We start from the raw sequence: 55,570 nt of genomic DNA on the forward strand, positions 1-55,570 counted from the left end.
CGAGCTGTTCGATGAGGCGGAGGATCTGCGCCTGGATCATCACGTCCAGGGCGGTGGTCGGCTCGTCGGCGACGATCAGACGGGGGTCGCAGGCCAGTGCCATGGCGATCATGACGCGCTGGCGCTGGCCGCCGGAGAGTTCGTGCGGATACGCCGACGCCCGTGCCGCGGGGAGCCCCACGTGCTCCAGGAGCTCGCCGGCCCGCTTCCTGGCGCCCGCCGGGGTCGCCTTGCCGTGCAGCAGGATCGGCTCGGCGATCTGGTCTCCGACGCGGTGCACGGCGTTGAGCGAGTGCATCGCGCCCTGGAAGACGATGGAGGCCCCGGCCCAGCGCACCGCGCGCACCCGGCCCCACTTCATGGTGAGGACGTCCTCGCCGTCCAGCAGGACCTCCCCGCCGATCCGGGTCCCGGTCGGCAGCAGCCGCAGCAGGGCGAGGGCGAGCGTGGACTTGCCGCAGCCCGACTCGCCCGCGATGCCGAGCTTCTGCCCGGCCCCCACCGTCAGGTCGACGCCCCGCACGGCGGCCGCACCGCCGGCGTAGGTCACCGTGAGGTTTCTGACGTCGAGCAGGCTCAAGGGGTCACCTCCGGTGCGGGGTTGAGGGTGGTCTTCGCGAGCAGCCTCAACGCCCCACCCCCAGCCTGGGGTTCAGCACGGACTCCACGGCGCGCCCGCACAGCGTGAACGCCAGCGCCACCACCGCGATCGCGATGCCCGGCGGCACCAGGTACCACCAGTTCCCGGAGCTGACCGCCCCCGCCTCCCGCGCGTCCTGGAGCAGCCCGCCCCACGACACGACGTTCGGGTCGCTCACCCCCAGGAAGGCGAGGGTCGCCTCGGCGAGGATGGAGGACGAGATCATCAGCGTCGTCTGGGCGAGCACCAGCGGCATCACATTGGGCAGCACATGCCGGGACATGACGTGCCAGTGCCCGCCGCCGAGCGCCTTCGCGCGTTCGATGTACGGCCGTGACTCCACCGCCAGTGTCTGCGCCCGCACCAGCCGGGCCGTGGTCGGCCAGGAGGTCACGCCGATCGCCAGGACGACCGTGCCCAGCGAGCGGGGCAGCACCGTGGCCAGCGCGATGGCGAGGACCAGGGTCGGCATCACCAGGAACCAGTCGGTGATCCGCATCAGCACGGTGGCGTACGCCCCCTTGAAGTGCCCCGCGGTGATCCCGACCGTCGTACCGATCGCCACCGACAGCGCGGCCGCGAGCAGCCCGACCAGCAGCGACACCCGCGAGCCCCACACCAGCAGGCCCAGCAGATCCCGTCCGAACCGGTCGGTCCCCAGCGGGAACTCGGCGCTCGGGCTCTCCATCGGCTGCCCCGGCGCCCCGGTCACGCCGGCCACGTCGGAGCCGAACGTGAGCGGGGCGGTCAGCGCGAGCAGCGCGAACAGGGCGAGCGCGATCAGCCCCGCCAGGCCCGCCCGATGGGTGCGGTACTGCTTCCAGAAACGTACGACGGACTGGCGCCGCCGCTGCCGGGCGAGCGCGCGCGGACCGGCCGTCCGCGCCCCGGCATCGCCCTTCGCGGTCTCGGTCGTCATCGGCCCACCCGGGGGTCGAGCAGCGGATAGACCAGGTCGGCCAGGGTGTTCATGACGATCACCGCCGCCGCGAAGAAGAGGAACAGGCCTTGCACCAGCGGCAGATCGGGCACACTCAGCGCCTGGTAGAACAGCCCGCCGAGCCCCGGCCAGGAGAACACCGTCTCGACCAGGATCACGCCGGCGACCGTCCGGCCCAGATTGACGAAGACCAGCGTCACCGTCGGCAGCAGCGCGTTCGGCACGGCGTGCCGGCGCCGGACCAGGTCGTCCCTGAGGCCCTTGGCGCGGGCCGTCGTCAGATAGTCGCTGCCCATCTCGTCCAGCAGCGCCGAGCGGGCCACCAGCAGGGTCTGGCCGTACTCGACCGCGACCAGCGTGACGACGGGCAGGATCAGATGGTGGGCGACGTCGAGGACGTACGCGAAGCCCTCCTCACTGCCCGACTCCATGCCACCGGTCGGGAACAGCCCGGGAATCGGGCCGATCCCCACCGAGAACACGATGATCAGCAGCAAGCCCAGCCAGAACGACGGGATCGAGTAAAGAGTCAGCGCCAGACCGGTGTTCAGGCGGTCGCCGAGCCCGCCGTGGCGCCAGGCCGAGCGGGTGCCCAGCACGATGCCGAGCACCGTGTACAGGACGAACGCGGTGCCGGTGAGCAGCAGGGTGTTGGGCAGCGCCTCGGAGATCTTGTCGATGACGGGCGCCCGGAACTGGTACGACGTCCCGAGATCCCCGGTGAGCGCCTTGCCGCAGTAGTCGGTGAACTGCTCCCACAGCGGCAGGTCGAGCCCGAACTCCCGGCGGTAGGCGGCGAGTTGCTCCTCGGAGATGGGGCGGCCGCCGGTCATGGTCTTGACGGGGTCGCCTGGAATCAGCCGGAACAGGAAGAACCCGGTGACGAGGACGGCGAGCAGGGAGACGGCGGCGCCGCCCACCTTGCCGGCGCCGTACCGCAGATAGCGCGTGCCGGTGCGCGCCCGCGGTCCCCGGACCGCGGGCGCGGCGGCCTTGACGGCCGCGGCGGAGGGTGCGTCGGCGGTCATGCGCGGCTACTCGCGGTCCTCGGCGGTCGCCCGGCGGCGCAGAGCGAAGAACACACCCGCACCGACGAGGACGGCGGCACCGGCGACGACCCCGATGACCACACCCGTCGAGCCGGAGTCGTCGGAGGAGCCGTCCGAGTCCGCCGGGGTCGCCGACCACCAACTCCAGTAGCCGTCCTGCCCGTAGATGTTGCCCGCCTTCGCGGGCATCGTCGTGATCGACTTGATCTGGTCCGTGCGGTAGGCCTCGACCGCGTTCGGGTACGCCATGACGTTCATGTACCCGAGGTCGTACAGCCGCGACTCCATCTGCTTGACGATGTCCGCCCGTTTGGCCGGGTCGTACTCGGCGAGCTGCTTGGCGTACAGGTCGTCGTACCGCTTGTCGCAGATGAAGTTGTCGGTCGCGCCCGTGTCCTTCGGGGTCGCGGGCAGCGCGCCGCATGTGTGGATCGACAGCACGAAGTCCGGGTCGGGGTTGACGGACCAGCCGTCGAAGGCGAGGTCGTAGGTGCCGGCGAGCCAGGGGTCGCTGACGTTGTCCAGGCAGTTGAGGGTCACGCCGATGCCGAGCTCGCCCCACCACTCCTGGAGGTACTGCCCTATGGCCTTGTCGTTGGAGTCGGTGGCGTGGCACAGGATGCGGTAGTTGATCGGCTTGCCGTCCTTGCCGACCCGCTTGCCGTCGCCGTTCTTCTTGTAACCCGCCTGGTCGAGAAGTTGTCCGGCCTTTGCGGGGTCGTAGGCGAGTTCCTGCCCGTCCGCCGGCTTCCAGAAGTAGGAGGAGAACCGCGGCGGGATGTACCCCTCGCCCTGCACCGCGTACCCCTGGAACACCTTGTCGATGATGGTCTTGCGGTCGACCGCCGTGAACAGGGCGTGCCGCACCCGCTGGTCCAGCAGGGAGGGGTGGCCGTCACCGATCTTCTGCCCGTTCCTGGCCTTCGCCCCGGGGTTGACGGCGAGGGCGTAGAAGCGGCGGCCGGGGGCGTCGTTGACGTGGATGTTCTTCTCGCCCTTGAGGGAGGCCGCCTGAGCGGGCGTCAGCGCGGGGGCGCCGGCGACGAAGGAGACCTCGCCCTTGCGCAGGGCGGCGACCGCGGCGTCCTGGTCCTTGTAGTAGCGGAAGACCAGCTCGTCGAACTTCGGCGCGCCGCGCCAGAAGTCCTTGTTGGCCTTGAGCCGCACATAGCTGTCGGGCTTGTAGTCGGTGAGGACGAACGGCCCGTTCCCGACCACGGGGAAGTCCTTGTCGTTGTTGAACTTCGAGAAGTCGCCGACCTTCTCCCAGACGTGCTTCGGCACGATCGGCACGTCCAGTGCCGTCATCGTGGCCTGCGGTTTCTTCAGCTCGATGACCAGCTCGGTGGGGCTCGGGGCCGTCACCTTCCGGAAGTTGGCGACGAAGCTGCCGTTGGCGGTGGCCGCGGCCTCGTCGGTCATCATCTTGTTGAACGTCCACGCCGCGTCCTCGGCGGTGGCCTGCTGTCCGTCCGACCACTTGGAGTCGGAGCGGATGGTGTACGTCCAGGTCAGCTTGTCCGGCGACGACTTCCACTCGGTCGCCAGGGCCGGGACGGCACGGGCGTCCCCCGGGTCGTAGTTCGTGAGGTACTCGTACATCAGCCGGTGGATGCTCGTGCTGAGGAGCCGCGCCGCCAGGAAGGGGCTCAGTGAGTCGACACTCTGTGCGACCGCGACGGTGAGGACCTTGTCGCCGTCCGCCGCCACGGCCTGCTGCGGCGCGAGTCCGGCCGACAGCGTCAGGACGGCGGCTCCGGCCGCGAGGAGGCGCCGCGCTCTGCTGTGCTGCTTTTGAGTGCTCATGATCGTGACCTCACGTCATCGCTTGCACAGGGAGGGCTGGTTGGACTGTCAGCGCTTTACTGCGCGCGCCGACGGCGCATGAAACCCCATGTGGCCTGCGGAAACAACGAAGTGATGAGATTGAGACAGCCAGTGGTCCATACCGGTGACGAGCACCTGGTCAATCCCTGACGGTCGGGCAGCGCGACGGCGACGCGTACCGGATACCGCAGACCCACCCCACAGCACACTGCGCGTGCTCCGGTTCTCCACGGCGGATCAGGATCTCGCTCCGGGGATCGACCATGCGGGTGACGCCGGCTCAACGCACTGACAGTGGCGCGGAGTCGAGCGGCGAAGGGCGGGTGCGTTCGCCGCTCGAACTCCGGCGCGTCGCGTCACATGCCGGTGGTGCCGTCCGCCAGTTCGCGGAGGATGTCGAGGTGGCCGTTGTGGCGGGCGGTCTCCTCGATGAGGTGGTTCAGGACCCAGCGCATGGTCACGTGGACGCCGTCGCGGACGGGCTGGGCGGCGACGGAGTCCAGGGGGGTTTTCGCGACCAGTTCGCGCAGTTCGGCGGACTGGTCCTCGTACTCCTGCAGCAGCTTGGCCAGGGGGACGTCGAGGGCGATCCGCATCTCGCGGTCGGGATCCTCCTCGGTGGCCGGGTGATGGTCCTCCTCGCCCAGGAACACCACGCGCAGCCAGTAGTACTCGACCCAGCGCACATGACTGACGAGCCCGGCGATGCTCATCAGGGGGGAACCCGGCAGCGGTGCCTTGCGGGCGTCCTCGTCGGACAGCCCCTCGCACTTCGCGGCCACTGTGGCCCGCGCGTAGTCGAGGAACGTGGTCAGCGTGGAACGCTCGTCCCACGCGTCGGGGGTGTCGGTGCGCACCGTGGTCATGAGTGCGTGTGCCTTTCGGAGGTACGGAGCCGGCGGTCGGCAGGGCGGGCCGCCGGGCGGGGCGAGGGCGGACGGTCGGGTCGTACGGTCGGATCGGACGGTCGGGTCAGACGGTCAGGTCCGTGACGAAGGCGTCGAGCAGATCGTCCGGGGCCTCCATGAAACGGTAGTGGGGCCCCTCCAGCAGGCGGAACGTTGTTTCGCCACAGTCCGCCCACGAGTCCATCAGCCGGTGGTCGACCTCCACGTCCTGGTCCCAGCCCAGCGCCGTGATCGGGCAGGGCAGCCGGGTCGGCTCGGCCGGGTGGTACCGCTTGTTGGTCTCCACGTCCGCGCGCAGGATCTCCAGGCTCAGCTCCACCAGGTCGGGGCGCGGTGTGCCGCCGAGCTCCACGATCAACTGATGGACCTCCTCGGCCAGTTCGGCGTCCGTCATCTCCAGGAAGCGGCCGTGCGGGCCGCGGTGCGGGGCGACCTGCGAGGAGATGAACAGCCGGGCCGGCATCGGATGGCCCCGCTCCAGCAGCCGCACCGCCGTCTCGTAGCCCGGCAGCGCCGACCCGCAAGAGCATGGTGCCCCGCTGGGACGTGAACAGCGTGTGGCCGCGCAGCACGAGGTCGGCGTCCTCGAACTTGGTCACCGACCAGAAACCGAGGGTGTCGTCGATCTGCTGCCAGCGCACCGGGTCGCGGTGGCGCATGGCGTTCCATATCGAGTGCGGGTCGCCCGCCCCGTACAGGGGGGAGTCGGTCAGGTCGACCGCCTCCAGATCGATGTCCTCGGAGGGCACCGGCTGGTTGAGGCTCATGTCGGGGTGTCCTCCTGTGTCCTCAGCGGCCGGTCGGCGCGGCCGGGTGGTTGTCGAGTTCTTCGGCGAGTTCGGCGACGGTCGGCCGCAAGAAGCTCCAGGTCTCCTCCCGCGCGGAGGTCGCGGCCGTGGTCGGCCGGGCCCACCGCCCGGGCCGCGAGGCGGGCGCCGCCTGACCCGCGGCGGCCCGGACAGGCCCTGAGCCTCCTCGCCACCCCAAAAGGGGGGCGTGCTCATGCGTTGCGCACCTTATGGGTTGATATTGGCCGATAAGGGATCGGTGCCTCGGCGCCGGCAGCGCAGCGCACGACGAGGAGGCACCTTATGCGCGGAGCCACGCACGCCGGACGGGCCGCATGCGCGGTGGTGGTCGCACTGGCGGCGACGGCCTGCGGGGGCGGGGGCGGCAGCACTGCCGACGGCGCCGCGGTGTTCAGCTCCTCGTGGACCGATCCGCAGAACCCGCTGGAACCCGCCAACACCAACGAGGTGCAGGGCGGCAAGGTACTTTCCATGATCTTCCGGGGGCTGAAGCAGTACGACCCGAAGACCGGCGAGGCAAAGGACATGCTCGCCGAGCGGATCGAGACCCCGGACTCGCAGAACTACACGGTCACCCTCAAGAAGGGCTGGACCTTCAGCGACGGCGAGAAGGTCACCGCCAGGTCCTTCGTGGACGCCTGGAACTACGGGGCGAGCCTGCGGAACAACCAGAAGAACGCCTACTTCTTCAGCTACATCCAGGGCTACGACAAGGTCCACCCGGCGAAGGGTGAGCAGAGCGCCGAGACGATGTCCGGGCTGAAGGTGGTCGACGACCGGACCTTCACCGTCCGGCTCACCCAGAAGTTCTCCAGCTTCCCCGACACCCTCGGCTACAACGCCTTCGTCCCCCTGCCCCGGGCCTTCTTCGACGACCACGCCGGCTGGCTGGCCAAGCCCGTCGGCAACGGTCCGTACGCGGTGGACGCGTACACCAAGGGCTCCGAGATGCGCCTGACGCGATGGGGCGCCTACCCGGGCGAGGACGCGGCCCGCAACGACGGCGTCACCCTCAAGGTCTACACGGACAACAACACGGCCTACACCGACCTGATGGCCGGAAACCTCGACCTCGTCGACGACGTCCCGGCCCAGCAGTTGGGCAACGTCCGCGGCGACCTAGGCGACCGCTACCTCAACACCCCGGCCGGCATCATCCAGACCCTTGCCTTCCCCCACTACGACAAGGACTGGAACAAGCCCGGCTCCGCCAAGGTCCGCAAGGGCCTGTCCCGGGCGATCGACAGGGAGCAGATCACCCGGACCATCTTCCAGGGGACCCGCACTCCCGCCACCGACTGGACCTCACCCGTCCTCGGTGCGCAGGGCGGCTACAAGAAGGGGCTGTGCGGTCAGTGGTGCGAGTACGACGCGGCCGCGGCGAAGAAGCTGATCAAGGAGGGGGGCGGGCTGCCCGGCGGGCAGGTGAAGATCACGTACAACGCGGACACCGGCTCCCACAAGCTGTGGGTGGACGCCGTCTGCAACTCCATCAACAACGCCCTGGACGACGACCGGGCCTGCGTCGGCAACCCGATCGGCACCTTCGCCGACTTCCGGAGCAAGAGCACGACCCAGAAGCTCTCCGGTCCCTTCCGGGCGGGCTGGCAGATGGACTACCCGCTGCCCCAGAACTTCCTCCAGCCGCTCTACTACACCAACGCCTCCTCCAACGACGGCAAGTGGTCCAACCAGGAGTTCGACAAGCTCGTCGACCGGGCGAACGCCGAGACGGACGTCGCCAAGGCGGTCGAGACCTTCCAGCGGGCCGAGGAGGTCGTCCGGGACAACATGGCGGCCATCCCGCTCTGGTACCAGAACGGCAGCGCCGGCTGGTCCGAGCGGCTGTCGAACGTGGCCCTCAACCCGTTCAGCGTCCCCGTCTACGACCAGATCAAGGTCGGCTGAGCCCGCCATGGGGCAGTACGTCGTCCGGCGGCTGCTGCAGATGGTCCCGGTGTTCATCGGGGCCACGCTGCTGATCTTCCTCATGGTGAACGTGATGGGCGACCCGGTCGCGGGCCTGTGCGGCGACCGGCAGTGCGACCCGGCGACGGCCGCCCAGCTGCGGAAGGAGTTCGGCCTCGACAAGCCCGTGTGGCAGCAGTACCTGACCTACATGGGGAACGTCTTCACCGGCGACTTCGGTACGGCGTTCAACGGCCAGGAAGTCACCGAGCTGATGTCGACGGCCTTCCCCGTCACCATGCGGCTGACCATCGTGGCGATCGTCTTCGAGGTCGTCATCGGGATCACGCTCGGCGTCGTCACCGGCCTGCGCCGCGGCCACCCCGTCGACAGCGGCGTCCTGCTCCTCACCCTCGTCGTCATCTCCGTGCCCACCTTCGTCACCGGCCTGCTGCTCCAGCTCCTGCTCGGCGTGGAATGGGGCTGGATCCGCCCGTCCGTCTCCACGGCGGCCCCCTTCGACGAACTGCTGCTCCCCGGCCTCGTCCTGGCCACGGTCTCCCTCGCCTACGTCACCCGCCTGACCCGGACCTCCATCGCGGAGAACCGACGCTCCGACTACGTCCGCACGGCCATCGCGAAGGGCCTGCCCCGCCACCGCGTCGTCACCCGCCACCTCCTGCGCAACTCCCTCATCCCCGTCGTCACCTTCATCGGCGCCGACATCGGCTTCCTCATGGGCGGGGCGATCGTCACCGAGCGGATCTTCAACATCCACGGCGTCGGCTACCAGCTCTACCAGGGCATCCTGCGCCAGAACACGCAGACCGTCGTCGGCTTCGTGACGGTCCTCGTCCTCGTCTTCCTCCTCTGCAACCTGGTCGTCGACCTCCTGTACGCCGTACTCGACCCGAGGATCCGCTATGCCTGACCAGCCGTTCCCGTCCGAGGGCGCGATCGCCGGCAGCGGTGCGGGCGGCGCGATGAACCTGGCCGCCGGCGAGGCCGCGACCCTCGACCGGCCTCCATCCGGCCTCCCCGGCGGACCTGAGAGCACCGGCCCGGAAGGGGCGGCCCCCTCGGCGGCCTCCGCAGAACGGCCCCGCAGCCTCTGGTCCGACGCCTGGCGCGACCTGCGCCGCAACCCCGTCTTCGTCGTCTCGGCCCTGATCATCCTCTTCCTGCTCTTCATCTCCCTGTGGCCCTCGGCCATCGCCTCGGGCAGCCCCCTCAAGTGCGACCTCGCCAAGGCCCAGCAGGGCTCCGCGCCCGGCCATCCCTTCGGCTACGACGGACAGGGCTGCGACGTCTACACCCGCACGGTCTACGGCGCCCGTACGTCCGTCATGGTCGGCGTCTGCGCCACGCTCGGGGTGGCGGTCCTCGGCTCGGTGCTGGGCGCGCTCGCCGGCTTCTTCGGCGGTCTCTGGGACTCGTTCCTCTCCCGGATCACCGACATCTTCTTCGCCATCCCGGTCGTCCTCGGCGGCCTGGTCCTGCTCTCGGTGGTGACCAGCAACTCCGTCTGGCCGGTCATCGGCTTCATCGTGCTGCTCGGCTGGCCCCAGATCTCCCGCATCGCCCGCGGCGCGGTCATCACCGCCCGACAGAACGACTACGTCCAGGCCGCCCGCGCCCTGGGCGCCTCCAACTCCCGCGTCCTGCTCCGCCACATCGCACCCAACGCCGTAGCCCCGGTGATCGTGGTGGCGACGATCGCACTCGGCACGTACATCGCCCTGGAGGCAACCCTGTCCTACCTCGGCGTAGGCCTGAAACCCCCCAGCGTCTCCTGGGGCATCGACATCTCGGCAGCCTCCCCGTACATCCGCAACGCCCCCCACGCCCTGCTCTGGCCCTCCGGCGCCCTGGCCCTCACGGTCCTGGCCTTCATCATGCTCGGCGACGCGGTACGCGACGCCCTGGATCCGAAGCTGAGGTGAGGGGTTGTGGGGTTTGCGGTGCGAGTGGCGGGTGGGTTCGGGGTCGGGTGGGTGGGCGAGTGGGCGGTCCGGCCGGGGACGTCATGGGTTCGCCGTGCGGGATGCGGGTGGACTCGGGCTCGGGAAGGCGGGGCCGGAGCCGTTCCAGCGCGTGCCCGCTGCCCTCGCGGTCGCCGTTCGGCCTTCGCCATGTCGGCGCGCGGTGTGCGGCGTCCTTGGTGCGAGGGCGAGGTGGGGGCGTCGTGGGGAGGCAGTTCCGTCGCGTGTCCGCCGGCCGCGCCGTCGCCGTTTCGGACTTCATCGTCTCGGCGACGCCGTGTGCGACGCCCCCGGACCGAAGGTGAGGTGAGGTCGCGTCATGTTGCTCGAAGTGCGTGATCTGTACGTGGAGTTCCGGACGCGGGACGGGGTCGCCAAGGCGGTCAACGGGGTCAGTTACGGCGTGGACGCCGGGGAGACGCTGGCGGTGCTCGGGGAGTCCGGGTCCGGTAAGTCGGTGACCGCGCAGGCGGTGATGGGGATCCTGGACGTGCCGCCGGGGCGGATCGCCGGGGGCGAGATCCTCTTCCAGGGGCGGGACCTGCTGAAGCTGAGGGAGGAGGAGCGGCGCAAGGTCCGCGGCGCCGAGATGGCGATGATCTTCCAGGACGCGCTGTCCTCCCTGAACCCCGTGCTGACCGTCGGCGACCAGCTCGGTGAGATGTTCGTCGTGCATCGGGGGATGTCGAGGAAGGACGCCCGCGCGAAGGCCGTCGAGCTGATGGACCGCGTCCGCATCCCGGCCGCCAAGGAGCGCGTCAGGCAGTACCCGCACCAGTTCTCCGGCGGCATGCGCCAACGCATCATGATCGCGATGGCCCTCGCCCTCGAACCGGCCCTCATCATCGCCGACGAGCCCACCACCGCCCTCGACGTCACCGTCCAGGCCCAGGTCATGGATCTGCTGGCGGAGCTGCAGCGCGAGTACGCCATGGGGCTGATCCTCATCACCCACGACCTCGGCGTGGTCGCGGACGTCGCCGACCGCATCGCCGTGATGTACGCGGGCCGTATCGTCGAGTCCGCGCCGGTCCACGACATCTACAAGGCACCCGCCCACCCCTACACCCGCGGCCTGCTGGACTCCATCCCGCGCCTGGACCAGAAGGGGCAGGAGCTCTACGCCATCAAGGGCCTGCCCCCCAACCTCATGGACATCCCACAGGGCTGCGCCTTCCACCCCCGCTGCCCGATGGCCCGGGACGTGTGCCGTACCGACGTACCTCCACTCAACGAGGTCGGCGAAGTACGCGGCAGCGCCTGCCACTTCTGGAGGGAGTGCCTCAATGGCTGAGGAAGCGGAGGCGATCCTGGAGGTCGGCGGACTCGTCAAGCACTACCCGCTCACCCAGGGCGTCCTCTTCAGGAAGGAGGTCGGCTCGGTCAGGGCGGTCGACGGCGTCGACTTCACGCTCCGCCGCGGCGAAACCCTCGGTATCGTCGGCGAGTCCGGCTGCGGCAAGTCCACGGTCGCCAGGATGCTGGTCAACCTGGAACGACCGACGGCCGGCGCCATCAGGTACAAGGGCGAGGACATCACCCGGCTGTCCGGCCGCGCCCTGAAGGCCGTACGGCGCAACATCCAGATGGTCTTCCAGGACCCGTACACCTCCCTCAACCCCCGTATGACGGTGGGCGACATCATCGGAGAGCCGTACGAGATCCACCCCGAGGCGGCCCCCAGGGGCGAGAGGCGCAAAAGGGTCCGGGAACTGCTGGACGTGGTCGGCCTCAACCCGGAGCACATCAACCGCTACCCGCACCAGTTCTCCGGCGGCCAGCGCCAACGCATCGGCATCGCAAGGGGGCTGGCCCTGCGCCCGGAGGTCATCGTCGCCGACGAACCCGTCTCCGCACTGGACGTCTCCGTCCAGTCCCAGGTCATCAACCTGATGGACCGGCTGCAGAGCGAGTTCGACCTCTCCTACGTCTTCATCGCCCACGACCTGTCGATCGTCCGGCACATCTCCGACCGGGTCGGGGTGATGTACCTCGGACGGATCGTGGAGATCGGCACGGACACCGAGATCTACGACCACCCCACGCACCCCTACACCCAGGCGCTGCTCTCCGCGGTCCCGGTCCCCGACCCCGAGGCCCGCGCACACCGCGAGCGCATCATCCTCACCGGCGACGTCCCGTCCCCGACGAACATCCCCTCCGGCTGCCGCTTCCGCACCCGCTGCTGGAAGGCCCGGGAACGCTGCGCCCAGGAGGTGCCGACGCTCGCGGTGCCGCTCCACCTCGGCGATCCGGCCGGGCCCGCGGCGCACGACTCGGCCTGCCATTTCGCCGAGGCCGTGTCGTTCGGGCGCTCCGCGCCGGGGCAGACCGTGCTGCCGGAGCCGACCCCATAGCCGTACAAACACACACGAACCGCGTTAACACGCAGGCAACTTCGCCGACCCGATTCCGATATACGGACGCGTCAGGCTGAACAGCGTACGGCCGTGCGGGTGCCGTAAACGGACCGGGGTGCGCCATGTCACCCCGGTCCGTTGCTGTGCGGCAATGAGTACGGGTACTCAGGACTTCGGCCCGCCCCCGCGCGAGGCTTGGCTCATGCAGCGCCGACCACGTGAACTCGACGGTGTCTTCGCCGTCCTCGTAGGACTCCTCGACGTCCTGCTCGTGATCATCTTCGGCTACGGCATGATCGTGTCCGGCATCGGCGCGGGCTTCGACGAGTACGCCGACCGGCACGCGGTCGAGGGGCAGCACGACATCGCGGTCTTCACCGGATGGCTGGCCGGCGGCGGCTTCGCCCTCGCCGCGGTGTCGCGCTACTGGAAGACCGCTGTCGTCCACCTCCTGCTCACCGGTCTCGCCTTCGTGCTCTTCAGCACCTACCCGCACAACTGACCAACCCGTGGACTCAGTTCAGCCCCAGCGACCGCTTCAGGAAGTCCACCTGAAGCAGCAGCAGATTCTCCGCGACCTGCTCCTGCGGGGTCATGTGCGTCACCCCGGACAGCGGCAGCACCTCGTGCGGCCGGCCGGCGGCCAGGAGGGCCGAGGACAGGCGCAGGGCGTGGGCGACGACCACGTTGTCGTCGGCCAGACCGTGCACGATCATCAGCGGGCGGTGCGGCTCGGCGGGGGAGGACAGGCCGTCGTCGGTGACGAGCGAGCTCTTCGTGTACGCCTGCGGCCGCGCGGCCGGGTCGCCCAGGTACCGCTCCGTGTAGTGCGTGTCGTACAGGCGCCAGTCCGTGACCGGCGCCCCGGCGATGCCCGCGTGGAAGACGTCCGGGCGGCGCAGCACCGCGAGCCCCGCCAGCCAGCCGCCGTACGACCAGCCGCGGATCGCCACCCGGGACAGGTCGAGGGGGTGGGACTTCGCGAGGTCCTGGAGCGCGTCGACCTGGTCGTCGAGGGACACCGTGAAGTCCTCGTGGACGGCCTTCTCCCAGGCGGGCGAGCGCCCCGGCGTACCGCGCCCGTCCGCGACGACCACGGCGAACCCCTGGTCGGCGAACCACTGCGAGGTCAGGTGGGCGTTGTGCGCGGCGACCACCCGGGCGCCGTGCGGTCCCCCGTAGGGATCCAGCAAAACCGGCAGCGGGGTGTCACCGGCGTAGTCCCGAGGCATAAGCACGGCGCACGGGATGCGGCGTGCGCCCCCTTCGGTGAGGGTCACGCGCGGGGTCAGACCGGGATCTTCGGCATACGACCGGACCGCTGCGATCCTCTTTCCGTCGCGCAGAACCCGGACCTGGGACCCCGGTCGGCCGAGGGTGTGCGACGCCAGCACCGTCACGCCACCGGCGCGCACCGCCGCGTGCACGCCGGGCTCCTGCGACACACGCTCCATGCCGAGCTCGTTCACCCGGTACACATGCACTTCGCCGATCTCGGGGTCGGCCGCGCCCTCGCCCGCCGACGCCGAGATCAGCACGTCGTCGTCGGAGACGTCCAGCACCGCGCGGACGTGCAACTGCGGTCCCGTCAGCGGGCGTTCCCCCACCGTGAGCACCCGTGCGCCGCCCTCGTCGGCGATGCGCACCAGGTGCCCGGACGGACTCCAGCAGGGCACGCCGGCGAACAGTTCCAGCCATTGTGGATCTTCGTCGGCGTGCACCATCCGCGTCGCCCCCGTCGCCGGGTCCACGGCCAGGAACAACTGGCTGCGCTGGTCCCGCGCCTGGACCAGAAGCAGCGGCGCACCCCCCGCTGACCAGTGCACTCGTGCCAGATAGGGGTAGCGTGCCCGGTCCCACCCGACCTCCGTGCGGACCCCGTCCAGCCCGATCACGAACAGCCGTACCTCCGCGTTCCCGGTTCCCGCCGCCGGGTACGCCACGCGCTGCGGCTCGCTCTCCGGACGCGCCGGATCGGCGATCCACCACCGGCGCACCGGCGTGTCGTCCGCGCGCGCCACGAGCAGCCGGTCCGACTCCGGACCCCACCAGAAGCCCCGGTAACGCCCCATTTCCTCGGCCGCGATGAACTCGGCCAATCCGTAGGTGACCCCGTCCGACTCCGGCTCGGCGAGCGCACGGTCGCCCTCGCCCTCGGCGCCCACCACCCGCAGGGCACCCTGAGCGACGTACGCGATGTGCCGTCCGTCGGGGGAGGGGCGGGGGTCGATCACCGGCCCGGGGACCGGGAGTTCACGTGCCGTGCCGGCCCGCAGCTCCGCCGTGAAAAGCCGCCCTGACAAGGCAAAAGACGCCAACTCGACGGCGGTGTCGGTGGCGTGGGCGACGATGCCGGCGCCGGCCTCACGGCTGCGTTCGCGCCGGGCCCGCTCCTCGGGCGAGAGGTCCTCCGAGGCGCCGCCCAGGAGGGCGCGCGGGTCGGCCGCCACGCGCTCCTCGCCGTCCGCCGTGTCGAGGACCCAGAGCGAACTCGCCGGGTCCGTGCCGGAGGCGGAGCGCAGGAACGCGACCCGGCTGCCGTCGGGCGCCACCGTGAACGCGCGGGGCGCGCCGAGGGTGAAGCGCTGGGTGCGGGCGTGCCGGCGGGGGAAGGAGACAGGCTCGGTCGTCATGCCCCGACCATATTGGCCAGTGCGCCCCCTTGTGCGGCTGTGCGCCGATCGATGCGCACGCCCGGATAGTTATGATCACAACCGCATAGTGGGTATGAACCTGCTGGCTGCTGGATGGATTTATCTGCCCCCATAAGTCCGACCCCCGCCCTTGGGATTCTTGGAGGTGAGCCGCCGTGGCACTCTCGATTTCGGCGGTGGTGCTGCTGGCGATCATCGTCTTCCTGCTGATCAAGAAATCAGGACTGAAGGCGGGTCACGCGGTCGTCTGTATGTTGCTCGGGTTCTACCTGGCGTCCTCGACCATCGCCCCCACCATCAGTGAGCTGACGACGAACATCGCGGGCATGATCGGCGGCATCAAGTTCTGATCCGAGCAGCGCCGCGCGCCGCTGTCGGTGCCGCCTCGTAGGGTGGGGTCCATGACGGAACCACCCTCCCCCAGCCTTCGGCCGGGGGGACCCCCATCTCGCTTCGCTCGGCGCCTGCTCCTGGTGCACGCGCACCCGGACGACGAGTCGATCAACAACGGCGCGACCATGGCCAAGTACGCGGCCGAGGGTGCCCGGGTGACCCTGGTCACCTGCACCCTCGGCGAGCACGGCGAGGTCATTCCCCCCGAACTCCAGCATCTGACCGGCACCGAGCTGGGCGAACACCGTCTGGCCGAGCTCACCGCCGCGATGCGCGAGCTCGGCGTCGAGGACTTCCGTCTCCTCGGCGGACAGGGCCGCTACGAGGACTCGGGGATGATGGGCATCGCCGACAACGACGACCCGGCTTGCCTCTGGCGGGCGGACGTCGACGACGCGGCCCGGGCTCTCGTCGAGGTGATCCTGGAGGTACGCCCCCAGGTCCTCGTCACCTACGACCCCGACGGCGGGTACGGCCACCCGGACCACATCCAGGCCCACCGCATCGCCACGCGCGCGGCCGAGCTGGCGGCGCGGGCGGGGTGGCAGATCCCCAGGATCTACTGGAACCGCGTCCCGCGCACGGTCGCCGAGGAGGCCTTCGCCCGACTGCAGACGGATCTGCCCGGACTGCCCTTCGGCAAGAGCGCCACCTTGGACGACGTACCGGGCGTCGTCGACGACGCCCGGATCACCACGGTGATCGACGGTACCGCGTACGCCTCCGCCAAGGCCGCCGCGATGCGCGCGCACGCCACGCAGATCGAGGTGGCGCCGGGCGAGCGGTACTTCGCGCTCTCCAACGAACTCGCACAACCCCTCTTCACCACCGAGTACTACGAGTTGGTGCACGGCGAGAGGGCGGCGCGGACGGAGTCCGATCTGTTCGCCGGTGTCACCCTCGAGGAGGCGTCATGAGCTCGATGCTCGCCCAGCCGCTGAAGCTGAAGCGCCCCTCCGCTCTGCGGGTCCTCGCCTACCTCGGGCTCTTCCTGCTCGGCGCCGTGGTCGGGGTGGCCGGGGCGCTCGTGCAGCCCGCGTGGTTCCCGGCCGGTCTGCTCCTCGCGCTCGCGGGCGAGGCCGGGCTCTGTCTCGGCGGCGGCCGTGCGACGGGCCGCCGGGCCGGAGCCGTCGCGCCAGCCGGCGGCTGGATGATCACCGTCATCCTGCTCACCGCCAGCCGCCCCGAAGGAGACTTCGTCTTCGGCACAGGCGCCGCCTCCTACCTCTTCCTGCTCGGCGGTATGGCTGTGGCTGTGATCTGCGCCACCCTTGCCCCGGTGCGGCAACCGGGCGGTGACGGCGTCCGACTTGCCAAGTGACGTACCACTTCTCCACGACGCACTCGTGCGAGTCCCGTGTGGGTTTCCCAGGCGGTCGTGGGATGCGGGCCAGAAGTGGCCAGTATGGTGGTGCGCGCCGCCGAGCCGCCCGAAGCAGTGAGGTACGGGCGGCGGAGCCAACCGGGAGAACCTGCCTTGAGTCGTGAAACTGACACTCCGTCCTCCGGGCCCAACGGGCGCGGCGGAGCCGCATACCCCTCCGGCACGCCGCCGTACGGGACCCCCATGGCTTCCGACAACGGCGCTGACGCGGGCCGTTCGGCCACGCAGCCGGAGGAACGCAAGACCGAGACCACGCTGACGACGCGGATCCGGATCAACATCCCCGGATCACGGCCCATTCCGCCGGTCGTCGTGCGCAAGCCCGTGGCCGAGGCCGAGAGCGCCGGGGCCCCCGCGGCCCCCGAGCCGCCGGAGCCCTCCGCGCCCACCTCCACGTCCACCGGCACCGTCGAGCCTCCGGCCGAGCCCACGGCGCAGGCCGGGGAGAAGACGAGCGACTGGTTCGCGCCCCGCAAGTCCGGGCCGGGCAAGGGTGGTCAGGGCGGCCCGTCCACCAACGGGGCCGGTCTGCCCGGAGGTTCGGGCCCCGGGACCGGTGGCGGTCCAGGTAGCGCGGGCGCGGGTGCCGGGGCTTCCGGCGCCGGTGCGCCCGGTGGTGCGCGTCCGGGTGCAGGCCGGCCCGGTGGTGTCGTCGGTTCGATGAGCGTGCCCGGCGGCTCCCGCCCCGGTGGCACGAAGGGTGCGGGCCTCCCCGGCGCGACCGGCGGGCCCGTGGCTCCCGGGCACGGCGGCGGCACCGGCTCCTTCGACGTGACCGAGGCGCTGGCGGCGGCCTCGCCGGGCAACGGTCCCGGCGCCGAGGCGCGCCGTGACGACCTGCCGTACTTCTCGGAGAACGGCGGACAGAACGGTCAGGGCGGCCCCAAGGGCTCGAACGGCTTCGGCGCCCAGGGCGGCTCGCCCTTCGACCCTTCCGCCGACTTCGGCGCCTCGAACGACTTCAACGCCTCGAACGACTTCAACGCCCCGAACGACTTCGGCGGCTCCGGCGACTTCAACGGACCGGACTACGGCGGCCCGAACGGCCGCGGCGGCCAGGGCGGCCCGCAGGGCCCCGCGGGCCCGACGACCGGTCCGGTCACCGGCGACGGCCCGGCGGTGCCGCCGATCGCAGGCGGTGCGCCGGGCGGGCCCGGTGGTCCGAGTGGACCCCGCGGTTCCGGTGCGCCCGGTCGTCCGGGTGCCTCCGGTGTCTTCACGGGTCCGGGCCGGTCCGGTGGCCCCGGCAGTGGCTTCGGCGGCGGCCCCGGCGGTCCGAGCGGTCCTGCCGGTCCCGGAGGCCCGGGCGGCCTGGGCGCTTCGGGCATCTCCACCGGCCCCTCCGGTCCCGGCGCCTCTCCGCACGCCCAGGGCCTCGGCCCCGGCGGCGGTATGAGCGACGACACCGCGATCCTCACCCCGCAGAAACCGGCCCCCGAGCCCGGCACCCCGCACTACGGCGGTGTCGCCGACAACGTCTCCGGCCACACCGTCACCAGCGGCATCCCGGTCGTCCCCCCGGGCGCCCAGAACGGCGGTCCCTTCGGCCCGGGTACCACCGACGCACCCGCGCCGCACACGCCCCCGAAGCTGCCCGAACCGGACACCTCGGACGCCCCGTCCTCCCGCGCGCCCAAGAAGAAGGGCCGCAACAAGCTGGCGCTCATCGGCGGCGGAGTGATCGTCCTCGCCGGTGGCGTCTACGGCGCCGGCCTGCTGATGGCCCACTCCGACGTGCCCAAGGGCACGACCGTGCTCGGCGTCGACATCGGCGGCGGCACCCGGGACGAAGCGGTCAAGAAGCTCAACGACGCCTTCGACGAGCAGGTCAACAAGCCGCTGAAGCTGTCGGTGGGCGGCAAGACCGTCACGCTGGAGCCGGACAAGGCCGGGTTGCAGTTCGACATGCAGCAGACGGTCAGCAAGGCCGCGACCAGCGACTACAACCCGATCTCCGTCATCGGCGCGCTCTTCGGCAACCACCGGGTCGTCGACCCGGTCATGCCCACCGACGAGGAGAAGCTGCACGCGGCCCTGGAGGACGTCTCCGGCGGCTCCGGCTCGGTGACCGAGGGCACGGTCAGCTTCAAGTCCGGCAAGGCGGTCGCCGTCTACGGCAAGGCCGGCAAGGGCATCGACGTCGCGCAGTCGACCACCGCGGTCGAGGAGGCGTACCGCACCCAGGTGGAGACCGGCACGTCCGCCGCGGTACAGGTCCCGACGACCACCCAGCAGCCGACGATCTCGAACGCCGAGGTCGACCGGTTCATGAAGGAGTTCGCCGAGCCGGCGATGGCCACCAAGGTCACGATCCAGACGGACGCCGCGCACAGCATCCCGTTCGGCGCCCTGTCCCTGCCGAAGATCCTCGGCGTCAAGGCCGTCAACGGCAAGCTCGTGGACACGTACGACCTCAAGGCGCTGAAGGAGGCGTACGGCGCCACGTTCGACGGCGTCAAGATCAACGGCGCCAGCGGCAAGCGTGACGTCATTCCGGAGGACGTCGCCTCCGCCCTGCGCGAGGCCCTTCGCGGCAAGACGGCGGCGCAGCGCACCGTCACCATCGACACCAACCCGAGCTAGCCCAGCCGCTCGGACCAGGGGGGCACCCGGCACGCGCCGGGTGCCCCCCTGGTCGTCGTATGACATCTGTCATCCGGCAGTCAGGACCGCCGACACTGCCGGGCCCGGGGTGCCGAGAGCCACTGTGGACCGCATGACAACGACAGCGACCGCGTTCGACCGGGTGAGCAAGGCGTACGGCGACGTCCGGGCCGTGGACGGCCTGAGCCTGACCCTGCACCCGGGGCAGACCGTCGCCCTGCTCGGCCCCAACGGCGCCGGCAAGTCGACCACGCTCGACCTGTTGCTCGGCCTCAGGCAGCCCGACAGCGGGACGGTCCGCGGGTTCGGGACCAGCCCGCGCGAGGCGATCGTCGCCGGGCGCGTGGGAGCGATGCTGGCGGCGGGCTGATGGACGAGGTGACCGTCGGTGAACTGGTGCGGCTGGCCTGTGATCTGCATCCGCGGCCGTACGAGGTGTCCGACGTCCTCTCCCGGGCCGGTATCGAGCGGATCGCCGACCGCAGGGTCGACAAGCTCTCCGGCGGCCAGGAGCAGCGAGTCCGCTTCGCCCTCGCGACCGCCGGGGACAGCGGTCTGATCGTCCTGGACGAGCCGACCACCGGCATGGACGTCACCGGACGCCAGGCCTTCTGGGCCACCATGCGCGACCAGGCCGACCAGGGCCGTACGGTCAGTTCAACATCGCCCGCGCGGCCTGAGCCTGTTCCCGAACCCGCGCCGCAGCCGCCTCATCCACCGCCACCACCACCTCGGCGTACGCCTCCAACTCGTCGGCACCCCGAAGGAAATCCCCCCTCTGCACCAGCAACTGCGCCCGCTCGAACCGCAACCGAGCCGGATGCGACGGCAGCAGCAGCGACAACTCCACCGCCCACAGCGCCACATCCGTCCGCTCGGGGCGGGTCGCGGCCCACGCCCGGATGTTGTTCAGGATCCGCAGCACCACATCCAGCGGATCGGCCGGCGTCAGCATCGACGGATGCAACGGCGCCCCCGTGGCCCCCGCCACCAGCAACTCCGCGTCGCCCCCGGTCAGCACCCGCCCCCCGTCGAACGGATCGGCGAGCACCTGATCGTCGGTCGGCCCGAACCCCACCACGAAGTGCCCGGGCAGCGCGACCCCGTACACCGGCGCCCCCGCCCGCCGGGCCACCTCCAGCCACACGACCGACAACAGGATCGGCAACCCACGCCGCCGCCGAAGCACCTCGTGCAGCAACGACGACTCCAGCCGCTGATAGTCCGCGGCGGACCCGCGAAACCCGCACCGCTCCCCGAGCAGTTCCCGCAGCGCGAGCGCCCAGGACCGCGGCCCCCCGGGCCGGAACGGCAGCCGCCCGGCCAAGGCGTCCAGCTCCACCTGGGCGGAGTCCATCCCGGCCTCGTCCAGCGCCCCGTCCGCCTCGGCCCCCACCAGCAGACACAGCGTGGACAGATCGGGCCGCTCGGACCGGGCCTCTTCGGCGAACCGCCGCCGCACCTCGGCGGAGCGCTCGGGCGGTGGGGGGTAGGGGGGACGCATAGCTGGCTCGTGCCCTTTCGCGGCGATCGGTACTACCGTCCGGCGCCGGTCGTGTCCGGCGTCTCGGGTTCGCGATAGTGGTGGTACGCGTGATGCGCGGCGAACCCCATCCCGGCGTACAGCCCCCGCGCCCCCGCGTTCTCCGTCTCGACCTGCAGCCAAGCCGCCGACGCCCCCTCGTCCAGGGCCCGCCCGGCCAGCGCCGCCATCACCCGGGTGGCCAGCCCCTGCCGCCGCAGCGCGGGATCGACCTCGACGGCGGCGAACCCGGCCCACCGCCCGTCCACGACACACCGCCCGATGGCGGCAGGCGCACCGCCGCCCTCACCGGGAACCGTCGCGAACCACACCGACGGCCCGCTCCCCAGCACCTTCAGGGCCACCTCGCTCACCCCCTTGCGCTGATACCTCCCGAGCCAAGCCTCGTCCGCCTCCCGCGACAGCACCACCCCGGCGCCCTCGGCCCGGTCGGCGATCGGCGCCAACGCCCCGATCCACATCTCCGCCGACACCTCCCGCACCCACCCCAGCCGCTCCAGCTCCGCGCACAGCAATTCCTGCGTGCCCTCGGCACCGGTCGCGGTCTGGACGTACGCGGGGAGCCCACGGTCGCCGTACCAGCGCCGTACGACGTCGAGCGCGGCCGGCAGGGACAGCCCGGGGTCGCCCAGCGGCAGCGCCGAGTTGGCCCTGCGGGTGAACCCGGACGCGGCCCGCAACTCCCACTCGCCGAGCCGCTCGCTCTCCACCGGCCGCCACGCGCGCGTGGCGACGTGCGCGAGCTCCTCGTACGAGGCGGCGGGCCCCCGGCGCCGGGCCGGGGCGGCGGGCACCACCTTGCCCGCGACCAGCGACGATTCCGGAATACGGACGCTCTCGCCGCTCTTCCGTGTGATCAGCAGCACACCGTCGTCCCATGATGCGAGAACACCCACCGTGTCGGTGAACTTCTCACCCGGAGCTCCAAGATCGCTCAAGCGCCGTACGGAGACTCGTTTACCCACGTCAGCAGCGGTGATTCGGACCTCGAGGCGCCCGTGTGCAGAGATTTCCACAGGTCAGTTCACCCCTCCTGTTCGGATCATGCCCAAGAACGGAGATACTAGGGGCGGGCATCGACGACGCCGCGCTCCCGCGCGCCAGGCGGCGGAGCCTGTGGAGGCCCGCCAGCGCCCTATCGAGGAGGAACGACAGCGTGACCTACGTCATCGCGCAGCCTTGTGTCGACGTCAAGGACAAGGCGTGCATCGAGGAGTGCCCGGTCGACTGCATCTACGAGGGCTCCCGGTCCTTGTACATCCACCCGGACGAATGCGTCGACTGTGGTGCCTGTGAGCCGGTCTGCCCGGTCGAGGCGATCTTCTACGAGGACGACACTCCGGAGGAGTGGAAGGACTACTACAAGGCGAACGTCGAGTTCTTCGACGAGCTCGGCTCCCCCGGCGGCGCCAGCAAGCTGGGCCTGATCGAGCGGGACCACCCCTTCATCGCCGCGCTGCCGCCGCAGGCCGAGTAATCCGCACCGGCGACCCGCACAGCGTGCCGCCTCGGTCCCGTACGGCCTGATCGCGATCCGATCGCCTTGATCGCCGTACGGGACCGAGGCGTTGCCGTATCCGGCACTACCGGCAGCGCCGGGCAGTACCAGAAAGTGAGCCAGATCCGTGTCCGCAGTCTCCGACCGCCTTCCGACCTTCCCCTGGGACAAGCTGGAGCCGTACAAGAAGACGGCCGCCGCGCACCCGGACGGCATCGTCGACCTCTCCGTCGGCACGCCGGTCGACCCGGTCCCCGAGCTGATCCAGAAGGCCCTGATCGACGCGGCGGACTCCCCCGGCTATCCGACGGTCTGGGGCACGCCGGCCCTGCGGGACGCGATCACGGGCTGGGTGGAGCGCCGCCTGGGCGCCCGCGAGGTCACCCACCGCCACGTCCTGCCCATCGTCGGCTCCAAGGAACTGGTCGCCTGGCTCCCCACCCAGCTGGGCCTCGGCCCCGGCGACAAGGTGGCCTACCCGCGGCTGGCGTACCCGACCTACGAGGTGGGCGCCCGCCTGGCCCGCGCGGAGTACGAGGTGTACGACGACCCGACGGAGCTGGACCCGCGGGGCCTGAAGCTCCTCTGGCTGAACTCCCCGTCCAACCCGACGGGCAAGGTCCTGTCGAAGCAGGAACTGACCTGGATGGTCGCCTGGGCCCGCGAGCACGGCGTCCTGCTCTTCTCCGACGAGTGCTACCTGGAGCTGGGCTGGGAGGCCGACCCGGTCTCGGTCCTGCACCCGGACGTCAACGGCGGCTCGTACGAGGGCATCGTCGCCGTCCACAGCCTCTCCAAGCGCTCGAACCTGGCCGGCTACCGGGCCGCCTTCCTCGCCGGTGACCCGGCGGTCCTCGCTCCCCTCCTGGAGATCCGCAAGCACGGCGGCATGATGACGTCGGCCCCGACCCAGGCGGCGGTGATCGCGGCCCTCGGCGACGACGAACACGTCCGCGTCCAGCGCGAGCGCTACGCCTCTCGCCGCAAGGCCCTCCGCGAGGCCCTGGAACGCCACGGCTTCCGCATCGAACACAGCGAGGCCAGCCTCTACCTCTGGGCCACGAAGGGCGAGTCCTGCTGGACCACGGTCGCCCACCTCGCCGACCTGGGCATCCTGGTGGCCCCCGGCGACTTCTACGGCGAGGCAGGCGCCCAGCACGTACGCGTGGCGTTCACGGCGACGGACGAGCGGGTGGCCGCCGCGGCACGGCGCCTGGCGTAACACCGACCGCGTGAGCGGCCCCGGCCCGACCCCGACGGCCACAGCCACCGCGGGTGGCCGCCGCCGAAGGCCGTAGGCCGCTGCGATCCGCCGACCGCGACCGTCGGCCGCCGCCGTGGGCCGCCGGGAGTGGCTGCTAGCTGTTGCTGCTGTGGTTGCCGGCCGACGCTGCCGCCGCAGGCTGCTTGCGCGGGTGGCCGTCGATGAGGGCTGTGGGCCGCTGCGATCCGCCGACCACGACCACCGACTGCCGCCGTGGGCCGCCGGGAAGGCGGCTACCCTTCGCCGCCGCGGGCTGCTGACCAAGGCTGCTGCTGCAGGCGCCTGCGGGTCCCCGACCGCCACCCGCCGCAGGCCGCCGCTGCAGGCTGCCGGGAGTGGCTGCTGCCCGCTGCTGCTGACCAAGGCAGTCGCCGTGGGCCGTCACAGCTATCGCCGGTGGCCACCGACGCGGGCCTTGGGCCGCTGCGGGTCCGCGACCGCCGGCCGCCGTGTGCCGCCGGGAAGGGCGGCTACTCGTTCCTGTCGCGGGCTGTCGACGAAGGCTGCCGCCGCGACCACTCCCGGCCGCCATCGCCACCGCCACCGCCGGGGCCCTCGGCCGAACCGGCCCCCTCCGCCCGGGCCGTCGACGAGGGCCGCCCACCCCACCGCTCCCGCTGTGGGCAGTCGTTCCGCAGGGCGGAACGGGTGGGCACAGGCTGCGGCGCCGGGTGCTGTTCGAACACGCCCCGGCCCCTGCCGGCGCAGCGACGCGAGCGCACGGAAGCCGATGGGGCCCAGGGAACTCCCTGGACCCCATCGGCGGCTCAAGCCACGTGCGGCGAGCGTCAGCCGAGCGGCAGCGCGTCCACCGGCAGCTTCCCGGTCTGCGGCACGCCACCCACCGTGGCCGCCCCGGCCGTGTCGCCGAGAACGGTCCCGACGGACCCGGCCACGCCACCCGCGGTCTCCTGCGCCGCGGGCGTCGCCTTCTTCGCAACCTTGCTGCCGGCCTTGGTAGCGGTCGGCACGGCCTTCTTCGCGGCCTTGCCGCCGGTCTTGGTCACCGTGCCACTGGCCTTCGTGGCGGTCGGCAGCGCGTTGTCGACGGCCGTGTCGACGGCGCCGCCCGCGAGCCCGGTGGCGTTCTGAGCCGCACCGTCGACGACGCTCGTGCTGTCGACAGCGCTCAGCCCGCCGACCTTCGTGGCGTCGGGCAGTTCGGGGGCCGCGCTGGCGGAGCCGGCCGCACCGACCCCGGCAGCCGCTCCCGCAGCGACGAGCAGCGCGGCACGGGCGATCCGGCGGGTCAGGGGGAGGGACATGATGCTCCTTCGACGGGTAAGTCGGATGAGAAAGATGAAGTGTCCTACTGCGCCCGGCAGTTGACCGACTGGCTGTTGATCTCCGGGCTCGGACGCAGTGACTACCGCTCGAAGCCCCCGAAGGTTGCGGCGCCGCAACGTAAAGAGTTGGCAATGCGTCGCATTATCGGCTGCGGATAAAAACGGTCAAAACGCGTACCGCGGGAAAGCCTGCCGAATCCTTACAGCCCTTTGTTCTCAAGGCCTTTGACGGATACGAGGGTGACCGCGCGAAATCCTGCTCACGCCGTCGTCGACCGGCGCCCCGGGTAGCTCGTGAGAGTGGGCCCCCGAACGGCTGCGCGTGCTAGTGAGTCGTGACGATCCGGACCGCGTCCAGCCCGCTGCCCGCCCCCGAGGCGCCCTGCCCGGCGATCGCACGCCACTGGCTGTCGGTGTTCCCGGCGGTCCACTCCCGACCGGCGTAGGACACCCGCTGGATGTGCAGGTCGGAGGCGTTGGCCACGGCCCAGTGGGCCAGCTGCCACCCACGCTCGCGGACACCGCGCCCGGCGCCGGAGCCCTTGTCGCCGGTCACGGGCAGCACCACGGTCCGCCCGTCGCTCTCGATCACGGACGGGCTCGGCGCGGGCGTGGCCTTCGCGGCGCCCACCTCCGCAACACCCACCTCCGCGGCGGCCGACTGGAGCGCGTCCTGCCCGAAGTCCCGTACGAGCGCGGCCCGTACGGAGTCCGTACCGCCGGCCGGCGGGCCCCCGGGGAGCCCCTCGCAGGTCAGCGTCGCGGCCGCCCGCCCGGTGAGGGCGGCGGCGAGCAGCGTCGCGTCCGGCTCGTGCTTGGCGTACGCCTCCGGAAAGCCGCTGCGCTGGACGCGCTGCGCGGCGACGGTGAGCGGCAGCTCCGTATAGCCGCGGACCTTGACGAGGTGCTCGTAGAAGATGCCCGCCGAGTAGATCGGGTCCTGGATCTCCTTCTCCGTGCCCCAGCCCTGCGAGGGCCGCTGCTGGAACAGGCCCAGCGAGTCACGGTCGCCGTGGGTGATGTTGCGCAGCCCCGACTCCTGCAGGGCGGTGGCGAGCGCGATCGTCACGGCCCGCTCGGGCAGGCCGCGCCCGGTGCCGACGGCGGCGATGGTCGCGGCGTTCACCGCCTGCTCCGGCGTGAACTCGTACCGCGCGCCGTCGCTCTTGTCCGACACGACCGCGCAGCCCGGCGCCCCCGCGCCTCCGGTGACGTACTGCACCGCGAGATATCCCGCGACGGCGAGCAGGACCACGAAGGCCGCCCCGCGACGCAGGAGGCGGCCACGACGTTTCGGAGAGGCGGACGACTTCGGCACGCCCTACAAGGTAGCCGAGGCTACTGAGGGGCATGGGCCGAGCGGGAAATGGGTGCGGGAAGTGGGCCGCCGGCCCCTGGGCGCGGCGGGTTAGGGTCGGCACCATGGCCGACACCTCTCTTGACCTCACGCTGGACGCCGCGCGGCTCACCGCGCAGCTCGTCGACTTCCCCTCCGTCAGCGGCACGGAGAAGCCCCTCGCGGACGCCATCGAGACCGCCCTGAGCGCGCTGCCGCATCTGACGGTCGAGCGGTACGGCAACAACGTCGTGGCGCGGACGAACCTCGGGCGACCGGAGCGCGTGATCCTCGCCGGCCACATCGACACGGTGCCGATCGCGGACAACGTCCCGTCGAGGCTCGACGAGGACGGCGTCCTGTGGGGCTGCGGCACCTGCGACATGAAGTCGGGCGTCGCGGTCCAGCTCCGCCTCGCGGCGACGGTCCCGGCCCCGAACCGCGACCTGACCTTCGTCTTCTACGACAACGAAGAGGTGACCGCCGACCTCAACGGCCTCAAGCACGTCGCGGAGAACCGTCCGCAGTGGCTGGAGGGCGACTTCGCGGTGCTGCTCGAGCCGTCGGACGGCGAGGTGGAGGGCGGCTGCCAGGGCACGCTGCGGGTCCTGCTCAGGACCACGGGCGAGCGGGCCCACTCCGCGCGCGGCTGGATGGGCTCGAACGCGATCCACGCGGCCGCCCCGATCCTGGCCCGGCTGGCCTCGTACGAACCGCGCTACCCGGTGATCGACGGCCTGGAGTACCGGGAGGGACTGAACGCGGTCGGCATCTCGGGCGGCGTGGCCGGCAACGTCATCCCCGACGAGTGCGTCGTGACGGTCAACTTCCGCTACGCCCCGGACCGCACCGAGGAGGAGGCCGTCGCGCACGTCCGCGAGGTCTTCGCCGACTGCGGGGTGGAGGAGTTCGTGGTGGACGACCACAGCGGCGGCGCGCTCCCGGGCCTCTCGCACCCGGCGGCAGCGGCGTTCATGGAGGCGGTCGGCGGCATCCCGCGCCCGAAGTACGGCTGGACGGACGTCTCCCGCTTCTCGTCCCTGGGCATCCCCGCGGTCAACTACGGCCCCGGCAACCCGCACTTGGCGCACAAGCGGGACGAGCGGGTGGAGACGGCGAAGATCCTCGCGGGGGAGGAGCGGCTGCGGGCGTGGCTCACGGCGTAGGGGATGGCCGGCCGGGGGATCGCCGGGACGGCGCTTCACGGCGGTCATGCTCACGTCCCCCGTCCGTAACCCGCGTGGATCTACGCTGAGGTGGAACGACCTGCAAGACCCGCAGGCCCCGAAGTGGAGGGAGCGTACATGGCTACCGGTAACCCCGAGGGGAAGAAGCAGCCACCGGAGGAGCAGCGGTTGGGCCCGGTGCTGCGCAGGCGGGGGCAGGTGACGCCGAGCACCACGGACCAGCGGCTGCTGGACGAGCGTGCCCCCTCGGACTGGGTCCACACCGACCCGTGGCGCGTCCTGCGTATCCAGTCGGAGTTCATCGAGGGCTTCGGCACGCTTGCCGAACTCCCGGCGGCGATCAGCGTGTTCGGCTCGGCCCGTACGCCTGCGGGCTCGCCGGAGTACGAGGTCGGAGTCCGTCTGGGCCGCGGCCTGGTCGAGGCCGGCTTCGCGGTGATCACCGGCGGCGGCCCCGGCGCCATGGAGGCGGCCAACAAGGGCGCGTGCGAGGCGAAGGGCGTCTCGGTCGGCCTCGGCATCGAGCTGCCCTTCGAGCAGGGGCTCAACCCCTACGTCGACATCGGCCTGAACTTCCGGTACTTCTTCGTCCGCAAGATGATGTTCGTCAAGTACGCCCAGGGCTTCGTGGTCCTCCCCGGCGGCCTCGGCACCCTCGACGAACTCTTCGAGGCCCTCACCCTGGTCCAGACCCAGAAGGTCACCCGCTTCCCGATCGTCCTGTTCGGCAGCGAGTACTGGGGCGGCCTGGTCGACTGGCTCAAGAACACCCTGATCGCCCAGGGCAAGGCCTCGGAGAAGGACCTGCTCCTGTTCCACGTGACGGACGACGTGGACGAGGCGGTGGCGTTGGTGTCGAAGGAGGCGGGCCGCTAGCGCGGCGGCGGAGTTCCCGGTACGTCTGGACGCCGGCCCGGGCATTTGGGCCGGTCCGGCGTTCGGGGACGAGGACGCACCGCCCCCAGCCCCCACCCACCTCCAGCGGGCCGTCACCTCTGGACGCTGGCCCGGGCATTTCAGCCCGTCCGGCGTTTGAGGACGAGGCCCTTTCGGGGCCGAAGCGGGGGTCTGGGGGCCGCAGGCCCCCAGGGACGGGACGGGTAGGGGCGGCGGGGGCGAGGAAAAGGCGTTACGCCAACCCCCGCCGCGCCACCGCCGGCGCCCGATGCCCAGCGATCGACGCCACCATGTCCAGCACCTGCCGCGTCTCCGCCACCTCGTGCACCCGATACACCTGCGCTCCCAACCACGCCGACACCGCGGTGGTGGCCAGCGTCCCCACCACCCGCTCCTTCACCGGCTTGTCCAGCGTCTCCCCGACAAAGTCCTTGTTCGACAGGGACACCAGCACCGGCCACCCCGTCGACACCATCTCCCCCAACCGCCGGGTCGCCTCGAGGCTGTGCCGCGTGTTCTTCCCGAAGTCGTGCCCGGGATCGATCATGATCGACTCCCGAGGAACCCCCAGCGACAACGCCCGCTCGGCCAACCCCACCGTCACCCGCAGAATGTCGGCCATGACGTCGTCGTACGTCACCCGATGCGGCCGGGTCCGCGGCTCCGCACCCCCGGCGTGCGTACACACCAGCCCCACCCCGTACCGCGCGGCGACCTCCGCCAGCCCGGGATCCACCCCACCCCACGCGTCGTTCAGCAGATCCGCCCCCGCCTCGCACACCGCCGCCCCGACGTCGGCCCGCCAGGTGTCCACGCTGATCACGACCTCCGGGAACCGCCGCCGCACCTCCGCCACGAACCCGACGGTCCGCCTCGCCTCCTCCTCGGCGGTCACCTCGTCCCCCGGCCCGGCCTTGACCCCACCGATGTCGATGATGGCCGCCCCCTCCGCCACGGCCTGCTCCACGCGCGCGAGGGCCGGCTCGTCGCGGAATGTCGCCCCTTGGTCGTAGAAGGAGTCCGGGGTCCGGTTCACGATCGCCATGATCACCGGCTCGTGCGTGCCGAACTCACGCGTGCCCAGCCTGAGCATCCCCTGTGACCTCTCCTAGTACGTCCTGGCAAGTTGCCTGCATACGGCCGCCTGCGACCCTAACTGTCAGAGTCGCATGGCACGATCGGACACTGACACACTCGACCGCACGCATTAACGGACCGTGGGGGCCACAGCGATGGTTATGTTCCTGTTCCTGGTCGTCGCGCTGGCCGTCGTGGTCGCCGCGGTGACGCTCGCCGTGGTGGGCGGCGGCGAGGGTGACGGCCCGCTGCCGGACGCCGCGCCCGAGCGCCTCCAGGACCCGCTGCCGCCGGACCGCCCCGTCAACCGCGCGGACATCGAGAGCCTCCGCTTCCCGCTCGCCGCCCGCGGCTACCGCATGGCCGACGTCGACGACGCCCTCAGCCGCCTCGGCGCCGAGCTCGCCGAGCGCGACGCCCGCATCGCCGACCTGGAGTCCGCACTGGCCGGCGCCCAGTCGGGGCCCGGCGGCAGGGTGCCGATGGACAAGCCCGCCCCGGAGGACCAGCAGTGAGCGACGGCACGGCCCTCGCCGGTCCGGACGGCGCCCTGCGCTGCCCCTGGGCCCTGTCCACCCCGGACTACGTGGCGTACCACGACGAGGAGTGGGGCCGCCCGGTCCACGGCGACGACGCGCTCTACGAACGCCTCAGCCTGGAGGCCTTCCAGTCGGGCCTGTCCTGGATCACGATCCTGCGCCGCCGCGAGGGCTTCCGCGCCGCCTTCGCGGGCTTCGAGATCGCCAAGGTCGCGACGTTCACGGACACCGACCGGGACCGCCTCCTCGCCGACGCGGGCATCATCCGCAACCGCGCCAAGATCGACGCGACCCTGGCCAACGCGCGTGTACTGGCCGACTGGGCCCCGGGCGACCTGGACGAACTGATCTGGTCCCACGCCCCCGACGCGGCCGCCCGCCCGATACCGAAGACCCTGGCGGACGTCCCGGCGGTCACGCCGGAGTCGACGGCGCTGAGCAAGGCCCTGAAGAAGAGGGGACTGCGCTTCGTGGGTCCGACGACGGCGTACGCCCTGATGCAGGCGTGCGGCCTGGTGGACGACCACCTGGAGTCGTGCGTCGCCAGAAGCGCCCCGTGAGGGGCGCCGGGCGCCCCGCGCTCACCGGCCCAAGTACTTCGGCTTCTCCTTGTTGACGAAGGCCTGGACCGCGATCGCGTGATCCTCCGAGGACCCCGCCCGAATCTGCAGCTCGTCCTCCTTCTCCAGGGTCTCCTCCAGCGAGTGCGACAGCCCGAACGCCACCGCCTCCTTGATCGCCCCGTACGCCACCGTCGGCCCCTCGGCCAACGCCCGCGCCACCTTCTCGGCCTCGCTCCGCAGCTCCGCGGAAGGCACCAGCCGGTTGGCGATCCCCAGCTCGTACGCCTCCTGCGCCTTGATGTTCCGCGGGAAAAGCAGCAGGTCAGCGGCGCGCCCAGGCCCCACGACCCGCGGCAGCGTCCACGAGATCCCGGAGTCGGCGGTCAGCGCCACCCCCGCGAACGACGTATTGAAGGCGGCCGTGTCGGCCACGACCCGATAGTCCGCGGCCAGCGCGAACCCGAAGCCCGCCCCCGCCGCGACCCCGTTCACCCCGGCCACCACCGGCTTCGGCATCCCGGCCAGCGCCCGCACGATCGGGTTGTAGTGCTCCCGCACCGTGCTCATGGTCTGCCGCGACCCGGTCTCCCGGTCCGCGACCAGCAGCCCGATGTGCTCCTTGAGGTCCTGCCCCACACAGAACGCCCGCTCCCCGGCCGCGGTCAGCAGCACGGCCCGTACGGCGTCGTCGCCCGCCGCGGCCTGGACCGCGTCCCGCAGAGCGACCTTGGACGCGATGTTCAGCGCGTTCATCGCCTCGGGGCGGTTCAGCGTGATCGTCGCGAGTCCGTCGCTCACCTCGTAGAGCACGGTGTCGACCATGGTGTATCCCCTCCGGCTTTCGCGGCTCGGGCGTACTCGTCAGTACGCACATGTCTGAAGGACAGCATGGCGGAGATCATCGACAACGGCCCTGACCGGACGTGTGACCTGCGTCAAAGAATTCTCGTCCGGTTCTGTTCGGTCCAGGCGCGTGCGGTGGCGCAGTATCGCAGTCACATCGCCGAATTGAGTGGTTTTGCTCGCGCGCGTTGCCCAAGCGATGCCGACTGATGTTGGTCATCGGGTCCTGAGATGCGGGATAATGGCTTGGAAGCAATGTGTTCGATGCCGGTGTCGCGTGTCTCATGCCAGGCGCGCGTGCCCTCCATGGGGCCGTCGGCTTTGACTATGAGCTGGTTTCAGGAAGGGGAACGAGCATGGCGGCCATGAAGCCGCGGACGGGCGATGGCCCGCTCGAGGTGACCAAGGAGGGGCGGGGCATCGTCATGCGCGTTCCGCTCGAAGGCGGCGGTCGGCTCGTCGTCGAGCTGACCCCTGACGAGGCCGACGCACTGGGCGACGCCCTCAAGAAGGTCGTCGGCTGACGCGGAAGCGACCCTACCCTTTCGGTGGCCCCGGCATCGCACATGGTGCCGGGGTCGCTGTTTGTCCCGGTACGGTTGCGGTCACCGTTTGACCGCGCACAGCAGGCCGTCCCCGACCGGCAGCAGTGACGGCACCAGCTCCTGGCTCTCGCGCACCGCGCGCAGCAGTTCCCGGATGCGTATGACCTCCGTGGGCTGCGGGCCCGAGTCCACCGTGCGGCCGTTGGCGAAGACGCCCTCGAAGACGACGAGGCCACCCGGACGCAGCAGGCGCAACGATTCAGCGAGATAGTCGAGGAACTCCAGCCGGTCACCGTCACAGAAGACGAGGTCGTAGCCGGCGTCCGCGAGGCGGGGCAGGACGTCCAGGGCGCGGCCCGGGATGAAGCGGGCGCGGTTGCTGGCGAAGCCGCAGGCGCGGAAGGCCTGGCGGGCGAACTGCTGGTGCTCGGGTTCGGGGTCCACCGTGGTCAGCACGCCGTCGGGGCGCATGCCGTGCAGGAGGTGGATGCCGGAGACGCCGGTACCGGTGCCGATCTCCGCCACCGCCTTCGCGTCCACCGAGGCGGCCAGCATCCGCAGCGCGGCGCCCGTGCCGGGCGACACCGAGCGCAGCCCCGCTTCACGGGCCCGGTCCCGGGCCCAGCGCAGGACTTCGTCCTCGGCGACGTAGGCGTCGGCGAACGCCCAGCTCGTCTGCCGGTTGCCGGTAATGACCCTCTCCTGTCCCCGTGGTTGCCTGGGCGTGACTGTATCCGTTACGGGCGGGAACCCGCAGATGGGACCGGGCGTTTAGAAGGGTGGGAAGACGAGCGGGGGGACACAGTTGGATCACGATGACGAGCGGGGCCGCGAGCAAGTGCTGACGCAGGCCCACCAGCCGTATCAGCCCAGATCAAATTCTCGTAAAACCGCTTATCCGGAGCTAACGGGCGAGGTGGCTATGGTAGGGGCTCCACTGGACACCACCAGAGCCGACAGGGGAGGTGCGGCTGCGCCTGTGGATCGGGGAGGAGTGCTGCGGCGCTTTCTCGGATCGGCGGGCAGGCCGAAATCCGTGAACGACACCGCTGACCACAGCCACGCCGGCGACTTCGCCCAGACCGCGACCTTCTCCACCGACGCGGACGGGCAGGCGTGGACTCCGCCCACCTGGGAGGAGATCGTCAGCACGCACAGCGGCCGCGTCTACCGACTGGCGTACCGCCTCACCGGCAATCAGCACGACGCCGAGGACCTGACCCAAGAGGTCTTCGTCCGCGTCTTCCGCTCCCTGTCGACGTACACGCCGGGCACCTTCGAGGGCTGGCTGCACCGCATCACCACCAACCTCTTCCTGGACATGGTCCGCCGCAAGCAGCGCATCCGCTTCGACGCGCTGGGCGACGACGCGGCCGAGCGGCTGCCCAGCAAGGAGCCCACGCCCCAGCAGGTCTTCAACGACGCGCACTTCGACGCGGACGTCCAGCAGGCCCTCGACACCCTCGCGCCCGAGTTCCGGGCCGCGGTCGTCCTGTGCGACATCGAAGGGCTGTCGTACGAGGAGATCGCCGCGACCCTGGGCGTCAAGCTCGGCACCGTCCGGTCCCGTATCCACCGGGGCCGCTCGCAGCTGCGCAAGGCCCTCGCCCACCGCTCGCCGGAGGCGCGCGCCGAGCGCCGCTCCTTCGTGCCGCGTGTGGCCGCTCTGGGAGGAGGGGGCGCGACCGCGTGAGTGGCTCCCGACCCAACCCCGCCGAACGGCTCCTGGCCGAGCAGCACCTTGGCGACCGACTCTCCGCCCTCGTCGACGGAGAGCTCGGTCATGAGACGCGCGAGCGTGTCCTGGCCCACCTGGCGACATGCGCCAAGTGCAAGGCCGAGGTCGACGCCCAGCGCCGACTGAAGAACGTCTTCGCGGAGGCGGCCCCGCCGCCTCCCTCCGAGAGTTTCCTCGCCCGCCTTCAGGGCCTCCCCGGGGGAGGTGACCTGGACGGCGGCGGCTCGCCGCTCGGCGGGGGCGGGTTCGGCGGACTGGCCGGACGGCCCGGTCCCACCGGGGTGTTCGGCGTGAAGCGCAGCGACCGCTTCGAGTTCGGATACGTCCCCTCGCGCCCGCACGCCCCCGCGCTCCCCGACTCGTCGGACCGCGGCTTCCGCACCCATCCCGTGGGCCGTCAGGACGCCGACCGCTCCGGGTCCTCCCGGATGCGGTTCGCGTTGGTCGCGGCGGGCGCGGTGTCCCTGGCGGCGATCTCGCTGGGCGGCGTCACCACGAGCGCGCCGACCGACGCGGAGGCGCGCGGCGGCTCGGGCGGCAGCAATGCGACGCCGGCGCGGACGCAGGGCACCGGCACCGCGACGGCACCCGAGAACCAGCGCCGCCGTGGAGTCGGCCCGCTGCTCGCGCAGGGGCAGGGCCAGGGGACGCCGGACACCCCGGCGGCCCCGACCGAGGTGTCGGCTCCCCTTCTGCCCGGGATGCCGGCCCAGCACGCCGACCAGGAGATGCACACGCTCACGGCGCCCGTGGTGGCCGGCGCGGCCGCCATGTCCCCGCTGATACGCCCGCTCAGCGAGACCCCGCCGCTCACCCTGACCTCGTGGTCCAAGGTCCCCGAGATCACGGCGACCCCGGATCTGCTCGCCGCACCCGTCCCCGACGCGACGTCGTCCCCCTCCACCTCCGCCTCTCCCGCCACCGGCCGCTGACCCGGCCTCTGCGCAGCGGCCCACGAACCTGATTGAATCCGGGGTGGGCCGCGCCCTGGCCCGAGGTCCGGGCGCGGAGTCGACGAATCGCGGCCACCGTTGACGCCGCGTGCCGGATGGGGGAGGGAGCACGAGGTCGCCGGTTTCCTGAGGGAACTTGAGCGCGACAGCGCAGAGTTGAGTAGGCGTTCGGGCGCCGGGACGTTCCCGGCGGCGGCCTGCCGAGGAACCAGGGGTGGGAAGCCGGCAGACGGGCGCCGCCCTTGTCGCGGTCCGCGGGACGACGGCCCATCGGCCGGGTCCCTTCGGACACGGCGACATGCGAAGCGTCCTACTCGGAGCAACGGTCAGCAGCGAGCAGGAAGCAGAGCATGAACGAGGGGAAGCCCACGAAGGCGAAGTGGTGGAACCGACCTCGGCCGCAGGAGTCGTCGGCCCAGGCGGAGGACACCGCACCGACGCCGGACGGGACGAGCGGGACGGCACCGGGGGACACCGACGGACGGGGCCTCAGTGGTGTCACGGACGGCGACTTCGAGCTGGCGCGGCCCGCCGCACGTGCGGCCGACGACGCGGCTTCGACGGACGGGGACTTCGAGCTTCCCCGCCCTGATGCCGGTGGCAGTCGTGGTGACGTGGCTTGCGCCGAGGGTGACTTCGAGCTTGCCAAGCCCGGCGCGGGTGGCAGCGGTGCAGACGCGGCTTCGGCCGAGGGCGACTTCGAGCCGGCGGGGCCGGGCGAGGTGTCTGCCGACGGTACGGCCAAGGCTCCCGCAGAGCCCGCCGACGCTCACCCCAAGCCCCTGCACGACCCCGACCCCTACAGCACCCCGCCCTACGGCGAGCCCGGCCCCTGGGCGCCCGCTCCGCCGGTACAGCACCCGGCGACCACACCCGCCCACGGGACCGCCGTACCGATGCCGCCCCCAGCAGCGCACGGCACGGCGGTGCCGTCGGCGGCTCCGGCGCCCGCAGCCGGCGGAACCGTTCCGCCGCCGCACCCGGCCCCCAGTACTCCCACCCCGCCCCCGACAGCCGTCGCCCCTGCTCCGGTCCTGCCACCTCCAGCCCCTGGCGGCGCGCCCGTCCCCGCACCGGCCCCCGCAGTCCCCGCCCAGCCGACTCCGGCCCAGGGCACTCCGTTGCGGCCGATCCCGCCGCAGCCGACTCAGGCCACTCCGCCGCAACCGACTCCGGCCCGGGCCACCCTGCTGCAGCCGACCCCGGCCGCCCCACACCAGCCGCCCCCGCCGCAGGCCACAGCACCCCAACCCACCCCCGCACCCCCGTACGCCGACCCCCCACCCCCCACCACCCCCTGGCAGAACTACGACCCCTGGGCCGCCAACCGCCACCCGGCCGCCCCCCTCCAGCAGAGCGGTGCCGCGGTCGCCACCGAGCAGCAGCGGCGCAAGCGGGCCAAGAAGGTGATCCTCGTCGGGATCCTGCTGGTCGCGCTCGTGTCCGGAGGGGTCGGCGGTGTCGTGGGGGCGTATCTCGAGCGCAACGGTGGTGTGGGAGAGCTGGAGCTCCCGCAGGCCGGGGCCGAGGCCGAGGGGCGGGCGCCGGACAGTGTCGCCGGGATCGCCGCTCGTGCGCTGCCCAGCGTCGTGACGCTGCATGTGAGCGGCAGCGAGAACCAGGGCACCGGGACCGGGTTCGTGCTCGACGACCAGGGCCACATCCTCACCAACAACCACGTCGTCGAACCCGCCGGGGACGACGGCGAGATATCGGTGACCTTCCACAGCGGTGACACCGCCAAGGCCACCGTCGTCGGACGGGACGGCGGCTACGACCTCGCCGTCGTGAAGGTCAGCGGCGTCAGCGGGCTCACGCCCCTGCCGCTCGGCAACTCCGACAACGTCCAGGTCGGCGACCCGGTCGTCGCCATCGGCGCCCCGTTCGACCTGGCGGGAACCGTCACCTCCGGCATCATCAGCGCCAAGGAGCGGCCCATCACGGCCGGCGGGGAGAGCGGAGACGGGAGTGACGTGTCCTATGTGGACGCCTTGCAGACCGACGCGCCGATCAACCCCGGCAACTCCGGCGGCCCGCTCCTCGACGCCCGGGCCCGCGTCATCGGCATCAACTCCGCCATACGTTCCGCCGACAGCGGCTCCGACCTCGACAGCGGCCAGTCCGGCTCCATCGGCCTGGGGTTCGCCATCCCGGTCAACCAGGCCAAGCGTGTCGCCGAGGAGCTGATCAACACGGGTAAGGCCACTCACCCGGTGATCGGCGTCACCCTCGACATGGACTACACGGGCGACGGTGCCCGCGTCGGGGCCAAGGGCAGCGACGGCGGTCCCGCGGTCACGACGGGCGGCGCCGGGGACAAGGCCGGCATCAAGCCGGGCGACGTCATCACCTCGGTCGACGGCCAGCGCGTCCACTCCGGCGAGGAACTGATCGTCAAGACCCGCGCCCACCGCCCCGGTGACCGGCTCGAACTGACCCTGGAGCGCGACGGCAAGGAGCTCACGATCTCGCTGACGCTGGGCTCGTCGAGCGGGAACTGAGCGCAGACCGCGCGGGAACCGAGCAGCAACCGCGCGGGAACCAGGCAGGAACAGAGCCGGGGCCGAGACTCACAGAAACCTCACAGCGCACCCCGCGTCACCGCCCCTCAGGGGGCCTGACAAGGCAAACAACCCGGAAAACCCCACGCCCACCCGCATTCGGAGGCCTCGGGACAGTACCGGTCGTAGCGGATCGCCGGGTACCGTGGATCCGGCCCGGACCACGGAAGACCCGCAATCGACCACCGAGGGCCGAGGACCGCGGACATCGCAAGGAGCTTCAGGTGTTCAATGACATAGGACCGCTCGAGCTGGTGACGCTCGTCGTCCTCGCCGTGCTCGTCTTCGGTCCGGACAAGCTCCCCAAGCTCATCCAGGACGTCACGCGGACGATCCGCAAGATCCGCGAGTTCTCCGAGGGGGCCAAGCAGGACATCCGGCAGGAACTCGGCCCGGAGTTCAAGGACTTCGAGTTCGAGGACCTCAACCCCAAGACGTTCATCCGCAAGCAGCTGGACAACGACGACCTGGGGCTCAAGGAGATCCGCAACGGCTTCGACCTGAAGAAGGAAATGGCCGAGGTCACCGACGCCGTCCACAGCCGTGACTCGGAGTCGTCGGCATCCTCCTCGGGTTCCTCCGGCGGCAGCATCGACATGACCAAGAAGCCCGAGAATCCCCGCGACGAGCGCCCGCCGTTCGACGCGGACGCCACCTGAGCCTGACGCACACGGCCGTACGAACACGGGGTCGGAACACCGCTCGTACGTGACGCTTCTCATACTCCGCGCGGGTCGCACGCGGCCTGAACCCGCCCCCCGTGCGCCCCACGCGCCGGGCGCTTTCCCTGCTGCTCGAAGCGGTGTGGCTATGCTGCCGAGTTGTTGGGCGGGCCGTCCCTGAACGAGTGGCGCCGCCCGAAGGGGGGCGGGCCGGCCGGTCCGTCGAGAACGAGGAGGCGTCCGGGCACATGGAGACGACGAGTCAGACGACGAGTCGGGCAGTCGCGCAGGCACCGGCCGCGGAGAGCGGACAGCAGGTCCCCTCCGCCCGGCGCACGGTCGACGGCTACCTGCTGGCGCCCTTCCCGTGGTACGGCCTCGACGAGGCCTTCACGGGGCCACGCTGGCTGATGCAGGTCGGCACGGCGGCCGACGGGGCCGTGGAACACGGATCGATCGGGCACGGTGACGAGCCCTCCGTACGGAACGAGGCGTCGGAGGACCGGGAGAGGTTCGCGGTCGTCGTGACCGTCGCGGCGAATCCGTCCCGCAAGAGCGCCGACGGTACGGGGCTGCTGGAGGCGACGTCGGTGTCGTCGGCGGCATGGCTCGCCGGGGTGGGGCTGCTGTCGTTCACCTGGCCGGGGCAGATGGATCACTCGCTGCGCGACGACTGGCTGGACCAGCAGACCGAGACGGCGTGGGCCCTCGCGGACGACCTGGCCGGACCGGACTGGTCGACGCTCTCCTTGCCGGTGGACGGCGTACCGACGCCCTTCCACTACCGCGAGTCCGAGTTCGGCTGGGTCCTGGCCGGCTCGACTCAGGAGGGCGTGCATGTGGGGGCGTACGGGAGAGGTATGAGCGCCTACGGGCTCGGGTTCGCGATGATCAAGGACATCGCGGCCTACGCCTAGGCATCGCCCTGGACCAGGACAGACCTACGACGATGGGGGCGCCGTCTCACGGACGGCGCCCCCATCGTCGTACGGGAATCAGAACTTGTTGCGCGGCGTGATGCCCAGCGACATGCCCGACAGGCCCCGCTGACGTCCGCCCAGCTTCCCGGCGATCGCCCGCAGCGCCGAGCCCGCGGGGGAGTCCGGGTCGGTCAGGACCACCGGCTTGCCCTCGTCGCCGCCCTCGCGCAGGCGGACGTCGATGGGGATGCTGCCGAGGACCGGGACGTTCGTGCCGGTCGTGCGGGTCAGGCCGTCGGCGACCACCTGCCCGCCGCCCGTGCCGAAGACGTCGACCATCTCGTCGCAGTGCGGGCAGGGCAGGCCGGACATGTTCTCGACCACGCCGACGATCTTCTGGTGGGTCTGTACGGCGATGGAGCCGGCGCGCTCGGCGACCTCGGCCGCCGCCTGCTGCGGGGTCGTGACGACCAGGATCTCGGCGTTCGGGACCAGCTGGGCGACGGAGATCGCGATGTCGCCGGTGCCGGGCGGGAGGTCCAGGAGGAGGACGTCGAGGTCGCCCCAGTAGACGTCCGCGAGGAACTGCTGGAGGGCGCGGTGGAGCATCGGGCCGCGCCAGACCACCGGGGCGTTGCCCGGCGTGAACATGCCGATGGAGATGACCTTCACGCCGTTCGCGGACGGCGGCATGATCATGTTCTCGACCTGGGTCGGACGCCCGTCGGCGCCCAGCATGCGCGGCACGCTGTGGCCGTAGATGTCGGCGTCGACCACGCCCACCTTGAGGCCGTCGGCCGCCATCGCCGCCGCCAGGTTGACCGTCACCGACGACTTGCCGACGCCGCCCTTGCCGGACGCGACCGCGTACACGCGGGTCAGCGAGCCGGGCTTGGCGAAGGGGACCTCGCGCTCGGCGGTGCCGCCGCGCAGGGCGTTCGCCAGCTCCTTGCGCTGCTCGTCGCTCATCACGTCGAGCGTGACGTCGACGCGGGTGACGCCGTCGACCCGGGAGACCGCGTCCGTCACGCGCTGCGTGATCGTCTCGCGCATGGGGCAGCCGGAGACCGTCAGGTACACGGTGACCGCGACCGCTCCGTCCGCGCCGATCTCCACCGACTTGACCATCCCGAGCTCCGTGATGGGTCGGTTGATCTCCGGGTCGTTCACCGTCGCCAGTGCTTCGCGCACCGCGTCTTCCGTAGCCATAAGGACGATGGTACGGCGCGGTAGCCATGCCCCGGAAAGCCTGTCAGCGGTCGTCTACGTCACGTCCCGCCGACCGTTCTGCCGGGAATACCCCGGGCTCGCGGTGACCGTTCGGCCGTTCCTCCAGCTCCTTCATCAGGTCCTGCAGCTCCGAGCGCATCCAGTCGCGGGTGGCGACCTCGCCGAGCCCGATGCGCAGGGCGGCGATCTCGCGGGTCAGGTACTCGGTGTCCGCGATCGACCGCTCGTTCTGCTTGCGGTCCTGTTCGAGGTTGACCCGGTCGCGGTCGTCCTGCCGGTTCTGCGCGAGCAGGATCAGCGGGGCGGCGTAGGAGGCCTGCAGGGACAGGGCCAGGGTCAGGAAGATGAACGGGTACTCGTCGAACTTCAGGCTGCTCGGCGCGGCGATGTTCCACAGCACCCAGACGATGATCACGACCGTCATCCAGACCAGGAACCGCCCGGTGCCGATGAAGCGGGCGATGCGCTCCGAGAGCCGTCCGAAGGCCTCCGGGTCCCATTCGGGCAGGATGCGGCGGCGCGGCGGCCGGGGTTGGTCGAGGCGTGTGCGGGGTGCCCGGGTGGCCGCGGTGGCGCCCGACGGCATGCGCTCGCGCGTGCCCTCGCGCTCATGAACCATGGGCGGCCACCTCCTCGCCCTCGTCCAGGTGGAACTCCGTCTCCCGCCAGTCGTCGGGCAGCATGTGGTCCAGCACGTCGTCCACGGTCACCGCGCCCAGCAGCGAACCGGACTCGTCGACGACGGGCGCCGCGACCATGTCGTACGTCGCGAAGAACCCGGCGACCACCGGCAGCGCGGCGTCCGGCTCCAGCGGCAGCAGGTCGTCCTCGGCGAGCAGCGAGCTGACCAGCGTGTACGGCGGGTCGCGCAGCAGGCGCTGGAAGTGGACGGTGCCCAGGTACTTGCCGGTGGGGGTCTCGTCGGGCGGGCGGCAGACGTAGACCTGGGCGGCGAGGGCAGGGGTCAGGTCGGGGTTGCGGACGCGGGCGAGGGCGTCGGCGACGGTGGCGTCCGGGCGCAGGATGATCGGCTCGGTGGTCATCAGCCCGCCGGCCGTGTGCTCCTCGTACGCCATCAGGCGGCGCATGTCGGCCGCGTCGGCGGGCTGCATCAGGCTCAGCAGCCGCTCCTGCTCCTCCGTGGGCAGCTCGCCGAGCAGGTCGGCCGCGTCGTCCGGGTCCATGGCCTCCAGGACGTCGGCGGCGCGCTCCTCCTTCAGCTTGCCGAGGATCTCGATCTGGTCGTCCTCGGGGAGCTCTTCGAGTACGTCGGCGAGGCGGTCGTCGTCGAGGGCGGCGGCGACCTCGGCGCGGCGCTTGGGGGAGAGGTGGTGCAGGACGTTGGCCAGGTCCGCGGGGCGCAGCTGTTCGAAGGTGGCGAGCAGGCTCTCGGCGCCCTGCCCCTTCTCCTCCAGGGAGAAGCCGGTGACGGCGGACCACTCGACGGTCAGCGACTCTCCCTTGGCGCGGCGCAGAGGGCCGCTCCTGCCGCCCTTGCGTACGAACACCCGGTCGATCTCCCAGTCCCGGCGGGCCGGCCGTTGTTTCACCGACAGATCGAGGACGGTGACCTCCTCACCGGTCTCGACGAGCGTGACGCGCCGGTCGAGCAGCTCGCCGAAGACGAGGCGCTCGGTGGGGCGCTGCTCGAACCGGCGGACGTTGAGCACCCCGGTGGTGATGACCTGGCCGGACTCGATGCTGGTCACACGGGTCATGGGCAGGAAGATGCGGCGCCGGGTGGACAGTTCGACGACGAGGCCGATCAGCCGTGGGGGGCGTCGGGCGACGCGCAGTATGACGACCAGATCGCGGACGCGGCCCACCTGGTCGCCGTTCGGGTCGAAGGCGGCGATGCCGGCGAGGTGCGAGACGAAGATCCGGGGAGCGCCGGCTGCCATGGCTGAGGCTCCTTCGTGTGCGGGGTGTCGTGGTGCTGGTGCGGTTCCGTGGGCAGGGCCGCATATCCGAATTGCCCGCTCGGGTGGGCTTCAGGCTAGCCCGTCCGGATCCGATATGCCCTGGTGAGCGGTACGGACGGACTGGCTCCGCTCGGGCTCCGAGGCCCCGGTACGCTGCCGTACGCCGCTCGGGTCCACAACAGAAAGGCAGCCCCACCTGTGACTGCGATTCCCCAGGGTCGTGCGCGCCGGGCCGCGCTGGTGAGCGCCGTGTGTGCCCTGGTCGTGTCGGGAACAGGACTGACGGGATGCAGTGAGGACCCCGACGAGGGCACCAACGGGGTCGGCAAGCTGCCGCCCGCCGAGATCCAGCGCAAGACCCGCACGGCGGCGGACTCCGCCGAGGCGGTGCGCCTGTCGGGCAGCGTGGTGACCAGTGGGCGCACCTACAAGCTCGACATGCAGCTGAAGGCCGACGGGGCGACGGGGTCGGTCACGGCGCAGGGAGCGACGTTCCAGCTGCTGCGCATCGGCCGGCGGCTGTATCTGAAGGCCGACGCGGGCTTCTGGAGCGACGCGGGCGCGGAGAGCGGCGGCAAGGCGGACGCGGCGGCCGCGGGCAAGCTGGACGGCAAGTACGTGAAGGTGCCGCAGGGCGACCCGTCGTACAAGAAGTTCAGCGGCTTCACGGAGAAGGACGTACTCCTCGACGGCCTGCTGACCCTCCACGGCACGCTGGCCACCGACGGCCACCACGAGCACGCCGGCACCCGCGTCATCCGCATCACCGGCGACAAGGGCTCCGGCGGCACCCTCGACGTCTCCCTGGAGGGCACCCCGTACCCCCTGCGCCTGGTCCGGGCGGGCGGCGCCGGCACCCTGACGTTCTCCTCCTGGGGCAAGGACTTCGCCCTGAAGGAGCCGGCCAAGGACGACACGGTGGACTACGGCAAGCAGCTGCCGACGTCCTAGGCGCCGCGCGAGCGGACGGCTACTTCCGCTTGCGCCTCTTCATCAGCAGCTTCGGCAGTCCGGCCGGAATCGGCTGCCGGGTCGTCGCCGGCGTCGGCAGGGGCGCCTCTGCCAGATTGCCGTCGGGCAGGGGCGCGGTCGTGCCCGTCGGCTCCAGGCGGACGACCCGGCATTCGCGCGCCCAGCGCTGCGGCATCGCCTCGCCGTCCGGGGCGTTCAGGCGCTTGCCCTTGAGCTCGGCGACCGCGGCCTCCCACTGCTCGGAGCCCGGCGGCAGTTCCACGACCTTCGCCGACCACACGACCAGCCGGCCGCCCTTGTCCTTGCTGCGGACCGTCACCTCGGCCCCGGCCCCGTCGGCCAGCCCCGGCAGCGGCTGCTCGCCCGGACCGTCGCCGATGACACATGCCGCACCCTCGTGCCACACGTGCCACAGCGCCCGGGCCGGGTGACCGGGCCCCTTGACCCAGATGAGGCCGGACTTCTTCGTGGCCTCCTCGACGAGGGCCTGGTCGAGCAGCTCGCTTGTCATGCGCCCAGCCTATCCAGGCACCGTCACAGCCAGCCGTTGCGCTTCAGGGTGCGGTGGATGCCCAGGCAGATGACGCCCGTGATGGCCATGATCACCGGGTAGCCGAACTTCCAGTGCGTCTCCGGCATGTAGTCGAAGTTCATGCCGTACACCCCGCACACCATCGTCGGTACGGCGATGATCGCGGCCCAGGACGTGATCTTGCGCATGTCCTCGTTCTGCGCGACGGACGCCTGCGCGAGGTTGGCCTGGAGGATCGAGTTGAGCAGCTCGTCGAACCCGATGACCTGCTCCTGGACGCGGGCGAGGTGGTCGGCGACGTCCCGGAAGTACTTCTGGATGTCGGGGTCGATCAGCCGCATCGGCCGCTCGCTGAGCAGCTGCATGGGACGCAGCAGCGGCGACACCGCCCGCTTGAACTCCAGCACCTCGCGCTTGAGTTGGTAGATCCGGCCGGCGTCCGTGCCGCGCGGCGAGCCCTTCCGTCCCGGCGAGAAGACCTCGGTCTCCACCTCGTCGATGTCGTCCTGCAGCGCGTCGGCGACGGCGATGTACCCGTCGACGACGTGGTCGGCGATCGCGTGCAGCACCGCCGAGGGGCCCTTGGCGAGCAGTTCGGGGTCGTCCTGCAGCCGGTGCCGCAGCGCCCGCAGCGAGCCCTGGCCGCCGTGCCGGACGGTGATGAAGAAGTCCCGCCCGGTGAAGCACATGACCTCGCCGGTCTCGACGACCTCGCTGCTGGCGGTGAGCTCGTCGTGGTCGACGTAGTGGACGGTCTTGAAGACGGTGAAGAGGGAGTCGTCGTAGCGCTCCAGCTTGGGCCGCTGGTGTGCCTGGACCGCATCTTCCACGGCCAGCGGGTGCAGCCCGAACTCGCTTGCGATGCCGGCGAATTCGGCCTCGGTCGGCTCGTGCAGGCCGATCCAGACGAAGCCGCCGTCCCGGCGCACCTGGCGCATCGCCTCGTGCGGGGTGAGGGGCTTGGGGGTCTCGACGCGGGCGCCGTGCCGGTAGACGGCGCAGTCGACGACGGCCGAGGGCGTCGCGGGGTCGCGGGTGGTGTCGTAGGTGCCGTTGTCCTTGCGCAGCGAGACGCGGGACGGGCGGACCACGGCACGCAGGTCGCGGATCATCGACATGAGCAGGCTCCTTCGCAACGGGCAACGAAGCGTGGAGGGCCGCAGCACGGGTGGAACTGCCCGGAATGGGGACGTCCTGACCTCAGGATGTTTGGCACGTCCACAAAGCGGGGAGCACCGCACCGTCGCGGTGATGGGCTTCGTTGCTGGTTCAGATCAGACCGATCAGGCAATGCGAAACGAAGTGCTCTTCCGTGTGAGGACGCGAGCGTGAAAGGCGGCGGTCAGCCAGAGCCGGAACAGCCGAATCAGCTACATCAGCGGCGGGAAGAGCGAGTGGTACTACCAGGTCGACTTCGATCCATGACAGCCCCACCTCCTCCGGCCGGTCCCTCGTGAGGGACGTTTCATACCCCGTTCGGGGTTCCCCGTAGGGGAGTCGATCTCGGCGTCGGGACTCGATCGCGACGCTTCTGCGTGCTGCCCGAACACCGGGCAAGAGTATCAGCCGACTGAAGTGTCAAGGCGCTGCTTTGCCCGGTACTGACGAGTTCTATGCTCGGCCCATGGCTGATGTTCTTCCTCTGGTCGAGGCCCGGTTGCGCACCGCGCTGGGCGAACCGGACGCTCGCGCGGCGGTCACCTTCCTCGGTACGGACCGCATCGAGGTGCTCCGTTTCCAGGAGGGCGACGTCGTCCGCTACGCCACGCTCGGCATGTCCGCGCAGCCCATGAACGACCCCACCGCGATGGTCGCCGACCCGGTCAAGGGCGCCCGCGCGGAGCTGGTCCTCACGGTCCGCTCGGGCCTGGCCGACACCGACAAGGTGCTCCGCCCGCTCGCCGTACTCGCCGCGTCCCCGCAGGTCGAAGGCGTGATCGTGGCCCCGGGCGCGTCCCTGGACGTGGGCGAGCCGCTGTGGCCCGGCGCCCCGTTCACCTCGGTCCTGGTCGCCGAGCCGGGCGGTCTGGTCGAGGACCTGGAACTCGACGAGCCTCTCGACCCCGTGCACTTCCTGCCGCTGCTCCCCATGACCCCGAACGAGGCCGCCTGGAAGCGCGTGCACGGCGCCCAGGCCCTCCAGGAGCGCTGGCTGACGAACGGGACGGACCTGAGGGATCCCGCCCGCGCGTCCGTCCCGCTGGAGTGAGGAACCTCACCAACCGGTGGCTGAAAAGCGTCAGTTGGCGAACACCGTGACGCTGTCCTCGGTCGTGTGCCGCGTCTCCAGCTCCTCGGCCTCGTCGCTGAGCGCCTTGCGCCGTACGACGACCACGAGCGCACCCGCCACCGCCGTGACCGCCGCCACCACGAACGGGATGCGCGGACTGCCGGTCCACTCCTCTATCCTCGGCGCGAAGAAGGGCGCGGCCGCCGCCGCGAACCAGCGCACGAAGTTGTAGCCCGCGCTCGCCACGGGGCGCGGCGCGTCCGAGACGCCGAGGGCCAGTTCGGTGTAGACGGTGTTGTTCACGCCGATGGACGCGCCGGACAGGATCGTGCAGACGACGGCGGTGGTGTGGTCGCCGTAGCCGAGGACCAGTACGTCCGCGGCAAGCAGCACCAGGGAGCCGCCGAGCACCGTCAGCGAACCGAACCGCTTCTGCAGGCGCGGCGCCACGATCACCGAGAACACGGCGAGCAGCACGCCCCAGGCGAAGAACACCGCGCCCGACCGGTACGGGCTCATGTCCAGCACGAACGGCGTGAAGGCCAGCACGGTGAAGAACGTGTAGTTGTAGAAGAACGCCGAGACCGCCGTGGACGCGAGGCCGCCGTGGCCGAGCGCCCTGATCGGGTCCAGCAGCGAGGTCTTGCGGGCCGGCCTGGGCTGTTCCCTCAGGAACACCGCGATGCACAGGAAGCCGACGGCCATCAGGAAGGCCGTACCGAAGAACGGGTAGCGCCAGCTGGCGTCCCCGAGCAGCGCGCCCAACAGCGGCCCGCACGCCATGCCGAGGCCGAGGGCGGACTCGTAGAGCACGATCGCCGCGGCGCTCCCGCCCGCCGCCGCGCCGACGATGACCGCGAGGGCCGTGGACACGAAGAGCGCGTTGCCGAGCCCCCAGCCCGCCCGGAACCCGACCAGTTCACCGACCGATCCGGACGTTCCCGCGAGCCCGGCGAAGACGACCACGAAGGCGAGGCCGAGCAGCAGGGTCCGGCGGCCGCCGATCCGGCTGGAGACGAAGCCGGTGACCAGCATCGCCACGGCGGTGATCAGGAAGTACGAGGTGAAGAGGAGGGAGACCTGGCCGGCCGTGGCGTTCAGGCCGCTCGCGATGGACGGCAGGATCGGGTCGACGAGTCCGATGCCCATGAAGGCGACGACGGACGCGCCGGCGGTCGCCCACACGGCCTTCGGCTGCCGCAGGATGCCGCCCGCTCCAGCGTCCAGGGGGTCCATGCCGTACTCCGATCTCGAAGGTAGTGGTTGCCGGTTACACATAGTATGTTAGCTAGGCTAATTAATGCAAGCTACATCTATATGGGGAGTGGTGAAGGGTTCCGCCCGGACGGGTGATCGTCCTTGACGTGGCGCACGAGGGGTAGGACCGTGGGGCCCTATGAGGGGCGAACCCAGTTGCCCGAAGTGTGGTGGCCGGGTCAGGGCTCCCGGACTCTTCGCCGACACCTGGCAATGCGATGTGCACGGCACCGTGCATCCGGTGCAGCCCGTGATCCCGCCCAGCGTCGAGGCCCTCGGCGTGGTCGTGCATCGCACGCAGGTGCCGGTGTGGATGCCGTGGCCGCTGCCGATCGGCTGGCTGTTCACCGGTGTCGCCAGTGCGGGCGACGACCGCAGCGGTGGCCGCGCGACCGCCGTGGCCTGCTCCGGGCCCGGCCCGCTCGGCGGCATGGGCGAGATGATCCTGGTCGCCGAGGAGCTCGGCGTCGGCCTCGGTGCGCGTTACGCGGGCATCGACGGACCGGATCCGGGGCCGTACATGAACGTCGAGAAGCCGCCGCAGGCGAAGGTCCTGGCCGCCGGGCGTCCGACGCCGCTGTGGCACGTGTCGGGTGCGCCCGGCGATCGTGCCGTGTTCGCGGGTGAGGCGCTCGGGATGTGGTTCTGGGCGGTCGTGTGGCCCGAGCAGTCGGGGCTGTTGATGTACGACGAGTTGGTGCTGACGGATCTGCGGGATGCGGGGGCCGAGCTGGATCTGGTGCCCTGCGGGGCGCTTTCGCCGCGCCTGCTGGAACCCTAGAGGTCGCGCCTGCTGGACCCAGGGGGGCGGCGAGCGCTCCCGTGTAGGGGGTGCACTGCCGTTTGGGGTGTGACATGGACGTTGAAAATCCGGCTATCCTTGAGCGTCCCCACCCGTACCGTCCCCGACTGGAGTCCGCGTCGTGCGTATCGACCTGCACACCCACTCCACCGCGTCCGACGGCACGGACACCCCGGCCGAGCTGGTGTGCAACGCGGCGGCGGCCGGGCTGGACGTGGTGGCGCTCACCGACCACGACACGACCCGTGGGCACGCCGAGGCGATCGCGGCGCTGCCCGAGGGGCTCACCCTCGTCACCGGCGCCGAGCTGTCCTGTCGTATCGACGGCATCAGCATGCACATGCTGGCCTACCTCTTCGACCCGGAGGAGCCCGCGCTGCTCGCCGAGCGGGAGCTGGTACGGGACGACCGGGTGCCGCGGGCCCAGGGCATGATCGCCAAGCTCAACGAGCTGGGCGTGCCGGTCACCTGGGAGCAGGTGCTGCGGATCGCCGGTGACGGCTCGGTCGGGCGGCCGCATGTCGCCTCCGCGCTGGTCGAGCTGGGTGTCGTACCGAGCGTGGGCGACGCCTTCACCGAGGACTGGCTGGCCGACGGCGGCCGGGCCTACGTGGCCAAGCACGAGACCGACCCCTTCGAGGCGATCCGACTGGTCAAGGCCGCGGGAGGGGTCACCGTCTTCGCGCATCCGGCCGCGAGCAAGCGGGGTCGTACGGTGCCGGAGTCCGCGATCGCGGAGCTGGCCTCCGCCGGGCTCGACGGCATCGAGGTCGACCACATGGACCACGACCCCGACACGCGTGCGCGGCTGCGCGGGCTCGCGAAGGAGCTCGGGCTGCTGGTCACCGGGTCCAGCGACTACCACGGCAGCCGCAAGACGTGCGTGCTCGGCGAGTACGCGACGGATCCCGAGGTGTACGGGGAGATCACGCGGCGGGCCACGGGGGCGTTTCCCGTCCCGGGGGCCGGCGGGGTCTGAGCTCTCTCACCCTCACGTCTTCACAGGCACCCGGCGCTGTCGGCTGTGCCCACCCGTTCCGCCCCGCGGAACGTCTGCCCACAGCGGTAGCGGCACGGTACGGCGCAGCGTTGCCCGCCTGCCACCGCGCGTTCCACTCCACATCGCAAGGCTTGCTTCCCCATGTTCGATCTCGCCGTCTTCGGCTCCCTCTTCCTGACCCTCTTCGTCATCATGGATCCCCCCGGGATCACGCCGATCTTCCTCGCGCTCACCTCCGGCCGGCCGGTCAAGGTGCAGAAGCGGATGGCCTTCCAGGCCGTCTGTGTGGCGGGCGGTGTGATCACGGTCTTCGGGCTTCTCGGCCACCAGATCCTCGACTACCTGCATGTTTCCGTCCCCGCGCTGATGATCGCGGGCGGGCTGCTGCTTCTGCTGATCGCGCTCGACCTGCTCACCGGCAAGACGGACGAGCCGAAGCAGACCAAGGACGTGAACGTCGCCCTCGTACCGCTGGGCATGCCGCTGCTGGCCGGGCCGGGTGCCATCGTGTCCGTCATCCTCGCCGTGGAGAAGGCCGAGAGTGTGGCCACGCAGGTGTCGGTGTGGTCGGCCATCCTCGCCATCCATGTCGTGCTGTGGCTCGTGATGCGGTACTCGCTGCTGATCATCCGGGTCATCAAGGACGGCGGCGTGGTCCTGGTGACGCGGCTCGCGGGCATGATGCTGTCGGCGATCGCCGTGCAGCAGATCATCAACGGCGTCACGCAGGTCATTCAGGGGAGCTGAGCCCCGGATGCTGCAAGGGCCCCGTACGGCGTCGTCGCTGTACGGGGCCCTGAAGCTTCTTCGCGGATCCGCGTGTTACGAGGCCGAGGCCTCAGCCGGGCGGATCCACAGCCGCTGACCGATCGAGGCGGCCTGCTGAACGATCCGGTTGACGGAGGCGGCGTCCACGACGGTGCTGTCCACGGGTGTGCCGTCGACCTCGTCGAGTCGCATGATCTCGAAGCGCATGGCTTCTCCCTTCGTCTGGTCATCCTCCCGATGAGCACTGCTGGGGAGAACTACTGGGTTACACAGGTAGTCAACGGGCTGCGTGTTACAAACATTCCCTACGCTAAGGAAATTTTTCGAACGGCTAACTACTGACCGGTAAGTGGTTGCTCGGGGATCAAGGTGGGACTGACCGGGACCGGTTGTGTTCGCAGCGTGACCGCCGGGACAATGGAGGTGATGAACGACGACCTCGCGGCGCTCGCCGCCCGCATCGACCACACCAACGAGCTGCTGCAACGCATGCTCGCCGAGGTGGCGAAGACGCCCTCGACCCACGCGATCTTCGTCGACGCGGGCTATCTGTACGCCGCCGCGGGACGGCTGGTCGCCGGGACGGAGGACCGCCGGGCCTTCGATCTGGACGCCGAGGGACTGATCGAGGCGCTCATCGACCGGGCGCGCACGATCTTCGCGGACAGCAGGCTGCTGCGGGTCTACTGGTACGACGGTGCGCGGCGCCGTATCCACACCGCCGAGCAGCAGTCGATCGCCGAGCTTCCGGATGTGAAGGTGCGGCTGGGCAACCTCAACGCCAACAACCAGCAGAAGGGCGTCGACTCGCTGATCCGGACCGACCTGGAGTCACTGGCCAGGCACCGCGCCATCAGCGACGCGGCACTGCTCGGCGGGGATGAGGACCTGGTCTCGGCGGTCGAGGCCGCGCAGGGGTACGGCGCGCGGGTGCACCTGTGGGGCATTGAGGCGCCGGAGGGCCGCAACCAGGCCGAGCCCCTGCTCTGGGAGGTCGACAGCCAGCGCACGCTCGACCTCGACTTCTTCAAGCCGTACGTCTCCCGGCGCACCGCCGCCGCGTACGAGGCGGCGGCCGGGGCTCGGCCGACGCGGGAGGACGTGCGGTTCGTCGGCGCGCAGATCGCGGCGAAGTGGCTCGCGGCGCGGGGACGGGAGTCGCTGGTCGAGCTGCTGCCCGGACACCCGTACCTGCCCGGCTCGGTGGACCAGGACCTGCTGGTGGAGGCGGAGGGACTGCTGCAGTACTCGCTGCGCGGGCAGGCCGATCTGCGGCGGGCGTTGCGGGACGGGTTCTGGGAGCACCTGCAGGCGCAGTACTAGACGATCGCCGGGGGTGAGCCCTCGGCGCCGTCCACGCTGCGCCAGAAGTCGGCGACGGCCTGGGACGTGCGCAGGGGCTGGTCGGCGTTGGGGGAGTGCTCGGCGCCGGGGATGACCGTCCGGCGCGCCTTCAGCCGGGCGGCCATGTCGTCGAGGACCGGCACCGGCCAGGTGTCGTCGCTGGCACCCGACAGGACGTGGAACGGGAGCGGGAGGGCGGCGAGTTCGTCGACCCGGTCCGGCTCCGTGCACAACTGGCGTCCCGTGGCGATGAGTTGCGCGGGCTTCGTGCCGAGCCAGCGCCTGCGCAGCAGCTCCGGGCCGCCGATGCCGCGCGCCGGGCCGCCGACCTCCTCAGGCGGCCCCATGGCGAGGATCGCCTCCCAGGTCTCGGCCATGGTCATCACCGCGAGCGCGTCCCGCAGCAGCTTCACGCGCTGCTGCTGGGAGTCGGAGATCTGGGCGGGGCCCGATGCCATGAGGGTGAGGGAGCGGAACGGCGCGTGGTCGAGGAGAACGGCCGCGCGGGCGATCTGGCCGCCCAGGGAGTGGCCGAGGAGGTGGAGGGGGGTGTCGTCCATGCCGAGCGCTGCCGCCTGGGCGAGGACGTCCTGGGCCAACTCGCTCCGTGTGTAGGCGGATTCGTCGTCCTCGGGTCCGTCCGACTCGTGCTGCCCGCGTCCGTCGACGGCGACGGTGCGGTAGCCGCGCTGCGCCAGCGGCTCGTGCATCAGCGTGAAGTCCTCCTTGCTGCCCGTGAATCCGGGGAGCAGCAGGGCGACGCCTCGGGGTTCGACGCCTGGGGCAGCGGGGTGGTCCACCACGGCGAAGGTGCCGCGAGAGGTCTGCAGGGGGTAGGCGCGGGCGTTCGGGGGCGGCGTGGAGGCGGGTTGGGTGGTCACGGGGGGAGGGTAGCGGGTGGGGCGCGGGCGGGCGCGTGGTGGGCCGCTGCCGGGCCGGGAACGCCGAACGGCCCGGTCCCCACGCGAGGGGGGACCGGGCCGTCGTACGGGAGATCAGCTCTCCGCGGGCTCCGTGGCGGCCGTCGCCTTGCGGGCACGGCGCACCTTGGGCTTCACCTCGGCCGTGCCGTCGGCGGCCTCCACGGTCGCCGCCACCTTGCGGGTACGGCGGCGCGGGGCGGGAGCCTCCGTGGCCGTCGGCTCCTGGGTGGCCTGGGCCGGGATGCCGGCCGCTTCGGCGGTGGCCGCGGTCTTGCGGGTGCGGCGTGCCTTGGGCTTGGCCTCGGCGGCCTCGGCCGTGTCCACGGCGGCCTCCGCGACGGCCGTCGTCTTGCGGGTGCGCCGGGGCTTGGCCTCGGCTGCCTCCGGCTCCTGGGCGGTCGCGACGGCCTTGCGGGTACGGCGCGGCTTCGCCTCCGTGCCCTCGGCCGTGTCCACGGCGGCTTCGGCGGTGGCCGCGGCCTTGCGGGTACGGCGCGCCTTGGGCGCAGTCTCCACGGCCTCGGCCGTGTCCACGGCGGCCTCCGCGGCGGCGGTCGCCTTGCGCGTGCGGCGTGCCTTCGGCTTGGCCTCGGCGGCCTCCGGCTCCTGGGCCGTCTGGGCCGGGATGTCGGCGGCTTCGACGGGCGCCGCGGTCTTGCGGGTGCGGCGTGCCTTGGGCTTGGCCTCGGCGGCCTCGGCCGTGTCGACGGCGGTCTCCGCGGCGGCGGTCGCCTTGCGGGTACGGCGGCGCGGCTTGGACTCCGGTGCCTCCGCGGTCTCCGGAGCCGGCTGTACCGCCTCCGTGGTGCCCTCGGCCGTGGCGACCGCGGCCTCCGCCGTGGTCGTCGCCGCGGTCGTCGCCTTGCGCGTGCGGCGGCGCGGCTTGGTGGCGGGAGCCTCGTCGGACTCCGTGGCCTGCGGGGCCGTGGCAACCTCGGACGCCTGCACGGCCTCCGACGCCTTCGGGGCCTGAGGCTCCAGCGTCGCCGCGGCCTCCGCCGAAGTCGCCGTCGGCTCCGCCGACTTACGCGTCCTGCGGCGGCGCGGCTTGGCCGCGGTCTCCTCGGGGGCGTCGAGGGACGGGCCCTGCGCCGTCGTGACGGCTGCCTCCGCGGCGTCCTCGGACGTGGCCGTCACGGCCGGGGCCGGCTCCGACGCCCCGCCACGGGTGCGGCGACGGCGGCGCGGGGTGCGAGGCGCGGTGACGGCCTCGGCCGCCACGGTCTCGGCGGTCTCCTCCGCAGCACCGGAACCGGTGGCAGGCGCCTGCGTCCCGTCCAGCACGGCTCCGCCGCGCGTACGACGGCGACGACGCGGCGTACGCGCCGGGCGCTCGCGGTCCGAGGAGGACGAACGGGACTCGTCCCGGCCGCCCCGGCCACCGCGACCGCGCGCACCGCGACCACCGGTCTCGCCGAGGTCCTCCAGCTCCTCCGCCGCCAGCCCGGCGCGCGTGCGCTCCGAGCGGGGCAGAACACCCTTGGTGCCCGCGGGGATCTTCAGTTCCTCGAAGAGGTGCGGGGACGTGGAGTACGTCTCCGGCGGGTCGTTGAAGTCCAGCTCCAGCGCCTTGTTGATGAGCTGCCAGCGCGGGATGTCGTCCCAGTCGACGAGCGTGATCGCCGTACCTGTGTTGCCCGCGCGGCCCGTACGGCCGATGCGGTGCAGGTACGTCTTCTCCTCTTCCGGAGACTGGTAGTTGATGACGTGCGTCACGCCCTCGACGTCGATGCCGCGCGCGGCGACGTCGGTGCAGACGAGGACGTCCACCTTGCCGTTGCGGAAGGCGCGCAGCGCCTGCTCACGGGCGCCCTGGCCGAGGTCGCCGTGGACCGCGCCGGAGGCGAAGCCGCGCTGCTGGAGCTGGTCGGCGAGGTCGGCCGCGGTGCGCTTCGTACGGCAGAAGACCATGGCCAGTCCCCGGCCGTCGGCCTGCAGTATGCGCGCGACCATCTCCGGCTTGTCCATGTTGTGCGCGCGGTAGACGTGCTGCGCGATGTTCGCGACCGTCACGCCCTCGTCGTCCGGCGCGGTGGCGCGGATGTGGGTGGGCTGCGACATGTAGCGGCGCGCGAGGCCGATGACCGCGCCCGGCATGGTCGCCGAGAACAGCATGGTCTGGCGCCGGGCCGGCAGCATGTTGATGATTTTCTCGACGTCGGGCAGGAAGCCCAGGTCGAGCATCTCGTCGGCCTCGTCGAGGACGAGCGCCTTGACGTGCTTGAGATTGAGCTTCTTCTGGCCCGCGAGGTCGAGCAGTCGGCCCGGGGTGCCGACGATCACGTCGACGCCCTTCTTGAGGGCCTCGACCTGGGGCTCGTAGGCGCGGCCGCCGTAGATGGCGAGGACGCGCACGTTGCGCACCTTGCCCGCGGTCAGCAGGTCGTTGGTGACCTGCGTGCACAGCTCGCGCGTGGGGACGACGACGAGCGCCTGCGGGGCGTCGGTGAGGTCCTCGGGCTTGGCGCGCCCGGCCTCGACGTCGGCGGGGACGGTGACGCGCTCCAGGAGCGGGAGGCCGAAGCCCAGCGTCTTGCCGGTGCCGGTCTTGGCCTGGCCGATGACGTCCGTGCCGGAGAGGGCGACGGGGAGGGTCATCTCCTGGATGGGGAAGGGGTTGACGATGCCGACGGCTTCAAGGGCTTCGGCGGTCTCGGGAAAGATCCCGAGCTCTCGGAAAGTCGTAGTCAGGGTGCTGCCTCTTCTGTGTGCGCGGTGCGAGGCGAGCGCGGGGGTCTTGGACGGACCGTGCCGGGGACGTCGGCTGCCGTACGGTCGGGCCGTAAGGCACGGGACCACTGCCGACGCTCTAGCGCTCGTACCGCTGAGGGGGTCCCTCCGGTCGCCGTACGCACAGTGCCGTACGGCCGGGGAGGGCTGTCGGGTCGGAGCCGATCGGGCCACCGACCGGGCATCCTCATAACGTGCGGCCCGTCGAATACGTCAGAGTACTCAGCGGGCGCATTACCACCATACCCCGGAAACGCGCACATGCGATGGCCGAATTGGTCACGTTGTCGGCGTCACAGTGATTGACCAGGGACTTCCGTGACACGGTGAGCGGGCTATTGTGCGCTTCATGACGACGCCTGACAACACCCCTGACGCCTCTGACACCGCAGACTCCACCGTCGAACACACCGGGGTCGCCGCCCAGGACTGGGCGCAGGCCTCCGCCGATCCGCAGTACCGGGCCGCTGTCGTAGACCTGCTGGGCGCGCTGGCCTACGGGGAGCTGGCAGCGTTCGAGCGGCTGGCGGAGGACGCCAAGCTGGCGCCGACGCTGGCGGACAAGGCGGAGCTGGCGAAGATGGCGTCGGCCGAGTTCCACCACTACGAGAAGCTGCGGGACCGGCTGACCGAGATCGGGGCCGAGCCGACCGAGGCCATGGAGCCGTTCGTCGCCGCGCTGGACGGGTTCCACAAGCAGACGGCGCCTTCGGACTGGCTGGAGGGGCTCGTCAAGGCGTACGTCGGCGACTCGATCGCCAGTGACTTCTACCGGGAGGTCGCGGCTCGGCTGGATTCGGACAGCCGGGGTCTGGTGCTGGCCGTGCTCGACGACACCGGGCACGCGTCGTTCGCCGTGGAGAAGGTGCGGGCCGCGATCGATGCCGATCCGCGGGTGGGCGGGCGGCTCGCGCTGTGGGCCCGGCGGCTGATGGGCGAGGCGCTGTCGCAGTCGCAGCGGGTGGTCGCGGACCGGGACGCGCTGTCCAC

The 55,570-nt window shown here is 71.3% G+C and carries 54 protein-coding genes and 1 pseudogene (2 of these 55 cut by a window edge); 32 read left to right on the plus strand and 23 right to left on the minus strand.

The features are described 5' to 3' along the window. From EJ357_RS30200 to EJ357_RS30225, 6 genes are all read right to left on the minus strand, one after another. Positions 1-580 carry the 5' portion of an ABC transporter ATP-binding protein gene (locus tag EJ357_RS30200; RefSeq protein WP_126394824.1) on the minus strand. Its footprint begins 395 nt before the window's first position, so the window shows 580 of its 975 coding nt (coding positions 1-580); the start codon lies at positions 578-580; its stop codon lies beyond the left edge, outside the window. Between the two features lie 46 nt (positions 581-626). After that, positions 627-1,559: an ABC transporter permease gene (locus tag EJ357_RS30205; protein ID WP_126394826.1), complete on the minus strand. Its 933-nt coding sequence runs from the start codon at positions 1,557-1,559 to the stop codon at positions 627-629. Next, positions 1,556-2,608 (minus strand): ABC transporter permease, encoded by a 1,053-nt coding sequence (locus tag EJ357_RS30210; protein ID WP_126394828.1) that lies wholly within the window; start codon positions 2,606-2,608, stop codon positions 1,556-1,558. Before EJ357_RS30210 ends, EJ357_RS30205 begins: the two co-directional genes overlap by 4 nt. Positions 2,609-2,614: 6 nt before the next feature. Continuing rightward, positions 2,615-4,435 (minus strand): ABC transporter substrate-binding protein, encoded by a 1,821-nt coding sequence (locus tag EJ357_RS30215; protein WP_126394830.1) that lies wholly within the window; start codon positions 4,433-4,435, stop codon positions 2,615-2,617. 377 nt (positions 4,436-4,812) lie between these two features. Continuing rightward, on the minus strand, positions 4,813-5,322 hold the full coding sequence (locus EJ357_RS30220; RefSeq protein ID WP_126394832.1) for a DinB family protein: 510 nt from the start codon (positions 5,320-5,322) through the stop codon (positions 4,813-4,815). Positions 5,323-5,428: 106 nt separating this feature from the next. After that, positions 5,429-5,854 (minus strand): thioesterase II family protein, encoded by a 426-nt coding sequence (locus EJ357_RS30225; RefSeq protein WP_228472653.1) that lies wholly within the window; start codon positions 5,852-5,854, stop codon positions 5,429-5,431. Between the two features lie 327 nt (positions 5,855-6,181). Between EJ357_RS30225 and EJ357_RS50290 the strand changes: the two genes are divergently transcribed. From EJ357_RS50290 to EJ357_RS30255, 7 genes are all read left to right on the plus strand, one after another. Then, complete coding sequence (locus tag EJ357_RS50290; RefSeq protein WP_267132811.1) at positions 6,182-6,307, plus strand: hypothetical protein; 126 nt, start codon at positions 6,182-6,184, stop codon at positions 6,305-6,307. Positions 6,308-6,455: 148 nt separating this feature from the next. Then, complete coding sequence (locus EJ357_RS30230; RefSeq protein ID WP_126394834.1) at positions 6,456-8,081, plus strand: peptide ABC transporter substrate-binding protein; 1,626 nt, start codon at positions 6,456-6,458, stop codon at positions 8,079-8,081. A 7-nt stretch (positions 8,082-8,088) separates the two neighbouring features. Then, positions 8,089-9,012, plus strand: coding sequence for an ABC transporter permease (locus EJ357_RS30235; RefSeq protein WP_126394836.1), 924 nt, complete (start codon positions 8,089-8,091; stop codon positions 9,010-9,012). Further along, complete coding sequence (locus EJ357_RS30240; RefSeq protein ID WP_126394837.1) at positions 9,005-10,024, plus strand: ABC transporter permease; 1,020 nt, start codon at positions 9,005-9,007, stop codon at positions 10,022-10,024. The genes EJ357_RS30235 and EJ357_RS30240 overlap by 8 nt, the downstream gene beginning before the upstream one ends. 358 nt (positions 10,025-10,382) lie before the next feature. Beyond that, positions 10,383-11,357, plus strand: a complete 975-nt coding sequence (locus EJ357_RS30245; RefSeq protein ID WP_126394839.1) for an ABC transporter ATP-binding protein — start codon at positions 10,383-10,385, stop codon at positions 11,355-11,357. Beyond that, positions 11,350-12,420, plus strand: a complete 1,071-nt coding sequence (locus EJ357_RS30250) for an ABC transporter ATP-binding protein (RefSeq protein ID WP_126394840.1) — start codon at positions 11,350-11,352, stop codon at positions 12,418-12,420. Before EJ357_RS30245 ends, EJ357_RS30250 begins: the two co-directional genes overlap by 8 nt. A 205-nt stretch (positions 12,421-12,625) precedes the next feature. Further along, positions 12,626-12,925 carry a hypothetical protein gene (locus EJ357_RS30255; RefSeq protein WP_175647580.1) on the plus strand — a complete coding sequence of 100 codons (300 nt, stop codon included), beginning with the start codon at positions 12,626-12,628 and terminating at the stop codon, positions 12,923-12,925. A gap of 13 nt (positions 12,926-12,938) precedes the next feature. Here EJ357_RS30255 and EJ357_RS30260 read toward each other — a convergent pair whose 3' ends face one another. After that, the gene (locus tag EJ357_RS30260) at positions 12,939-15,056 is read right to left on the minus strand and encodes a S9 family peptidase (RefSeq protein WP_126394844.1); all 2,118 of its coding nucleotides are present in this window, start codon (positions 15,054-15,056) and stop codon (positions 12,939-12,941) included. Positions 15,057-15,232: 176 nt separating this feature from the next. On the opposite strand from EJ357_RS30260, the gene EJ357_RS30265 reads away from it, so the two are divergent. From EJ357_RS30265 to EJ357_RS30290, 5 genes and pseudogenes are all read left to right on the plus strand, one after another. Beyond that, positions 15,233-15,427 carry a hypothetical protein gene (locus EJ357_RS30265; RefSeq protein ID WP_030048865.1) on the plus strand — a complete coding sequence of 65 codons (195 nt, stop codon included), beginning with the start codon at positions 15,233-15,235 and terminating at the stop codon, positions 15,425-15,427. Between the two features lie 51 nt (positions 15,428-15,478). Then, positions 15,479-16,387 carry an N-acetyl-1-D-myo-inositol-2-amino-2-deoxy-alpha-D-glucopyranoside deacetylase gene (gene mshB, locus EJ357_RS30270; protein ID WP_126394846.1) on the plus strand — a complete coding sequence of 303 codons (909 nt, stop codon included), beginning with the start codon at positions 15,479-15,481 and terminating at the stop codon, positions 16,385-16,387. Continuing rightward, positions 16,384-16,791, plus strand: coding sequence for a DUF6113 family protein (locus tag EJ357_RS30275; RefSeq protein ID WP_126394848.1), 408 nt, complete (start codon positions 16,384-16,386; stop codon positions 16,789-16,791). The genes mshB and EJ357_RS30275 overlap by 4 nt, the downstream gene beginning before the upstream one ends. A 156-nt stretch (positions 16,792-16,947) precedes the next feature. Beyond that, positions 16,948-19,437, plus strand: a complete 2,490-nt coding sequence (locus tag EJ357_RS30285) for a hypothetical protein (protein WP_175647581.1) — start codon at positions 16,948-16,950, stop codon at positions 19,435-19,437. Between the two features lie 133 nt (positions 19,438-19,570). After that, a pseudogene (locus EJ357_RS30290) lies at positions 19,571-20,112 on the plus strand (ABC transporter ATP-binding protein); the annotation flags it as partial. Here the strand turns inward: EJ357_RS30290 and EJ357_RS30295 are convergent. Beyond that, positions 20,111-20,962, minus strand: coding sequence for a transglutaminase-like domain-containing protein (locus EJ357_RS30295; RefSeq protein WP_126394852.1), 852 nt, complete (start codon positions 20,960-20,962; stop codon positions 20,111-20,113). The pseudogene EJ357_RS30290 and the gene EJ357_RS30295 sit on opposite strands and share 2 nt — an antisense overlap. A gap of 32 nt (positions 20,963-20,994) precedes the next feature. Next, the gene (locus EJ357_RS30300) at positions 20,995-22,017 is read right to left on the minus strand and encodes a GNAT family N-acetyltransferase (RefSeq protein WP_126394854.1); all 1,023 of its coding nucleotides are present in this window, start codon (positions 22,015-22,017) and stop codon (positions 20,995-20,997) included. Positions 22,018-22,157: 140 nt separating this feature from the next. Here EJ357_RS30300 and fdxA point away from each other — a divergent pair, with 140 nt between their 5' ends. Together fdxA and EJ357_RS30310 are read left to right on the plus strand one after the other, a co-directional pair. Beyond that, positions 22,158-22,478 (plus strand): ferredoxin, encoded by a 321-nt coding sequence (fdxA, locus tag EJ357_RS30305; RefSeq protein WP_030961637.1) that lies wholly within the window; start codon positions 22,158-22,160, stop codon positions 22,476-22,478. 148 nt (positions 22,479-22,626) lie between these two features. Next, complete coding sequence (locus tag EJ357_RS30310) at positions 22,627-23,721, plus strand: bifunctional succinyldiaminopimelate transaminase/glutamate-prephenate aminotransferase (RefSeq protein ID WP_126394856.1); 1,095 nt, start codon at positions 22,627-22,629, stop codon at positions 23,719-23,721. A gap of 830 nt (positions 23,722-24,551) precedes the next feature. Here the strand turns inward: EJ357_RS30310 and EJ357_RS30315 are convergent. Both EJ357_RS30315 and EJ357_RS30320 read right to left on the minus strand, forming a co-directional pair. Next, positions 24,552-25,028: an ATP-binding protein gene (locus EJ357_RS30315; protein ID WP_126394858.1), complete on the minus strand. Its 477-nt coding sequence runs from the start codon at positions 25,026-25,028 to the stop codon at positions 24,552-24,554. 346 nt (positions 25,029-25,374) lie between these two features. After that, positions 25,375-26,367, minus strand: coding sequence for a heavy metal transporter (locus tag EJ357_RS30320; RefSeq protein WP_126394860.1), 993 nt, complete (start codon positions 26,365-26,367; stop codon positions 25,375-25,377). A gap of 104 nt (positions 26,368-26,471) precedes the next feature. On the opposite strand from EJ357_RS30320, the gene dapE reads away from it, so the two are divergent. Both dapE and EJ357_RS30330 read left to right on the plus strand, forming a co-directional pair. Next, positions 26,472-27,551 (plus strand): succinyl-diaminopimelate desuccinylase, encoded by a 1,080-nt coding sequence (gene dapE / locus EJ357_RS30325; protein WP_126394861.1) that lies wholly within the window; start codon positions 26,472-26,474, stop codon positions 27,549-27,551. Between the two features lie 138 nt (positions 27,552-27,689). After that, complete coding sequence (locus EJ357_RS30330) at positions 27,690-28,448, plus strand: LOG family protein (RefSeq protein WP_126394863.1); 759 nt, start codon at positions 27,690-27,692, stop codon at positions 28,446-28,448. Positions 28,449-28,701: 253 nt separating this feature from the next. Here EJ357_RS30330 and folP read toward each other — a convergent pair whose 3' ends face one another. Further along, the gene (gene folP, locus EJ357_RS30335; protein WP_126394865.1) at positions 28,702-29,562 is read right to left on the minus strand and encodes a dihydropteroate synthase; all 861 of its coding nucleotides are present in this window, start codon (positions 29,560-29,562) and stop codon (positions 28,702-28,704) included. A gap of 145 nt (positions 29,563-29,707) precedes the next feature. Between folP and EJ357_RS30340 the strand changes: the two genes are divergently transcribed. Together EJ357_RS30340 and EJ357_RS30345 are read left to right on the plus strand one after the other, a co-directional pair. Further along, on the plus strand, positions 29,708-30,061 hold the full coding sequence (locus EJ357_RS30340; RefSeq protein WP_126400254.1) for a DivIVA domain-containing protein: 354 nt from the start codon (positions 29,708-29,710) through the stop codon (positions 30,059-30,061). Next, on the plus strand, positions 30,058-30,645 hold the full coding sequence (locus EJ357_RS30345; RefSeq protein ID WP_126394867.1) for a DNA-3-methyladenine glycosylase I: 588 nt from the start codon (positions 30,058-30,060) through the stop codon (positions 30,643-30,645). The genes EJ357_RS30340 and EJ357_RS30345 overlap by 4 nt, the downstream gene beginning before the upstream one ends. 21 nt (positions 30,646-30,666) lie before the next feature. Here EJ357_RS30345 and chcB read toward each other — a convergent pair whose 3' ends face one another. After that, entirely contained in the window at positions 30,667-31,470 is an 804-nt protein-coding gene (chcB, locus tag EJ357_RS30350; RefSeq protein WP_126394869.1) for a 2-cyclohexenylcarbonyl CoA isomerase, read from the minus strand. 66 nt (positions 31,471-31,536) lie between these two features. Between chcB and EJ357_RS48505 the strand changes: the two genes are divergently transcribed. Both EJ357_RS48505 and EJ357_RS30355 read left to right on the plus strand, forming a co-directional pair. Next, positions 31,537-31,701, plus strand: coding sequence for a hypothetical protein (locus EJ357_RS48505; protein WP_175647582.1), 165 nt, complete (start codon positions 31,537-31,539; stop codon positions 31,699-31,701). A gap of 146 nt (positions 31,702-31,847) precedes the next feature. Then, a complete protein-coding gene (locus tag EJ357_RS30355; RefSeq protein WP_003966491.1) occupies positions 31,848-32,015 on the plus strand; it encodes a DUF3117 domain-containing protein in 168 nt (55 codons plus the stop codon). 81 nt (positions 32,016-32,096) lie between these two features. On the opposite strand, the gene EJ357_RS30360 is transcribed toward EJ357_RS30355, so the two are convergent. Next, a complete protein-coding gene (locus EJ357_RS30360; protein ID WP_407698529.1) occupies positions 32,097-32,795 on the minus strand; it encodes an O-methyltransferase in 699 nt (232 codons plus the stop codon). Between the two features lie 235 nt (positions 32,796-33,030). Between EJ357_RS30360 and sigE the strand changes: the two genes are divergently transcribed. The 5 genes from sigE (at position 33,031) to EJ357_RS30385 (ending at position 38,867) form a co-directional block, all read left to right on the plus strand. Next, positions 33,031-33,729, plus strand: coding sequence for an RNA polymerase sigma factor SigE (gene sigE, locus EJ357_RS30365; protein WP_093906778.1), 699 nt, complete (start codon positions 33,031-33,033; stop codon positions 33,727-33,729). Beyond that, positions 33,726-34,706 carry an anti-sigma factor family protein gene (locus EJ357_RS30370; RefSeq protein ID WP_126394872.1) on the plus strand — a complete coding sequence of 327 codons (981 nt, stop codon included), beginning with the start codon at positions 33,726-33,728 and terminating at the stop codon, positions 34,704-34,706. Before sigE ends, EJ357_RS30370 begins: the two co-directional genes overlap by 4 nt. Before the next feature lie 371 nt (positions 34,707-35,077). Beyond that, entirely contained in the window at positions 35,078-37,228 is a 2,151-nt protein-coding gene (locus EJ357_RS30375) for a S1C family serine protease (RefSeq protein ID WP_175647583.1), read from the plus strand. Positions 37,229-37,512: 284 nt separating this feature from the next. Next, positions 37,513-37,947, plus strand: a complete 435-nt coding sequence (locus EJ357_RS30380; RefSeq protein ID WP_126394874.1) for a sec-independent translocase — start codon at positions 37,513-37,515, stop codon at positions 37,945-37,947. Between the two features lie 251 nt (positions 37,948-38,198). Next, positions 38,199-38,867: a hypothetical protein gene (locus tag EJ357_RS30385; RefSeq protein ID WP_175647584.1), complete on the plus strand. Its 669-nt coding sequence runs from the start codon at positions 38,199-38,201 to the stop codon at positions 38,865-38,867. Positions 38,868-38,945: 78 nt separating this feature from the next. Here the strand turns inward: EJ357_RS30385 and EJ357_RS30390 are convergent, their stop codons facing one another. The 3 genes from EJ357_RS30390 to EJ357_RS30400 are packed head-to-tail and all read right to left on the minus strand — an operon-like array spanning position 38,946 to position 42,001. Continuing rightward, a complete protein-coding gene (locus EJ357_RS30390; RefSeq protein WP_126394877.1) occupies positions 38,946-40,079 on the minus strand; it encodes an Mrp/NBP35 family ATP-binding protein in 1,134 nt (377 codons plus the stop codon). A gap of 43 nt (positions 40,080-40,122) precedes the next feature. After that, the gene (locus EJ357_RS30395) at positions 40,123-40,719 is read right to left on the minus strand and encodes a DUF1003 domain-containing protein (RefSeq protein WP_126394879.1); all 597 of its coding nucleotides are present in this window, start codon (positions 40,717-40,719) and stop codon (positions 40,123-40,125) included. Further along, positions 40,709-42,001 carry a magnesium transporter MgtE N-terminal domain-containing protein gene (locus tag EJ357_RS30400; RefSeq protein ID WP_126394881.1) on the minus strand — a complete coding sequence of 431 codons (1,293 nt, stop codon included), beginning with the start codon at positions 41,999-42,001 and terminating at the stop codon, positions 40,709-40,711. The genes EJ357_RS30395 and EJ357_RS30400 overlap by 11 nt, the downstream gene beginning before the upstream one ends. 219 nt (positions 42,002-42,220) lie before the next feature. Here EJ357_RS30400 and EJ357_RS30405 point away from each other — a divergent pair, with 219 nt between their 5' ends. Continuing rightward, positions 42,221-42,973 (plus strand): hypothetical protein, encoded by a 753-nt coding sequence (locus tag EJ357_RS30405; RefSeq protein ID WP_126394883.1) that lies wholly within the window; start codon positions 42,221-42,223, stop codon positions 42,971-42,973. 19 nt (positions 42,974-42,992) lie between these two features. Here EJ357_RS30405 and EJ357_RS30410 read toward each other — a convergent pair whose 3' ends face one another. Then, on the minus strand, positions 42,993-43,505 hold the full coding sequence (locus EJ357_RS30410; RefSeq protein ID WP_126394885.1) for a hypothetical protein: 513 nt from the start codon (positions 43,503-43,505) through the stop codon (positions 42,993-42,995). Between the two features lie 23 nt (positions 43,506-43,528). Continuing rightward, entirely contained in the window at positions 43,529-44,644 is a 1,116-nt protein-coding gene (locus tag EJ357_RS30415) for a magnesium and cobalt transport protein CorA (protein ID WP_126394887.1), read from the minus strand. Between the two features lie 506 nt (positions 44,645-45,150). Here EJ357_RS30415 and EJ357_RS30420 point away from each other — a divergent pair. Beyond that, entirely contained in the window at positions 45,151-45,735 is a 585-nt protein-coding gene (locus tag EJ357_RS30420; protein ID WP_126394889.1) for a suppressor of fused domain protein, read from the plus strand. A gap of 30 nt (positions 45,736-45,765) precedes the next feature. Here EJ357_RS30420 and EJ357_RS30425 read toward each other — a convergent pair whose 3' ends face one another. Further along, the gene (locus EJ357_RS30425; protein ID WP_126394891.1) at positions 45,766-46,992 is read right to left on the minus strand and encodes an MFS transporter; all 1,227 of its coding nucleotides are present in this window, start codon (positions 46,990-46,992) and stop codon (positions 45,766-45,768) included. Between the two features lie 160 nt (positions 46,993-47,152). Between EJ357_RS30425 and EJ357_RS30430 the strand changes: the two genes are divergently transcribed. The 3 genes from EJ357_RS30430 to EJ357_RS30440 all read left to right on the plus strand — a co-directional run bounded on the left by EJ357_RS30430 (position 47,153) and on the right by EJ357_RS30440 (position 49,562). Beyond that, positions 47,153-47,794, plus strand: coding sequence for a DUF6758 family protein (locus EJ357_RS30430; RefSeq protein WP_126394893.1), 642 nt, complete (start codon positions 47,153-47,155; stop codon positions 47,792-47,794). Between the two features lie 142 nt (positions 47,795-47,936). Beyond that, positions 47,937-48,794: a PHP domain-containing protein gene (locus EJ357_RS30435; protein WP_126394895.1), complete on the plus strand. Its 858-nt coding sequence runs from the start codon at positions 47,937-47,939 to the stop codon at positions 48,792-48,794. 162 nt (positions 48,795-48,956) lie between these two features. Then, the gene (locus tag EJ357_RS30440; protein WP_126394897.1) at positions 48,957-49,562 is read left to right on the plus strand and encodes a MarC family protein; all 606 of its coding nucleotides are present in this window, start codon (positions 48,957-48,959) and stop codon (positions 49,560-49,562) included. 75 nt (positions 49,563-49,637) lie between these two features. Here EJ357_RS30440 and EJ357_RS30445 read toward each other — a convergent pair whose 3' ends face one another. After that, the gene (locus tag EJ357_RS30445) at positions 49,638-49,790 is read right to left on the minus strand and encodes a hypothetical protein (RefSeq protein ID WP_107049884.1); all 153 of its coding nucleotides are present in this window, start codon (positions 49,788-49,790) and stop codon (positions 49,638-49,640) included. Between the two features lie 219 nt (positions 49,791-50,009). Here EJ357_RS30445 and EJ357_RS30450 point away from each other — a divergent pair, with 219 nt between their 5' ends. Next, complete coding sequence (locus EJ357_RS30450) at positions 50,010-50,906, plus strand: NYN domain-containing protein (RefSeq protein ID WP_175647585.1); 897 nt, start codon at positions 50,010-50,012, stop codon at positions 50,904-50,906. Here EJ357_RS30450 and EJ357_RS30455 read toward each other — a convergent pair. Next, positions 50,903-51,808 (minus strand): alpha/beta fold hydrolase, encoded by a 906-nt coding sequence (locus EJ357_RS30455; RefSeq protein WP_126394898.1) that lies wholly within the window; start codon positions 51,806-51,808, stop codon positions 50,903-50,905. The two genes, EJ357_RS30450 and EJ357_RS30455, sit on opposite strands and share 4 nt — an antisense overlap. A 114-nt stretch (positions 51,809-51,922) precedes the next feature. Continuing rightward, positions 51,923-54,448, minus strand: a complete 2,526-nt coding sequence (locus EJ357_RS30460) for a DEAD/DEAH box helicase (protein WP_126394899.1) — start codon at positions 54,446-54,448, stop codon at positions 51,923-51,925. Between the two features lie 481 nt (positions 54,449-54,929). Here EJ357_RS30460 and EJ357_RS30470 point away from each other — a divergent pair, with 481 nt between their 5' ends. Continuing rightward, on the plus strand, positions 54,930-55,570 hold the 5' portion of the coding sequence (locus tag EJ357_RS30470) for a ferritin-like fold-containing protein (RefSeq protein ID WP_284059689.1). Its footprint extends 115 nt past the window's final position; the window shows 641 of its 756 coding nt (coding positions 1-641); its start codon is at positions 54,930-54,932; its stop codon lies off the right edge, out of view.

The organism is Streptomyces cyaneochromogenes (assembly GCF_003963535.1).
Taxonomy (GTDB): domain Bacteria; phylum Actinomycetota; class Actinomycetes; order Streptomycetales; family Streptomycetaceae; genus Streptomyces; species Streptomyces shaanxiensis.

What these genes read in the sequence shown, in the direction of transcription:
- EJ357_RS30400 (WP_126394881.1), bottom strand. Translation starts at nt 42,001, where the DNA reads ATGGCAGCCGGCGCTCCCCGGATCTTCGTCTCGCACCTCGCCGGCATC.
- EJ357_RS30355 (WP_003966491.1), top strand. Translation starts at nt 31,848, where the DNA reads ATGGCGGCCATGAAGCCGCGGACGGGCGATGGCCCGCTCGAGGTGACC.
- EJ357_RS30445 (WP_107049884.1), bottom strand. Translation starts at nt 49,790, where the DNA reads ATGCGCTTCGAGATCATGCGACTCGACGAGGTCGACGGCACACCCGTG.
- EJ357_RS30395 (WP_126394879.1), bottom strand. Translation starts at nt 40,719, where the DNA reads ATGGTTCATGAGCGCGAGGGCACGCGCGAGCGCATGCCGTCGGGCGCC.
- EJ357_RS48505 (WP_175647582.1), top strand. Translation starts at nt 31,537, where the DNA reads ATGGCGGAGATCATCGACAACGGCCCTGACCGGACGTGTGACCTGCGT.
- EJ357_RS30425 (WP_126394891.1), bottom strand. Translation starts at nt 46,992, where the DNA reads ATGGACCCCCTGGACGCTGGAGCGGGCGGCATCCTGCGGCAGCCGAAG.
- EJ357_RS30385 (WP_175647584.1), top strand. Translation starts at nt 38,199, where the DNA reads ATGGAGACGACGAGTCAGACGACGAGTCGGGCAGTCGCGCAGGCACCG.
- EJ357_RS30315 (WP_126394858.1), bottom strand. Translation starts at nt 25,028, where the DNA reads ATGTCCCTCCCCCTGACCCGCCGGATCGCCCGTGCCGCGCTGCTCGTC.
- EJ357_RS30255 (WP_175647580.1), top strand. Translation starts at nt 12,626, where the DNA reads ATGCAGCGCCGACCACGTGAACTCGACGGTGTCTTCGCCGTCCTCGTA.
- EJ357_RS30235 (WP_126394836.1), top strand. Translation starts at nt 8,089, where the DNA reads ATGGGGCAGTACGTCGTCCGGCGGCTGCTGCAGATGGTCCCGGTGTTC.
- EJ357_RS30275 (WP_126394848.1), top strand. Translation starts at nt 16,384, where the DNA reads ATGAGCTCGATGCTCGCCCAGCCGCTGAAGCTGAAGCGCCCCTCCGCT.
- EJ357_RS30260 (WP_126394844.1), bottom strand. Translation starts at nt 15,056, where the DNA reads ATGACGACCGAGCCTGTCTCCTTCCCCCGCCGGCACGCCCGCACCCAG.
- EJ357_RS30420 (WP_126394889.1), top strand. Translation starts at nt 45,151, where the DNA reads ATGGCTGATGTTCTTCCTCTGGTCGAGGCCCGGTTGCGCACCGCGCTG.
- EJ357_RS30215 (WP_126394830.1), bottom strand. Translation starts at nt 4,435, where the DNA reads ATGAGCACTCAAAAGCAGCACAGCAGAGCGCGGCGCCTCCTCGCGGCC.
- EJ357_RS30450 (WP_175647585.1), top strand. Translation starts at nt 50,010, where the DNA reads ATGAACGACGACCTCGCGGCGCTCGCCGCCCGCATCGACCACACCAAC.
- EJ357_RS30210 (WP_126394828.1), bottom strand. Translation starts at nt 2,608, where the DNA reads ATGACCGCCGACGCACCCTCCGCCGCGGCCGTCAAGGCCGCCGCGCCC.
- EJ357_RS30415 (WP_126394887.1), bottom strand. Translation starts at nt 44,644, where the DNA reads ATGTCGATGATCCGCGACCTGCGTGCCGTGGTCCGCCCGTCCCGCGTC.
- mshB (WP_126394846.1), top strand. Translation starts at nt 15,479, where the DNA reads ATGACGGAACCACCCTCCCCCAGCCTTCGGCCGGGGGGACCCCCATCT.
- dapE (WP_126394861.1), top strand. Translation starts at nt 26,472, where the DNA reads ATGGCCGACACCTCTCTTGACCTCACGCTGGACGCCGCGCGGCTCACC.
- EJ357_RS30240 (WP_126394837.1), top strand. Translation starts at nt 9,005, where the DNA reads ATGCCTGACCAGCCGTTCCCGTCCGAGGGCGCGATCGCCGGCAGCGGT.
- EJ357_RS30295 (WP_126394852.1), bottom strand. Translation starts at nt 20,962, where the DNA reads ATGCGTCCCCCCTACCCCCCACCGCCCGAGCGCTCCGCCGAGGTGCGG.
- EJ357_RS30440 (WP_126394897.1), top strand. Translation starts at nt 48,957, where the DNA reads ATGTTCGATCTCGCCGTCTTCGGCTCCCTCTTCCTGACCCTCTTCGTC.
- EJ357_RS30460 (WP_126394899.1), bottom strand. Translation starts at nt 54,448, where the DNA reads ATGACCCTCCCCGTCGCCCTCTCCGGCACGGACGTCATCGGCCAGGCC.
- chcB (WP_126394869.1), bottom strand. Translation starts at nt 31,470, where the DNA reads ATGGTCGACACCGTGCTCTACGAGGTGAGCGACGGACTCGCGACGATC.
- EJ357_RS30430 (WP_126394893.1), top strand. Translation starts at nt 47,153, where the DNA reads ATGAGGGGCGAACCCAGTTGCCCGAAGTGTGGTGGCCGGGTCAGGGCT.
- EJ357_RS30205 (WP_126394826.1), bottom strand. Translation starts at nt 1,559, where the DNA reads ATGACGACCGAGACCGCGAAGGGCGATGCCGGGGCGCGGACGGCCGGT.
- EJ357_RS30245 (WP_126394839.1), top strand. Translation starts at nt 10,383, where the DNA reads ATGTTGCTCGAAGTGCGTGATCTGTACGTGGAGTTCCGGACGCGGGAC.
- EJ357_RS30340 (WP_126400254.1), top strand. Translation starts at nt 29,708, where the DNA reads ATGTTCCTGTTCCTGGTCGTCGCGCTGGCCGTCGTGGTCGCCGCGGTG.
- EJ357_RS30375 (WP_175647583.1), top strand. Translation starts at nt 35,078, where the DNA reads ATGAACGAGGGGAAGCCCACGAAGGCGAAGTGGTGGAACCGACCTCGG.
- EJ357_RS30410 (WP_126394885.1), bottom strand. Translation starts at nt 43,505, where the DNA reads ATGACAAGCGAGCTGCTCGACCAGGCCCTCGTCGAGGAGGCCACGAAG.
- EJ357_RS30220 (WP_126394832.1), bottom strand. Translation starts at nt 5,322, where the DNA reads ATGACCACGGTGCGCACCGACACCCCCGACGCGTGGGACGAGCGTTCC.
- EJ357_RS30230 (WP_126394834.1), top strand. Translation starts at nt 6,456, where the DNA reads ATGCGCGGAGCCACGCACGCCGGACGGGCCGCATGCGCGGTGGTGGTC.
- EJ357_RS30330 (WP_126394863.1), top strand. Translation starts at nt 27,690, where the DNA reads ATGGCTACCGGTAACCCCGAGGGGAAGAAGCAGCCACCGGAGGAGCAG.
- EJ357_RS30390 (WP_126394877.1), bottom strand. Translation starts at nt 40,079, where the DNA reads ATGGCTACGGAAGACGCGGTGCGCGAAGCACTGGCGACGGTGAACGAC.
- folP (WP_126394865.1), bottom strand. Translation starts at nt 29,562, where the DNA reads ATGCTCAGGCTGGGCACGCGTGAGTTCGGCACGCACGAGCCGGTGATC.
- EJ357_RS30250 (WP_126394840.1), top strand. Translation starts at nt 11,350, where the DNA reads ATGGCTGAGGAAGCGGAGGCGATCCTGGAGGTCGGCGGACTCGTCAAG.